Below are 56,186 nucleotides of genomic sequence, written 5' to 3' on the forward strand. Positions count from 1 at the left end.
CTGGGGTGGCGTCGACGGGGAGTACCTGCTGGCCTACCTCGGTTTCGGCCGGCCCCGGTTCCGCGACGTCGTGGCGCCGCCGGGACGCTGGACCGTCGACGTCATCGACACGTGGAACATGACCGTGGACCGGCTCGAGGGTGAGTTCGAGGGCAGGTTCCGCGTGCAGCTGCCGGCCCGGCAGTGGATGGCGCTGCGCCTCGTCCGGGTGCGCGAGAGTTCCTGAGAGTTTCCACGAAATCCGGTCAACCGGTTGACGCGGAAACCTGACAGCGGCAGAATCACCGGTGGGACGTCGTCCCGCCCCCTCTGATCACCGCCGGACCGACACGGCAGTCGGTTCCGGCGCCCGTTCCACTCCCACCCCTCGGTGACCGGGCGCGGCCCGGCCAGAACTCGGCAACCAGGAGCAGACATGCAACGGCGCACCTTCCTCGCAGCCAGCGGCGGCTCGGCGGCTGTCCTCGGACTCAGCGCCTGCGGCGGTGGCGGCGACTCCGGCGGCGACGGCGGCAGCTCGACGACGCTGACGCTGGCGACCATCGCCGCCCCGCAGCCGTGGGACCTCAAGGACGCGGGTTTCGGCAACAACACCATCTACTACCAGCCCGTCTACGACTCCCTCCTGCTGGCCAGCGCCGAGGCCGAGCTCGAACCGAACCTGGCCACCGAGTGGAGCTGGGACGCGAGCCAGACCGTCCTGACGCTCAAGCTGCGCACCGACGTCAAGTTCACCGACGGCACCGCGTTCGACGCCTCGGCGGTCAAGGCCAACCTGGAGAACACCAAGACCGGTTCGAACGAGGCCGCGACCCACCTCGCCGGGCTGAAGTCCGTCGACGTCGTCGACCCCTCGACGGTGACGGTGACCATCACCGCCCCCGATCCCTCGCTCCTGGCCAACCTCGCCAACGTCTCCGGGATGATGGCCAGCCCCAAGGCCATCGGCACACCCGGGCTGCAGACCCAGCCCGTGGGCTCGGGCCCCTACGTGCTGTCCGGCTCCGGCACGACGGCGGGTTCGCAGTACACGTTCACCCGCAACGCCGACTACTGGAACAAGGCCGCGTTCCCCTTCGACACGATCGTCTTCAAGTACCTGTCCGACGCCACCGCGCTGGTCAACGCGCTGCGGTCCGGTCAGATCGACGCCGGCCAGATCACCGACTACAAGCAGGCCGAACCGCTCAAGAGCGCCGGGCTCAACGTCGTCAAGTACTCCCCGGGGGACATCACGGGCCTGTACATCTGGGACCGCGGCGGGAAGATCCTGCCCGCGCTGAAGGACGTGCGCGTCCGGCAGGCCCTCAACCACGCGATGGACCGCGAGGCCATCGTCAAGGCCAACGGCGGGCTCGGGAAACCCACCGCCCAGGTCTTCAACCCGGACACCGGTGCCTACGACGAGACCCTGAACGACCTCTACCCCTACGACGTCGCCAAGGCCAAGTCGCTGCTGGCCGAAGCGGGGTACCCGAACGGGTTCGAGGTCGCCATGCCGGACTTCTCGGCCATCTTCCCCAGCGCCCAGGCCTCCATCACCGAGGCGTTGCAGGCCATCGGGGTGACGCCGAAGTACGAGACGGTGCCCAGCGACCAGCTCATCACCCAGCTGCTCAGCGGCAAGTGGGCGATGTGCTGGTTCATCCTGGCCTCGTTCCGCGCCTGGGACACCGTGAGCATCGAGATCGCCCCCGACTCCCTGTGGAACCTCACGAAGTACACCGACCCGCAGGCGCAGGCCCTCATCGACCAGGCGCAGCGGGCCACCGACGACACCACGCGCGACGGCATCCTGCGCCAGCTCAACGAGTACACCGTCCAGCAGGCCTGGAACGCGCCGTGGTCGACGTCCGAGGCCTACCACGCCTCCTCGAAGAAGGTCGCGGTCGTCCAGCGCAAGTTCGCCACGGCGCCCTGGATCTACGACTACAAGCCCGCGAACTGACGGAGGGTCGTCGTGCTCGGATTCCTGGTGCGGCGCCTGGTCGCCGCCCTGGTCCTCGTGCTGGTGCTGGCCAGCGTGACGTTCGTCCTGCTGCAGTTCACCGGCACGAACCCGGCCCGCGCCATCGTGGGGCAGTCGGCGACGGCGGCGCAGGAAGCGCAGAAGGCCGCCGAGCTCGGGCTCGACGAGCCCCTGCCCGTGCGGTACGCGAGCTTCCTCGGCCACCTCGTCCGCGGTGACCTCGGGACCTCGTGGTTCACGGGTCAGCCGGTCAGCTCCACCCTCGCCAACGCGCTGCCGGTGACCCTGTCGATCGTCGTCCTCGGCCTGGTGCTGTCCGCCGTGGTCTCCACCCTGATCGGGGTGGCGGCCGCGGTGCGCGGGGGCTGGCTGGACCGGGTCGTCCAGGTGCTGGCGGTCCTGGGCTTCGCGCTGCCGAGCTTCCTCGTCGCGCTGCTGCTGGCCCTGTTCGTCGCCGTGAAGTGGCACCTGCTGCCGGCGACGGGGTACGTGCGGTTCGCCGACGACCCGTCGGGGTGGTGGAAGTCCATCCTCCTGCCGGCGGTCTCCCTGGCCGTCGGCGCGATCGCCGCCACGGCCCAGCAGGTCCGCGGCTCCATGGTCGACGTCCTGCGCCGCGACTACGTGCGGACCCTGCGGGCCCGGGGGATCAGCACCCGCAGCCTGCTCTTCCGGCACGCGCTGCGCAACGCGGCGCCCCCCGCGCTGACCGTCCTGGCCCTGCAGTTCATCGGCCTCATCGGCGGGGCCGTCGTGGTCGAGAAGGTGTTCGGCCTGTCGGGCATCGGGACGGCGGCGTTGTCGACGGCCTCGCAGGGCGACCAGCCCGTCGTCCTCGGGATCGTCGTCGTCACGGTCGTCCTCATCGCCCTGGTGAACCTGCTGATGGACGTGGCGCACGGCTGGCTCAACCCGAAGGTGCGTGTCTGATGAGTTCCATCCCCACCCCCGCCGCGACCCCGGTCGTGGCCCCGGCCGCCCGGAAGGGACTGGCCCACCGCGTGGTCCGCAACCCGGTCGCGCTGGCCTGCCTCCTGGTCCTGGCCCTCATCGTCCTCGCCGCGGTGTTCGCCCCGCTGCTCACCTCCGCCGACCCGCGCAGGACGGCCGTCGCCGACGCCCTGGCCCCCGCGGGCGCCGGGCACCCCCTCGGGGCCGACGGCGTCGGCCGCGACGTGTGGGCCCGGTTGCTGTACGGGGCGCGCACGAGCCTGACGGGCACCCTCGTCGCGACCGGTGTGGCGTTGCTCATCGGGGTCCCCGCCGGTCTGGTCGCGGGCTACTTCCGCGGCTGGTTCGACGCCGTGACGTCGTGGCTGGCGAACCTGCTCATGGCGGTCCCCGCGATCATCCTGCTGCTCGTCGTGCTCTCGGTCGTCGGGCAGTCGACGTACCTCGCGATGGCCGTCTTCGGCGTCCTGCTCTCACCCGGGGTGTTCCGCCTGATCCGGGCCTCGGTGACCGCGGTGCGCGAGGAGCTCTACGTCGACGCCGCGCGGGTCTCGGGGTTGTCCGACGCGCGCATCGTCCGCCGGCACATCCTGCCCGTCGTCGCCGCGCCGTCGATCATCCAGGCCGCGCAGATGTTCGGCATCGGCGTCGTCATCCAGTCCGGCCTGGAGTTCCTCGGCCTCGGGTCGGCGGGCGACCCCAGCTGGGGTTCCATGCTGTCCGACGCCTTCCAGAACATCTACCTCAAGCCCGTGCTGCTGCTGTGGCCCGGGCTGACCCTGGGCCTCATGGTCGTCGCGTGCGCCCTGCTGGGCAACAGCGTCCGCGACGCCCTGGAGGGTGGCGCCTCCAGGGCCCGGCGTCGCCGGGTCGCCGGGGGCACGGCCGTCGTGGAGGCCGCGGGCCGGCCCCGCGCGCCGCACGACGAGGACGCGCTGCTCGTCGTCGACGACCTGCGCGTCTCCTACCCCCGGCCCGACGGTTCACTCAGCACCGTCGTCGACGGCGTCTCGCTGACGGTCCGCCGCGGTGAGGTCCTCGGGCTGGTGGGGGAGTCCGGGTCGGGCAAGTCGCAGACGGCGTTCTCGGTGCTCGGGCTGCTGCCGCCGGAGGCGGTGATCTCCGCCGGCTCCCTCACCTTCGCCGGCGAGGACCTGACCGGTCTGTCGGGCAAGACCCTCAACGACCTGCGCGGCGCGAAGATCGGCTACATCCCGCAGGAGCCCATGAGCAACCTCGACCCGTCGTTCACCATCGGGTGGCAGCTGGTGGAACCCCTGCGCCGGCACCTGGGGCTGTCCAGGGCCGCGGCGAAGGAGAAGGCCCTCGGGCTGCTGGCCCGCGTCGGCATCGCCGACCCCGCCCGCGTCTTCGCCTCCTACCCGCACGAGGTCTCCGGGGGGATGGCCCAGCGCGTCCTCATCGCCGGGGCGGTCTCCTGCGAACCGGACCTGCTCATCGCCGACGAACCCACCACCGCCCTGGACGTCACCGTCCAGGCCGAGGTCCTCGACCTCATCCGGTCGTTGCAGGCCGAGCGGAACATGGGGGTCCTGCTCGTCACCCACAACTTCGGGGTCGTGGCCGACCTGTGCGACAGCGTGGTCGTCATGCAGACGGGCAGGATCGTCGAGCACGCGTCGGCCGTCGCGGTGTTCGCGGACCCGCAGCACGAGTACACCCGGATGCTGCTGGACTCCACCCTGGAGGACACCGCCCCCCGTCCCGAGCTGAAGGTGATCTCGTGAGCGACGAGCGGCGCGACGGCGCCTGGACCGAGGCGGCACGCCGACGCAGTCGCTGCGTGGTGGCGGGGGAGGGCGGCGTCACGAGCGCCGCGACGGAGCGAACCGAGGTGGCAGCGTGAGCCTGCTGGAGATCGAGGACGTCATCGTCGAGTACCCCGCGAAGGGGTTCGGCAAGAAGCCGTTCCGGGCCCTGCACGGGGTCTCCCTGGACATCGCCGCCGGCGAGACCGTCGGGCTGGTGGGGGAGTCCGGCTCGGGCAAGACCACCCTCGGACGCGCCGTCCTGGGGCTGGCCCCCGTGACGGCTGGGGTGGTCCGGTTCGACGGCCGGGTGATCTCGAACATCGGCAAGGCCGAGCGGCGCAAGCTGTCCGACGACGTCCAGGTCGTGTTCCAGGACCCGTACACGTCGCTGAACCCGGCGCTGACCGTGGAGGACATCCTCACCGAGCCGCTGCTGGTGGCCGGGGTGTCCCGGGCGGCGGCGAGCAAGCGGGTGCGGGACCTGCTGGACGAGGTGCGGTTGCCCGCGGACGCGGGGGGCCGGTTGCCGCGGGAGTTCTCCGGCGGGCAGCGCCAGCGGGTGGCGATCGCGCGGGCGCTGTCGCGCGACCCGCGGTTGATCGTGTGCGACGAGCCGGTCAGCGCGCTGGACCTGTCGAACCAGGCGCGGGTGCTGGACCTGTTCATCGAGATCCAGGAGCGGACGGGGGTGGCGTACCTGTTCGTGACGCACGACCTGTCGGTGGTGCGGCACATCTCGCACCGGGTGGCGGTGATGACGTCGGGGCGGATCGTGGAGACCGGTCCCGCGGGGTTCGTCACGTCCACCCCCGAGCACCCGTACACCCAGCGGCTGCTGCTGGCGGCGCCGGTGCCCGACCCGGCGCGGCAGGCCCAGCGCCGCGCCGACCGGCACCGGCTGCTCGCCGCCCAGGCCGAGCAGGACGAACAGGGCGGCGGCAGCTTCGCCGCCTCGAGCGCGCAGGGCTGACGCGACGCGACCGTGGTCGTCAGCGGTCCGCGCACCGACCGAGCGGAACCACCGGTTCCGGGAAACGAGTGAGACGTGTTCGACGAGAGCCTGGCCCGCACCGTGCACGGTCCCGTCCGCGGACGGGTCCGCGAGGACGGCGTCCACGTGTTCAAGGGGATCCGCTACGGCGCGGACACCCGTGGGCACCGGTTCGAGCCGCCCCGTCCGCCCGCCGGCTGGACGGACGTGGCGAACGCCTGGGAGTTCGGCCCCACCTGCCCGCAGGACGATCCCGACGTCCGGTTCGACCGCGCGCAGTTCCCGTTCCTGCAGATGATCGGGCTCACGGACAACCTGCCCGAGAGCGAGGACTGCCTGTTCCTCAACGTCTGGACGCCCGCGACGCGCGACGGCGGCCAGCGCCCCGTGATGGTGTGGGTGCACAGCGGCGGGTACGCGACCAACTCCGGGTCGTCGCCGTCCATCGACGGGGCGAAGCTCGCGGCCGAGGGCGACGTCGTCGTCGTGACCTTCAACCACCGGCTCAACGTCTTCGGGTACCTGCACCTCGGCGACCACCTGGGTGACGACCCGGACCACCCGTGCGCCAGGTCGGGGAACGCCGGGATGCTCGACGTCGTCCAGGTGCTGCAGTGGGTGCGGGACAACGCCGCCGAGTTCGGCGGGGACCCGGGGAACGTCACGGTGTTCGGTCAGTCCGGCGGGGCGATGAAGATCTCGACGCTGCTGGGGATGCCGGCCGCCCGGGGGTTGTTCCACCGGGCGATCCTGTCCAGCGGGGCCACCCCGCGGGTGCAGACGACGGCCCAGGCCGCCGTCGCCGCGAAGGAGCTGTTCGCCGCGGCCGGGACCTCCGACGTCGAGGGGCTGCGGGAACTGTCGACGCAGGACCTGCTGCGGGCCGGCCGGTCCGTCAGCGCCCGCCGGGGCCTGACGGCGTTCGGGGCGGTCGCCGACGGCGTCGTGGTGCCCGACGACCCGTTCGAACCCCGGCCCAGCGCCGTGAGCTTCGACGTCCCCGTCCTGGTCGGTGACCTCGACACCGAGGTCGCGCTGTTCACGAGCGTCGGCTCCCCGGACCTGCCGTCCCTGACCGAGCAGGGCCTGGCGCAGCGGTTGGCCCCGCTGGGGGAGGCCGCGGCGGGGGTCGTCGACGCCGTGCGCGTCTCGCACCCGGGCGCCTCGCCGTACGAGGTGTTCCTGCGCATCGCCTCGGGACTGGTCTTCACCGCGAACGCCGAACGGCTCGCCGACCGGGCGGCCTCGCGCGCCGCCGACGGTGGGGCACCGGCCTGGCGGTACCGGATCACGTGGCGGACACCGGTGGGCGACTTCCTGTCGCCGCACGAGGTGGACGTCGCGCTGGTCTTCGGCAACGTCGACGCCGCCGCGGGGCTGAACGGCGGGGGAGCGGACGCCCACCGGCTCTCGGAACTGCTGCGTGCGACCTGGGTCGCGTTCGCGCGCACCGGGTCCCCGCAGAACCCGCTGCTGCCCGAGTGGCCGGCGTACGCGTCGGCGGAGCGCCCCGTGCTGGCGTTCGGCCCGGAACCGCGCGTCGTCCCCGACCTCGACGGCCCCGAGCTGCGAGCCTTGCGGCCGCTGGTCGACCACCCGCCGGTCGACTCCGACTGGCTCAACGTCCTGCTGTTCTCGAACCGCTGAAGGGAAACCGGATCGTGACCACCACCGAAGACCCCACCGAGACCCCCACCGAGACCCCGTCCGTCGTCGTCGCCGTCGTCGGGGCCGGCGGCAAGATGGGCATGCGCGTCTCGCGCAACCTGCAGAAGTCCGCCCACACCGTCCGCTACGCCGAGACCTCCCCCGCCGGCACCGAACGCATGGCCGCCGAGGGCCGCACCGCGGTGTCCACCGCCGAAGCCGTCGACGGCGCCGACGTCGTCGTCCTCGCCGTGCCCGACACCGTCCTGGGCGTCGTCTCGCAGTCCGTCGTACCGGCCATGAAACCCGGCTCGATCCTGCTCACCCTCGACCCCGCCGCCGCCTACGCCGGCCTGCTCGCCCAGCGCGCCGACGTCGCCCAGGCCGTCGCCCACCCCTGCCACCCCTCGGTGTTCCTCGAACGCACCCGCCCGGAGGAGTACGCCGACAACTTCGGCGGCGAGGCGGCCCGGCAGAACGTCGTCGCGGCGTTCGAGCACGACGACCAGCAGAAGCGGGCCGTGGCCGAGGACGTCATCCGGACCATGTACGGGCCCGTCGACACCGTCCACTGGGTCAGCGTCAAGCAGCTCGCCGTCCTCGAACCCACCCTGGTCGAGACCGTGGCCTGCATGATCGGCCAGCTCCTGAAGGACGCGCTGCACGAGACCGTCCACACCGTGGGGGTGCCGGAGGAGGCCGCGAAGGCGATGCTGTTCGGGCACGTGCAGATCGCGTTGACGAACACGCTGCGCGGGTCGAACCCGTTCTCCGAGGCGTGCCTGATCGCGATGGACTACGGCCGTGAGTCCATCGTCAAGGACGACTGGAAGAAGATCTTCCGCGACGACGAACTCGACTCCGTCATCACCAGGATGCTCAAGCTGGAGAAGATCGAACGATGAGCAGCGCCACCACGGACGGCACGACCACCGGACGCCTGCGGGGCAAGCACGCCCTGGTGACCGGAGCCGCCTCCGGCATCGGCCGCGCGGTGGCGACCCGCTTCGCCGCCGAGGGCGCGCACGTCGTCTTCGCCGACCGCGACCTGCCGGGCGCCGACCGCGCGGTCGCCGAACTCCCCGCGGGGCTCGCCGGTACCGCGACCGCGGTGCAGGTGGACGTCACCGACGAGGACAGCGTCGCCGCCGCGTACGCCCGGGTCCTCGCCGGGACCGGACCGCTGGACGTGGTGGTGGCCAACGCCGGGGTGCAGCTGTTCGGGCACGACGCGCCGGTCGCCGACCTGGACCTGGACGTGTGGCGGCGCACGATCGACGTGAACCTGACCGGCACGTTCCTGACCGTCAAGCACGCCGTGCGGGCGATGCGCGGACGCACCGACGGACGGCGCGGCGGGTCGATCATCTGCACCGGCAGCCCCACGGGCCTGAACGGCGAGGGACGCGACTTCACCGCCTACTCCTCCTCCAAGGCCGGCGTCCACGGCCTGGTGCGCACGGTCGCCGCCGCCTACGCCGCCGACGGCGTCCGGGTCAACACCGTCGTGCCCGGCTACACCGAGACCCCGCTGGTCACCGCCATCTCCGGCGACGCCGCCTCCCGGGCCGCCATCGTGAGCCGCACGCCCCTGGGCCGGGCGGGGACCCCGGCCGACGTGGAGGGGATCATGGTCTACCTGGGCGGCGACGAGGCCACCTTCGCCACCGGCGCGATCTTCCGCGTCGACGGGGGGATGACCTCCCTGTGAGCGTGTCGTCGCCCCAGCCCACCGGCGGCACGGACAGCACCGAGGACCTGGACGCGTGGCGGGACGACGAGCCGGCTCCGCAGCACCTCTCCACCGGTCCGTGGACGATGACGGTGCGGGGGGTTTCGGTCGACGACATCGGCTACGGCGGGGTGCCGGTCCTCAGCGCCCTGCGCGTCGTCGTGCGCGACCACGACTGGCGCACCGTGCCCGTCACCTCCTGCTCGGTGGACGTGCGGGAAGCCGGTGATCAGCGTCTGCACGTGGTGCTCAGCGCCACCCACGACGACCTGGGCGCCGGCGTGCAGTGGCGCTCCGAACTCACCGCCGAGGGCAACCGCCTACGCCTGGCCGTGGCCGGGGAGGTGACCCGCCCGTTCCGGCGCAACCGGATGGGGCTGGTGGTGCTGCACCCGGTCGACGTCGCCGGAACCGTTCTGCGGGTGCGCCACCCGGACGGTTCGGCCACCACCACGGCGTTCCCCCGCGACATCGCCCCCCACCAGCCGGCCGAGGACGTGGCCGGGCTCGACTGGACGTCGGAGACCACGGACGGCGTTCTCGACGTGTCGCTGGACCTGCACGGGGAGGTGTTCGAGATGGAGGACCAGCGCAACTGGACCGACGCCTCCTTCAAGACCTACAGCACCCCTCTGACCGAACCCTTCCCCGTCCCGGTCGTCGCCGGTGACGGTTTCGAGCACGTCGCCGAGGTCGTCGTCGCACCGGCCGGTCCGCCGCCGGCCGCCGCCGGTGAAACCACCGCGGGGGAGCCCCTCGCCGTCCTCCTCGACCCGCTGTCGACCGGCGCGCACCCCGCGCCGCGGCTGCAGCTGCAGGCGTCGACCGCGCCCGGAGGGGTTCCCCGGCTCGAGGCGCTGGAGTGGCGCGGGCCGCTGCTCGTGGAGCTCGACGCCACCGGCCGGGCCTGGCCGGGTGTGCTCGCGCGGGCGGGGCGGGAGGCCGACCTGCTGGGCGGGGCCGGTCTCGACGTGCGGATCACCGCACGCGACGGCGCCGACCTGGACCCGGTGCTGGTGGCCCTGCGGCGGTACCGGGTGGAGCGGGTGGCCGCCTACGACGGCGTCGGGCACGTCACCACCCCCGCGCTGTGGCGCCACCTGCGCGAGCGGGCCGTAGAGCTGTCGGTGGACCTGCCGCTGGCCGGGGGGACCCGGGCGCACTTCACCGAGCTGAACCGCCGCCGCCAGGACCTGCCCGCCGACCTGCCCGCGTGGACGTTCTCCAGCACCCCGCAGATGCACGACACGGGCCGGCGCCAGCTGCTGCAGGCCGTCGCCGTGCAGCGGCAGACCGCCGAGCAGGCCGTCCGCCTCGCCGGTGCCCGCCCGGTGCACGTCGGGCCGGTGACCCTGCGCGCCCGCTTCAACGCCGTCGCGACGTCCGGGCGCCACGACGAGGACGCCGACGTCGTGGCGGCCGGCACCGGCCCGCAGCACGTGTGGGCGGCCGACGACCCGCGCCAGGCCGGCCACGGGTTCGCGGCCTGGCTGATCGCCTCCTACCAGGCCTTCGCCGTCCCCGGCGTGGCCTCGGTGACCTTCGCCGAGACGTGGGGGCCCCGGGGCGTGGTCTCCGTCGCGGGGGAGCCCTTCCCCGCCGCGCAGTCGGTGGGCTGGCTGGCCGCGCTCGACGGCTGGGACCTGTTGCCCTGCCCCCTCGTCCCCGGGCTGGGCCTGGTCGCGGCCCGCCGCGCCGGCCGGCTCGTCGTGCTCGCCGCCGACCTGACGGGGCGGGGCCGGCGGGTCCGGGCCGGTGGTCTGGACCTGGTGGTCGGGCCGTGGGGCACCGCCCGCGGCGAGGGCAGCGCCTCGGGCGGTGCCCCCGTGGACCAGCCGGCGTCGACCCCGAGCGTGAGAGGCTGAGACCGTGCCCGCCTTCCGAGACGACGACCCCATCCGGGTGGAGCTGGAGCTCAAGGCGCTCCCGCGCGGGTCGGCCGTCGCCGACGTGGCCCGGCAGATGACCTCACTGATCGCTCAGGGCACCTTCCCCGCCGGTTCCCGGCTGCCTCCCGAGCGCCAGCTGGCCGAGTCCCTGGGCGTGGGGCGCTCGGCGGTGCGCGAAGCGCTGGCGGCGCTGGAGATCCTCGGGCTGGTCACCGTGCGCCCCGGTTCGGGGACCTACATCCGCGACAGCACCTCCGAGTTGCTGCCCACCACTCTCAGCTGGGGGCTGATGCTGTCGGGCGAGCACACCGCCCAGCTGTCGGAGGTCCGCAGCGCCCTGGAGGTGGGGTCGGCGGTCCTGGCCGCCCAGCGCATCGACGCCGACGGTGTGCAGGAGCTGCGCGCCCACCTGGAGGCCATGGAGTCGCACACCGGCGACCTGGGCGCCTTCATCGAGGCCGACGCGGCGTTCCACCTGCAGGTGGCTCGCGCCGCCGGCAACGGGGTGATGGGCGACCTGCTGCAGACGGTCCGCTCGCTGCTGCGGGTCTGGGTCGAGCGCGGCCTGCGCAGCCAGGACCAGGCCCTGACCGCCTGCCGGGAGCACCGGGCCGTCTACGAGGCCATCGCCGCCGGGGACGCCGCGGCGGCCGGGGCGGCGATGGACGCGCACATGCGCACCGCGGGCGACCGGGTCGAGCACGCCGAGACCCCGGCCGGAGCCGCCGTCGAGGCGGTCGCGGCCCCGGCGGCGCGGACCGTCTCGGCCCCGCGCAAGGGTGGGCGGGCGGCCAAGCTCGCGCGCTGACGCACCGGCGCGGGGAAGGTGACCGGCACCAGGTACCCTTGAACCGGTTGACCAGTGCGAGGCTCCGGGTCGTGGAGCCGGAGGAGGCGTCGTGGCCGTCGGAGTGTCCACCTACGCGTACCAGCACCGCTCGGCGGCGCAGGCGGTCCCGTTGCCGGGGATGCTGCACGAGATCGCCGACCTCGGCGGGCAGGTCTTCCAGATCTGCGACCACCCCGACCTGGAGACCCTCACCCCCCCGGGAGCGCAGGAGCTGCGGGCGGCCGCCGACGACCGCGGCCTGGTCCTGGAGACCGGCACCCGCGGCACCCGCCCGGACCACCTGCGCAAGCACCTGGCCCTGGCCCGGTCCCTGGGGGCGCGGACCGTGCGCTCCATGGCGTACGCGGTCGTCGACGGGGTCGACGACCGCCCCTCGCACGCCGAGATCGTCGAGCGCCTGCGCCTGGTGGTCCCCGAGTACGCCGCCGCGGGGGTGACGCTGGGCCTGGAGACGTACGAGCAGCTGACGACGACCGACCTGCTGGCGATCGTCGAGGCGGTGGACTCCCCGCACCTGGGGATCGTGCTGGACCCGGCCAACTGCGTGGCCAACCTCGAGCACCCGCGCGACGTCGTGCGCCGCCTGGCGCACCGCGTGGTCAACGTCCACGTCAAGGACTTCGTCTTCACTCGGCGCGAGGGCTGGGCCGGTTTCACCCTGGCGTCCTGCCCGCTGGGGGAGGGGCAGCTGGACTACCGCGACCTGCTGGCCGTCGTGCAGCCCGACCCCGAGCGCGTCCACCAGGTGCTCGAGCACTGGCTGGTGCCCCAGGAGGACCCGGCCTCCACCTGCGCCACCGAGGCCGACTGGACCGAGCGGTCGCTGCGCACCCTGATCGGCTACCAGTGACCCTCCGGTGAGCGCGGCGCCCGTCCGCCGGAGTGGTGCGTTCCGACCCGCTCGCGAGTCGCGGACGGGTCGGGACGCACCACTTCCGCGGTGCGGCACGTCACGGGCCGCGAGTCGACGACCTCGCGGACGACGTGGTGCCGCACCCGGTGCGCTCACCCGTCCAGGCCCCAGCCGACCGGGTCGGCCGTCCACGCCTCCAGGTCGGCCGCCGTGCGGAAGTGCCACCGCACCCAGCGCGCCTCCTCGTGAGCCCGCACCAGGACGTCGCCCGGCCGGAGCGCGGGCAGCGACTCCAGCGAGTCGTCGACCTCGAGCAGGTGCCCGAAGTGGCACACCAGCACGTCCTCCTCGCCTTCGTCGGTGCGGGGGTGGGCGAACAGGACCCCGTGGTCGTCGGACGGATCCGCCGGGTCCAGCGGGAACCGCCCGAGCACCGTGACGGGCTCGCCGGCGGCGGCCAGCGCGGTGGTCGTCACGGGTTCTGCCGGGTCGGGGACGAGACCCGGCTGTCGCTTCCACGGCCACTCCACCCGATCACGGTGGCAGGTCGAGGAACGGTGACGCAGCACCGGCTCGCGGTAGCGGCGCGCCGTCGTGGGCGGCCGACACCTGCTCGGCCCCACGACCGTCAGCGGTGTCCGGACGCACCGCACCCCCGGACGGGTGGTCCGCCGGGACGATCGAACGGGTGTTCGAATCCGTGGCATCCTCGGAGGGTGTCCGGTGGTCAGCTGCGCAGGGACGGGCAGCGCCCGCTGTACGAGATCGTCCGCGAGCAGCGGGCCCGCGCCGAGCGGCCCGCCGTCCGGCACTGCTGGGTCCGTCCCCCCGACGGCGGGGACCCGTGGCCGGGGATCGTCGTCGCCTGGGTCCGCGGGCCGCGCGGGTGGCGCGGGCGCGTCGTCTACGTGGTGCCGGGGTCGGTGCCGGGGGAGGACCCCGTCCTCGTGGAGACCTGGGTGGAGGCCGAGAACCTGCGGCCCGCGGGGGGTGCCGGGGGGTTCAGCGGCTGATGATCGCGTCGGCCTCGATCTCGACCAGCAGGCCGGGTTCGATGAGCCGGCTCACCTCGACCATCGTGCAGGCCGGGCGCACGTGCCCGAGGAACTCCCCGTGCACGCGCCCGACCTCCTCCCACCGGGAGATGTCGGTGACGAAGATCCGGGTGCGGACGACGTCCTCGAGGGTCGCGCCCGCCTCCAGCAGCGCGGCCCGGATCCGGACCAGGCAGGCGCGGGTCTGCGCGCCGACGTCGTCACCGCCCTCGGGTCCGTCGGCGGTCGCGGCCGTCGTCCCCGCCACGCTGACGTGGTCGCCCAGGCGGACGGCGCGCGAGTAGCCGACGACGGGTTCCCACGGGCCGCCGCTGGAGATCAGCTGTCGGTTGCTCACGGGGAGGACTCTGCCGCACCCCTGCCGCACCGAGGTAGCGTCCGGGACGTGACCCAGACGCCGTGGCTCGTCCTGATCGACCTGCAGCGCATCTTCGCCGATCCCGCCGGTCCGTGGGCCGCGCCCCGCTTCGAGGCCGCGGCCGCCGGGTGCGCCCGGCTCGTCGAGCGGTTCGCGCCGAACGTCGTCCTCACCCGGTTCGTCGCGCCCGCCGAACCGCGGGGGGCCTGGGTGCCGTACTACGAGCAGTTCCCCTTCGCGCTCGTGCCGGACGCCGACCCCCTGTACGACCTGGTCGACGGGTTCGCCGGGACGGACTTCCCCGTCGTGACCCGCCCGACGTTCGGCAAGTGGGGCCCCGAGCTCGCCGCGGTCACCGGCGACGCGCCCCTGGTCGTGGGCGGGGTCTCCACGGACTGCTGCGTCCTGTCCACGGTGCTGCCCGCCGCGGACGACGGGATCGCGGTCACGGTCGTCGCGGACGCGTGCGCGGGGGCCGGGGACGTCGAGCACGAGCGGGCGCTGGACGCCATGAGGCTCTACGCCCCGCTGGTCACGGTCGTCGCCTCACTCGGCTGACGTCCGCGTCACGATCTCGCGCATCACGTCCGCGGCCTGCACGGCGTCCCCGTCCGCCACGGCGCGGGCGAGGACCGCGTGCAGGTGCACGTCGTGGGCGACGGGTTCGACGCCGGCGCGTTCGGCCACGGCGAGCGCCACGACCGCGCCGAGGTTCACGAACATCGCGTTCCCACCGGCGCGCAGCAGCAGGTCGTGCAGTTCGGCGTCGGTGCGCAGGAACCGCGCGGGATCGCCGGAACCGTCGTCGAAACCCTCCGCGAGGGTCCGCAGGCGTTCCCGGGTCGCCGGGTCGGCGCGCGCCGCCGCCGCCTGCGCCGCAGCCGGTTCGAGCACCTGGCGCAGTTCCCGCAGTTCGGTCAGCTGGGTCTCGCGCTGCGGCCCGGCGAGCCGCCAGCGGACCACCTGCGGGTCGAGCAGGTTCCAGTCCGCGGCCGGCCGCACGACGAGCCCCACGCGCGGCGACGCCGACAGCAACCCCAGGGCGGCCAGGACCCGGGTCGCCTCGCGCACGATGCTGCGCGAGGCCAGCGTGCGCTCGACGAGCACCTCGACCGAGGTCCGCGAACCCGCGGGGAACTCCCCGTCGACGATCGCGGCGCCGATCTCGTCGAGGACGCGGGTGAACGCGGGGCTCCTCACCGCTGGGAGACCGGGGACACCACGAGTTCGTCGATGCGCACGTGCGCGGGGGAGTCCAGCACGAACTGCACGGTCCGGGCGATGTCCTCGGGGGTGAGCATGCGCGCGCGGGCCGCGGCGTCGGGGACGTTCGGGCGCTGGTCGAGGAAGTCGGTGGCGACGTCGCCCGGGCACAGGTGGGTGGCCCGGACGCCGTGCGCGGCCTCGCCGGAGTTCAGGGTCCGCACGACCGAGGACAGGGCGCTCTTGCTGGCGGAGTACGCGACCCCGGCACCGGGGTGGAACGCCCAGCCCGCGTAGGAGGAGACGACGACCGCGACCCCCGAACTCGCGCGCAGGTCGGGCAGGGCCGCGTCGATCACGGTGACGACGGCGTTCAGGTTCACGGCGACGACGTCGTGGAACGTCTCGACGTCCTGGTCGTCCCACTGCCGGCGCGGGGTGTTGCGGCCCGCGGCGAGCACGAGGGCGTCGAGGCGGCCGAACTCGTCGACGATCCGGGCCCGGGCGGCGCGGACCGCGTCACCGTCGCGCACGTCGAGCGGGATCTGCAGGATGGGCCCCTCGACGCCCGAAGCGCTGTCCCGCAACGCCTCCGCGCGGCGGCCGGACAGGACGACGGTCCAGCCGGCCGCGGCCGCCGAGCGGGCGACGGCCCGGCCCATGCCGGACCCGGCGCCGGTGATCCACAGGACTCGTTGCACGTCGGTCTCCTCGGTCGTAGGTTTGCCCGTGAATAGTATGTCTATTGAGGGGGAACCGTGCACCTGGACCTGACCGACCGCGTCGTCGTCGTCACCGGAGCCGGACGGGGGATCGGCCGCACGCTGGCCCGCCGGTTCGTCGACGAGGGCTGCCGGGTCGTCGGCTACGACCGCGCCTTCGAGACCCCCGGCGAACCCGGCGTCCTGGAGATCACCTGCGACGTCACCGACCCCAGGTCCGTCCAGGACGCCGTCGCCCGCACCGTCGCGGAGTACGGCGCGATCGACGTCCTCGTCAACAACGCCGGCATCAACGTCGACGGCCGCGTCGCCGACCTGGAGTGGGCCAGGTTCAGGCAGTGCCTCGACGTGAACGTCGGCGGCGTGTTCCTCGTCAGCCAGGCCGTCGCCGAGGTCATGAGACCCCGCCGCCGCGGCCGCATCCTCAACGCCGCCTCGTTCGCGGCGATCGTCCCCAGCGTCGGCAGCGCCGCCTACGCCGCGTCCAAGGCCGCCGTCGTCCAGTTCACCCGCGTCCTGGCCTCCGAGCTCGGCCCGTACGAGATCACCGTCAACGCCTACGCCCCCGGCATGGTCCCCACCGCCATGAACGGTTTCGCCGAGCTGCCCGCCGCCCAGGCCGACGAGCTGCTCGACACCCTCTCGCTGCGCCGCTGGGAGAGCGCCGACGACGTCGCGGACCTCCTGGTGTTCCTGGCCAGCGACGCGGCGGGCTACATCACCGGCACCCTCCTCGACGTCTCCGGCGGCAAGCTCGCCACCCAGATCCCCAGCCGCGCCCACCGCTGAGGGTGGAGACGTCTCCACCCCCGACCCACCCGTGATCGACCCGTCGGCCGAGGACCGCGGCCGGTGCCGGGGGCAGTCTTCGGGGGTCGCCAGGAAAACCCCTCCGGAAGGCCCCGAGATGTCCCTCACCACCTCGCTCCTCATCGCCGTCACGATGGTCCTGACCACCCTGCTCGCCGACCGCGGCGTCCGCGCCGTCGGCTGGGGCCGGCTCCTGCGCCCCCTGCTCATCGGCACCCCGATCGCGCTGTGGTTCGCCTCCCACGTCGTCACCCACGGCGTCGGGCTGGCCGTCGAGGTCGCCGGGGCGCTCGCCGGTCTGGTGCTGGGCCTGGGGGCGGTCGCCCTGGCCCGCGTCGGCCGCGACGAGCGGACCGGGCAGGTCGTCACCCGCGCCGGCGCCGGGTACTTCACCGTCTGGATCGGCGCCTGCGTCCTGCGCTTCGCCTTCTCCTACGGCGCCCAGCACTGGTTCGGTCAGGACCTGGGCACGTGGCTGTACCGGCACGGCGTCGCGCTGCCCGACATCGCCGCCGTCATCGGCAACGCCATCGTCTTCTCCGTCGTCGGGATGCTGCTGGCCCGCTCCGCCGGGATCGCGCTCAAGGCCCGCTCGGCCCGCGGGCAGGAGTTCGCCCTCGCCCGCTGATCCCACCCCCACTCCTGGGGAGTTCTCAACCCCTCCCGGGCCCGGGAGGGGTTGAGAACTCCCCAGGAGTCGTGTCTGGGATCGTTGCCGGGTGCCCGCCGACCCCGCCCCCCGCTTCCTCGGCTGGCGGTCCCTCGCCGCGGTCTACGCCCCCGCAGCCCTCTTCAGCACCAGCCAGGGCGCCGTCCTGCCCGTCCTGCCGCTCACGGCCCGCGACCTCGGCGCCTCCGTGGCGGCCTCCGCCTTCCTCGTCGCCCTCCTCGGGATCGGGCAGGTCGCCGGGGCCCTGCCCGCGGGCGCGATGGTGGCCCGCGTCGGCGAGCGCCGCGCGATGCTGTTCTCCGCGCTCGTCTCCGGGGCCGCCCTCACCGGGGCCGTCCTGGCCCCGGACGAGACCGTCCTGGCCGCCTGCGTCCTGGCCCTCGGCCTGGCCGCCGCGATCTGGAGCCTGGCGCGGCAGTCGTTCCTGACCGCCGCGGCCCCGCCCCACCTGCGTGCACGGGCGCTGTCGACCCTCGGCGGCGTCGGGCGGATCGGGACGTTCGTCGGGCCGTTCCTCGGCGCCGCCGGCAGCGCCGTCTGGGGCGTGCGCGGGTCCTACGTCGTCGCCGGCGTCGCCGTCGTGCTCGCGGCCGCCGTCGTCCTCACCCTGCCCGACCCCGAGGTCGCCGAGCACCACCCCGGACCCGCGCCCACCCTGCGCGAGGTGTTCCGCTCCCACGCCCACGTCCTCGCGACCCTCGGGGTCTCCGCGCTCGCCGTCCAGGCCGTGCGCCAGTCCCGGCAGACCGTGCTCCCGCTGTGGTGCGAGCACCTCGGGCTCGACGCCACCACCACCAGCCTCGTCGCCGGGGTCTCCGGCGCCGTCGACATGCTCCTGTTCTACCCGGCCGGTTCCGTCATGGACCGGGTCGGGCGCGCGGCCGTCGGCGTCCCCTCGATGCTCGTCCTGGCCGTCGGGCACGTGCTCCTGCCGTTCTCGCACACCGCCTGGACCGTCGCCCTCGTCGGGGTCGTCATGGGGTTCGGCAACGGCATGGGCGCCGGGCTCGTCATGACCCTCGGCGCCGACGTCGCCCCGCCGGGGGGCCGGGCCGTGTTCCTCGGCGCCTGGCGCCTGGTCACCGACACCGGGGCCGCGTCCGGGCCGCTGCTCGTGGGGGCGCTCGCGGGCGCGGGGAGCCTGGTCGTCGCCACCGGGGGCGTGGCGGTGCTGGCCGTCGCCGCGGCGGGCGGGCTGTTCCGCTTCGTCCCCCGGCGGGCCTGAGCCGTTCGGGGGAAGCGGTCCCGAAACCCTGCGGTGCGCCGCGGCGGGCGGCGACGGTGGAGGGCGTGCCGCCGCGCGACCAGCTCCCCGACGTCCCCCGCTCACCGACCGGCCGCGTCCCGCAGTGGGTCCTGGACGAGGCCACCGGCCGCCCCGTCGGCGACACCCGGTGGCGCGGGCAGCCCCTGTCCGTCCCCGCCCCCCGTCGTCGTGGTCATCGTCGCCGTCTCGTGGTGGGCGGTGCGCTGCTCGGGGCCGCCGTCCTGGTGGCCGTCGGCGCGGGCCTGCCCGGCGACCTGACCTCCACGGCGGGGGCCGGTCCCGGGACGGGCCGGGCGCTGCCCGTCGCACCCGACCAGGCCCCGGCCCCCCTCGGGACCCCCGAACCCGTCGCGGTGACCAGCGACCGGTGGGAACCCCTGGAGAGCGTCGGGGACCAGCCCGTGCGCTGGGACCCCTGCCGCCCGGTCCACTTCGTGGTCAACCCCGCCGGGATGCCCGCCGGGGGCCGGGCCGTGCTGGACGCCGCGATCGCCCGGGTCAGCCGGGCGAGCGGCCTGCGGTTCGTCGACGACGGGGAGACGGACGACACCGAGCGGACCTCCCCGGTCGAGGACGGCTGGTTCCGCTCCCGGTGGGCTCCCGTCCTCGTCCGCTGGGACCTGCCCGCCGAGCGCTCCGAGGAACCCGAGGGGGAGCGCCGGGTCCTCGGCGAGGCGGGCCCGCTGAGGATCAGCACCGGCGCAGGCCGCGTGGCCTACGTGTCCGGGCAGGTCGGGCTCACCGTCGACGCGGCGTCCCTGGACCCGGCCGACCCGCCCCAGGCCGCCCTGATGCGGGCCGTCTGGCTCCACGAGTTCGCCCACCTCGTGGGCCTCGGCCACGTCGAGGACCCCACCCAGCTCATGAACCCGAGCATCCAGGGGCTCACCGACTACGCCCCCGGCGACCTCACGGGCCTGGCCGCGCTCGGCACCGGTCCCTGCCTGCCGGACTGAACCGCGGACCGGACCACGGACCGCACCAGCGACGTCACCTCCGCGGGCGCCTGCTCGGCCACGAAGTGCCCCGCCGTCGTCAGCCGGTGGTCCAGGTCCGGCGCCCACGCCCGCCACCGCGCCGCCAGGTCCTGCCCCAGCCGCGCGCCCCAGTCCTGCTGCAGCACACCGACGGGCATCGACAGCGTCCGGCCCGCGTCGCGGTCGGCGACGTCGTGCGCGAGGTCCACCCCGGCCGAGGCGCGGAAGTCCGCCACGATCGACGGCACGCGCGCCGCCGACGCCTCCAGGTAGTGCTCGCGGACGTCGGCGAACACCGCCGGGTCCGTCGCCCACGCGTCGAGGAAGTGCCCGAAGAACTCCCGCGGCGCGGCGCCGATCAGCGCCTCCGGGAGGCCGGGCGGCTGGGCCATGAGGTACAGGTGGAACGCGACGGCCGCCGAGACCCCGTGCAGCACGGCCCAGCTGTCCACGGTCGGGACGACGTCCAGGCACACGAGGCCGGCGATCCGGTCGGGGTGGTCCAGCCCCGCCCGGAAGGCGACCAGCGCACCGCGGTCGTGGCCGACGAGCGTGAACCGCCCGAAGCCGAGGGCGTCCACCACGGCCACGACGTCGCGGGCCATCGACCGCGCCGAGTACGTGTCCTCGTCCAGGGCGGGCGGGGCGTCGCTGTCGCCGTAGCCGCGCAGGTCCGCGGCCACGACCGCGTGGTCGGCCGCGAGGTCGGCGACCACGTGCCGCCACATCCGCCGGGTCTGCGGGAAGCCGTGCAGCAGCACCACCGGCTCACCCGCCCCTGCGACGTCCACCGCGATCCGCACCCCGTCGGCCCCTGTGATCAGTTCGTCCACTCCTCGGTCCACGTCGGCGAGCCTGCCCGGCCCCGATGAGCGGTGGATGAGCGAGCGGTGAGCGGGAGGACGCGCGCGAGGATGACCCCGTGGACGTCCGCATCGGCCTGCTCGGTCCCGTCGTCGCCTGGCGCGACGGCGTCGAGGTCGACCTGCGCGGACCGCGCCACCGCGCCGTCCTGGCGCGGCTGGCCGTCGCCGCCGGCCGCACGGTCCCCGTGGACGTCCTCGTCGAGGACCTGTGGACCGCCCCGCCCGCCGGGGCGCTCGCGGCCGTGCGGACCTTCGTCGCCGCCCTGCGCCGCAGCCTCGAACCCGACCGGGCGCCGCGGACCCCGGCGCGCGTGCTCGTGACCTCCGGGACGGGGTACGCCCTGCGGGCGACGACCGACGCGCAGGAGTTCTCGGCGGCCGCGGACGAGGTGCCCGACCTCGAGCGCGCACTGCGGCTGTGGCGCGGCCGGGCTCTCGACGGTCTCGGCGACGAACCGTGGCTCACGGCCGAACGCACCCGGCTGGACGACGGGCGCCTGCGCGCCGTCGAGCGGCTCGCCGCCGCCCGGTTGCGCGCGGGCGAGCCCGACCGCGCCGTCACCGACCTGCTCGCCCACACCGCCCGGAACCCGTGGCGGGAGGAGGGCTGGCGGGTGCTGGGCCTGGCCCAGGCCGCCGCGGGACGACGGGCCGAGGCGCTGCAGACCCTGCGCCACGCCCGCCGGCTGCTCGGGGCCGAACTCGGCCTCGACCCCGGACCCGGGCTGCGGGCCGCCGAGCAGCGGGTCCTCGCCGGGCACCCCGACCCCGTCCGCTGGCCCGCCACCGTCGACGGCCTGCGGCACCTGGCCGTGACCGGACCCGACGGTCTGCGCGCCGCCGTCGCCGGCCGCGCCACGACCCTCGACGCCGCCGAGACCCTCGAACCCCGGCTGGCCGCCCGCGTCCTCGGCGGGTTCGACGTCCCGGCGCTGTGGTCCCGGGCCGACGACCCCGCGCAGGCCGCGCGGATCGTCACCGCCGCCGGGCGTCTGCTCGCCCGCGACCCCTCCGCCACCCACCGCGCCCGGCTGCTGGCGACCACCGCGATCGAACGCCGGGGCCTGGGGGGCGCGCGCGGGCCGGCGGCCGCGGCCGTCCGCGCGGCCCGGGAACTGGGGGACCCGGCCGTCCTGGTCCACGCGCTGAACGCGAGTTTCCTGGCGAGCTTCGAGGTCCCGGGGGCGAGGGCCGAACGGGCGGCGATCGGGGCCGAACTCGTCGAGGTCGCCGCGCGTCACGAGTTCTGGCCGCACGAGGTCCTGGGGCACCTGGTCCTGGTGCAGACGCACTGCGCGACGGGGGACGTCGACGCGGCCGGCCGGCACGTCGACCGGGCCCGGGAACTCGCCGACCTCGAGGGCGCCCCGCTCGTGGCGGTGTTCGAGGGCTGGTTCGAGGCGTTGCGCGGTGCCCTGGCGGGGGACCCGCACGCGAGGGTGCTGGCGAACTACCGCCGCCAGGTGGGGCTCACCGAGGGCATGCCGGGGGTCCGGGACGGGTTGCGGGAGGTCGCGGTCGCCGCCGCCCACGTCCAGCACGGCCGGCCCGTGCCGGCGGAGTGCGCGGCCGGACCGTGGCGGGCGTGGATCGAACCCCTCGCGCTCCTGGAGTCCGACCCGGACGCGGCCCGCCGCGCGGTGCGCGCGGCGGGTGAACCTCCGCCGGGTCACCTCCACGACCTGCTGCTGTGCTTCCTCGCCCGCGCCGCCGCCGACCTCGGCGAGCGCCCGCTCGCGCGCGGGCTCCTGCGCCGGCTCGAACCCGTCGAGGACGAGGTCGCCGGGGCGGGCAGCGGGCTCGTGACGGCGGGTCCCGTCGCGGGTTTCACCGCCGCCCTGCGCCGCCTGGGTTAGCGGATCCCCGCGGCGCGCAGGTCCCGGGCGAGCCGGCCGGCGTGCCGGGTGAGGACCTGCGCCACCCGTTCGACCTCCTCGTCGGTGGCGATGTCGGCGGGCAGGCTGCAGCTCAGCGCGTCCGTGGCCGGGATCCGGTACTCCACGCGGACCCCGACGCACACCGTGCCGGGCAGGTTCTGCCCGCGTTCGAGCGCCCACCCGCGGGTGCGCACCGCCTCGAGCTCGACCTCGAGCGCCGCGCGGTCGGCGACGGTGTCGGGGGTCAGCGCCGGGAAGGGGCCGGGCGGCAGCAGGGCGTCGAGCTCGGCGGCCGTGCGTTCGGCGAGCAGCGCCTTGCCCAGCGACGTGGCGTAGGCCGGCAGGAACCGGCCGACGCGCGAGTGGCTGCGGTGGGCCTCGGGCGCGTCGCGGGTGGCGAGGTACACGACGTTCGGACCGTCGAGCCGGGCGACGTGCGTCGTGCACCCGGTCTCGTCGCGCACGGCTTCGACGGTCGCCAGGGCCCGGGGGAGCGCGGCGTCGCGGTCGAGGTAGGCCGTGCCCGTCAGCAGCGCCCGCGACCCGATGCCGTACCCGCCGGCGCCGGGCCCGGAGGCGGCGGGCGGTTCGATCCACTGCAGGTCGACCAGCGTGCGCAGGAGGGCGTGCAGGCTGGAGCGCGGGTACCCCGTGCGCTCCTGCAGCTGCGCCACCGTCAGGACGTACGGCGGCTGGGCGAGGGCCTGGAGGATGTGGACCGTGCGCTCGGCGGACTTCACCGGCCCCCGGCCGGCATCGGTGTCCGACGTCTCCTCGGGGTTCGCCACCCGCGCAGTCTAGACGTGGGCCACAGGCGTGGACGGTGTCCGCGGGAACAGCCGGACGGTGGGGCCGGGTGCGCGTTCCGACGGTTCAGGTGTCACCCCGGGTCGCCGCCGTAGCGGTCTGCACCACTCCGCTCGCCCCTCCAGGCGCCCGGCCCCACCGCACCCAGGCAGTACCGCGGTGACGATCACGGTAAACCTCAGGCGGTGCGGAGCTTGCCCACCAGCTCGCCCAGGACCCTCTCGGCGTCCTCGTGCGGGACCTGGCACGTCCCGGCGGCCAGGTGCCCACCGCCGCCGTACTCCAGGCACACCGCACCCACGTCGACGGGGGAGGTGCGGTCCACGATCGACTTGCCGATCGCGAAGACCGTGTTCAGCTTCGCGCGACCCCACATGACGTGCATCGAGACGCGGGCCTGCGGGAAGAGCGCGTAGACGAAGAACCGGTTGCCGGCGTGGATCGTCTCCTCCTCGCGCAGGTCCAGCACCGCGACGTCGCCGTGCAGGGTCGTGACGCGCTCGAGCTGCGCCTTGAACAGGGCCGCCTGCGCGTGGAAGAGCTCGACGCGTTCGGCGACGTCGGGCAGCGCGAGGATCTCCTCGACGTCCTGGTAGTCGATGCAGGCGTCGATCAGCTGCATCATCAGCTGGTAGTTCGAGATGCGGAAGTCGCGGAAGCGCCCCAGGCCCGTGCGCGAGTCCATGAGGAAGTTCAGCAGCGTCCAGCCGGTCGGCTCGAGGATCTCGGCGACGTCGTACTGCGCGGCGTCGGCCTGGTCGACGGCGCGCATCAGCTCGTCGGAGATCTTCGGGAACCGCGCGGCACCCCCGAAGTGGTCGTAGACGACCCGGGCCGCCGAGGGCGCCTCGGCGTCGATGACGTGGTTGGTGGCGCCGGCGTTGCGCAGCGTCTCGGAGTGGTGGTGGTCGAAGACGAGGTGCGCGCGCGGGTCGTACGGCAGGTTCGTGAGGATGTCCCGGCCGGTGATCTCCACGGCCCCGTCCTGCACGTCCTTGGGGTGCACGAAGGTGATCTCGTCGACGAGGTCGAGCTGGCGCAGCAGCACGGCGCAGACCAGCCCGTCGAAGTCGCTGCGGGTCACGAGTCGGAAGGTGTCGCTCACACCCGGCTGATCGGCGGCCACGGGGCAGATCTTGATCGATCCGTGCGTCCCTGTCGCCCGGACGGGTGTCGCGGACCCCGCCCGCTCACCCGGACGCACCAGCGGGACGGGTGCTTGACGGGCCCAGCCCCTGGTCCCACACTCGGACCGCCGCTTTGAATCGTGTCACGGCGGTGGCGTCGACGAAGCGCCCGGGACCAGTGGGATGTTGCAGCCATGGCGACGGTCAAGGAGGTCGCCCAGCGGGCCGGAGTGTCGCTGGGGACGGTGAGCAACGTCCTGAACCGCCCCGAGGTGGTCTCCGAGGCGCTGCGCACCCGCGTGCAGGACGCCATCGCCGAGCTGGGGTTCGTGCGCAACGAGTCGGCGCGGCAGTTGCGGGCCGGGGTCAGCCGGACCATCGCCATGGTCGTGCTCGACGTCGCGAACCCCTTCTTCACCGACGTCATCGCCGGCGCCGAGGAACTGGCCGAACGGCACGACTCGCTCGTCGTGATGTGCAACAGCGCCAACTCCGCCGACCGCGAGGCCCGGCACCTGCGCCGCCTCGACCAGCAGCGGGTCCTGGGCGTGCTGCTCACCCCCGTCCACGACTCCCCGAGCGCGGCGCTCGCGGAGGTGCGCGAGCACGGCACGCCCGTCGTCCTCGTCGACCGCGGCGCCGGGGCCAGCGGGCACCCCTCGGTGGCCGTCGACGACGTCCTCGGCGGGCGGCTGGCGGGCGAGCACCTCGTCGGGGCCGGCCACCGCGACATCGCCTACGTCGGGGTCGCGGCGCCGCTGCGGCAGGTCCAGGAGCGACTGCGCGGGGTCCAGGAGGCCGTCGGGGGCTCGGGGACCGTGCAGGTGGTGAACACGACGGGGTTGTCGGTGCGGGCCGGGTCGCAGGCGGCCGCGCAGATCCTCGCCCTGCCGGAGGCCGAGCGCCCGACGGCGGTGTTCTGCGCCAACGACCTGCTGGCCCTCGGCGTCCTGAACGAGTGCGTGCGGCGGGGGGTGCGGGTCCCCGACGAGCTGGCCGTCGTCGGCTACGACGACATCGGGTTCGCCGCGACGGCGACGGTGCCGCTGACGAGCGTGCGTCAGCCGCGCGAGCTGCTGGGGCGCACGGCCGTCGAGCTGCTGCTCGCCCGGGTGCAGGGCCGCCCCGCCCAGCAGATCGTCTTCGAACCCGAACTGGTGGTCCGCCGGTCCACGGGCCGGCGCACCAGGTCCTGAGGTCGCCCGCCCGCCGGTACCGCGGCACCATGCCCCCGTGCCCGCCTCCGCGCTCGCCTCCCTGCTCGCCGACGTCGGCGTGCCCACCTTCACCGCCCGCGACTTCCGTCCCGGCCTCGTCCGGCACGTCGTCCTCTTCCGCTACCGCGAGGAGGTGGGGGCGCAGCAGAAGGAGGAGGTGCTGCGCCGGTTCCGGGCCCTGGCCGGCTCCCCGCGCGACGGGGCGCCCTACGTCGTCTCGATCGAGGCGGGGGAGCAGACCAGCGGGGAGGACGCCGGCGGCGGCTTCGAGCACGGCGTCGTCGTGACGTTCGCCTCCGAGGGCGACCGCAACTTCTACGTCGGGACCCCCGTCGTCGACGACCCGGCGTTCTTCGACGCCGAGCACGCCCGGTTCAAGGACTTCGTCGGGCCGCTGCTGGCCGACGTGCTGGTGTTCGACGTCGTCGTCCCCGGCTGAGCGGGCTCCGGAGCGCGCCGGACCACGCCGAACCGCCCCGGCCCCTGGTCCCGGCCTGCGGCCGGGACCCCGACATGTGGGGTCGGGATGACCTCGCGACCCCCAGGTGTTGTGGACAGGTGTGTGGACGAGGTGGGGACCGAGGGGTCCTGGCCTGTGGAGGACACGCCGGGGCGATCCGACACGCCGAACACGCTCAGTTAACGATTACTGACGCCGAGTGTCACCCGAGAGGGTGCTCCGGCAGTGTCGCCGCAGGTCAGGGGCTTGCGACCGACTCCCGGGGCCGCCGGCGGACGTGCCCCCGAATCACAACCGTGTTACACACCATGTTGTGCCGGTTTTCCACACGGCCCCCTAGGGGTAGTGTTCAGAGCACCCCAGCAGGACGGGACTCTGAGCCGAGGTCTCCACGTGGAGCCGAGGCGGCGCTGAACCTGCTCGACAGCACCGAGGGAAGAAGGAACACCCGATGAGCATCACCGTCTACAGCACGCCGTCGTGCGTGCAGTGCAAGGCGACCTACCGTGCGCTGGACCGCAAGGGCCTGGCCTACGAGGTCGTCGACGTGACGGTCGACGAGGCCGCGAACGCGCTCGTCCGCTCCCTCGGGTACGTCCAGGCCCCCGTCGTCGTCGCCGGCGAGGACCACTGGTCGGGCTTCCGCCCCGACCGCATCGACGCGCTGGCCAAGGCCGCCGTCTCCGTCTGATCCACCTCCGGGGGAGGGGTCCCGTGGCACCCGGCGTCGTCTACTTCTCCAGCGTCTCCGGCAACACGCACCGCTTCGTCGACAAGCTCCAGCTGGAGCGGCCGGCCCTGCGGATCCCGCTGCACGCCCGGGACGAACCCCTGCACGTGACCGAGCCGTTCGTCCTCGTCGTGCCCACGTACGGCGGGGGCAACGGCCAGGGCGCCGTGCCCAAGCAGGTCATCCGCTTCCTCAACGACCCGGTCAACCGCTCCCACCTGCGGGGTGTCATCGGCGCCGGCAACACGAACTTCGGGGAGCACTACGCCGCGGCCGGCGACGTCATCGCCGCCAAGTGCCAGGTGCCCCACCTCTACCGCTTCGAACTCTTCGGGACCCCCGACGACGTGCGCCGCGTGCGCGATGGATTGGACTCTCTGTGACCCTCACCTCCGACGCTCCCGAGCTGCAGACCGTCCCGGCCCAGGGGTCGCCCAGCTACCACACGCTGAACGCGATGCTGAACCTCTGGGACGAGGAGGGGAAGATCCAGTTCGGCGCCGACGTCGAGGCCGCGCGGCAGTACTTCCTGCAGCACGTCGTCCCGCGCACCCGCACGTTCGACACCTTCGAGGCCCGGCTGGACCACATGGTCGAGGAGGGCTACTACGAGAAGCACGTCCTCGACCAGTACCCGCTGGACTTCGTCCGCGCGCTGACCGACCGCGCGCACGCCGCGAAGTTCCGCTTCGCCACGTTCCTGGGCGCCTTCAAGTTCTACACGAGCTACGCGCTCAAGAGCTTCGACGGCAAGCAGTACCTCGAGAACTTCGAGGACCGCGCCGTCATGACGGCCCTCACCCTGGCGGTGGGCGACCAGCGGCTCGCCACGGCCATCGTCGACGAGGTCGTCGCCGGCCGCTTCCAGCCCGCGACCCCGACGTTCCTCAACGCCGGAAAGGGCTCGCGCGGAGAGCTCGTCTCCTGCTTCCTGCTGCGCATCGAGGACGACATGGAGTCCATCGGCCGCAGCATCAACTCCGCCCTGCAGCTGTCCAAGCGCGGTGGCGGTGTCGCCCTGCTGCTGAGCAACATCCGCGAGTACGGCGCGCCGATCAAGAAGATCCAGAACCAGTCCTCGGGCGTCATCCCCGTGATGAAGCTCCTGGAGGACTCCTTCTCCTACGCCAACCAGCTCGGCGCGCGCCAGGGCGCCGGCGCGGTGTACCTGTCGGCGCACCACCCCGACATCATGCGGTTCCTGGACACCAAGCGCGAGAACGCGGACGAGAAGATCCGCATCAAGACGCTGTCCCTCGGGGTCGTCGTCCCGGACATCACCTTCGAGCTCGCGAAGAACAACGAGCCGATGCACCTGTTCTCCCCGTACGACGTGGAACGCGTGTACGGCAAGCCCTTCGGCGACGTCCCCGTCTCCGAGCACTACCGCGAGATGGTGGCCGACGACCGGATCCGCAAGACGCAGATCTCGGCGCGCGACTTCTTCCAGACCCTCGCCGAGCTGCAGTTCGAGTCCGGCTACCCCTACATCGTGTTCGAGGACACGGTGAACCGGGCGAACCCGATCGCCGGCCGCATCAACATGTCGAACCTGTGCTCGGAGATCCTGCAGGTCAACACGCCCAGCACGCTGGCCGAGGACCTGACGTACTCCGAGATCGGCAAGGACATCTCCTGCAACCTCGGCTCGCTCAACATCGCCCTGGCGATGGACGGCGGGAACCTCGGGCAGACCGTCGAGACCGCGATCCGCGCGCTCACCGCCGTGTCCGTCGCCAGCGACATCCAGTCCGTGCCTTCCATCGCCCACGGGAACGCCAAGTCCCACGCGATCGGCCTCGGGCAGATGAACCTGCACGGCTACCTGGCCCGCGAGCGCGTGCACTACGGCAGCCCCGAGAGCATCGACTTCACCAACGTGTACTTCGCCGCGGTGCTGTTCCACGCCCTGCGCGCCAGCAACGCCATCGCGATCGAGCAGGGGGCGACGTTCGAGGGGTTCGAGAACTCGAAGTACGCCGACGGCTCGTTCTTCGACCGCTACGTCGAGAACGACTTCCTGCCGACGACGGAGCGCGTCGAGCAGCTGTTCGCCCAAGCCGGCATCGCGTTGCCGACGCGCGCCGAGTGGGCCGACCTGAAGGCGAAGGTCGTCGAGCACGGCATCTTCAACCAGAACCTGCAGGCGGTCCCGCCGACGGGCTCGATCAGCTACATCAACAACTCGACCTCCTCGATCCACCCGATCGCCTCCAAGATCGAGATCCGCAAGGAGGGCAAGCTCGGCCGCGTCTACTACCCGGCGCCGTTCATGACGAACGACAACCTGGAGTACTACGAGGACGCGTACGAGATCGGCCCCGAGAAGATCATCGACGTCTACGCCGCGGCCACGCAGCACGTCGACCAGGGCATGTCGCTGACGCTGTTCTTCAAGGACACCGCCACCACCCGCGACATCAACCGCGCGCAGATCTACGCGTGGCGCAAGGGCATCAAGACGATCTACTACATCCGGATCCGGCAGATGGCCCTGGAGGGCACCGAGGTCGAGGGCTGCGTCAGCTGCATGCTCTGAGCGTGCCGGCTGAACCGTTCGGGGAGAAGGAACCATGGAGAAGTTGAAGCTCATCGACCGCGTCAACGCGATCAACTGGAACCGGCTGCAGGACGACAAGGACCTGGAGATCTGGAACCGGCTTACCAGCAACTTCTGGTTGCCGGAGAAGGTGCCGCTGTCCAACGACGTGCAGTCGTGGCAGAACCTCAGCCCGGAGGAGCGCACGCTGACGATGCGCGTGTTCACGGGGCTCACGCTGCTGGACACCATCCAGGGCACCGTCGGGGCCGTCTCGCTCATCCCCGACGCGCTGACCCCGCACGAGGAAGCCGTCTACACGAACATCGCGTTCATGGAGTCGGTCCACGCGCGCAGCTACTCCTCGATCTTCTCCACCCTGGCCACGACCCGCGAGATCGACGAGGCGTTCGGCTGGTCGGAGGACAACGAGGCGCTGCAGCGCAAGGCGTCCATCGTGCTGGAGTACTACCACGGTGACGACCCGCTGAAGCGCAAGGTCGCCTCCACGCTGCTGGAGTCGTTCCTCTTCTACTCCGGGTTCTTCCTGCCCATGCACTTCTCCTCGCGGGCGCAGCTGACGAACACCGCCGACCTCATCCGCCTGATCATCCGCGACGAGGCCGTGCACGGGTACTACATCGGCTACAAGTTCCAGCGCGGGCTGGACCTGGTGGACCAGGCCAAGCGGGACGAGATCAAGGACTACGCGTTCGAGCTGCTCTACGAGCTGTACGACAACGAGTGCAAGTACACCGCCGACCTGTACGACGGCGTGGGGCTCACCGAGGACGTCAAGACGTTCCTGCACTACAACGCCAACAAGGCGCTCATGAACCTCGGCTACGAGGGCATGTTCCCCTCGGACATGACCAAGGTGGACCCCTCGATCCTGTCGGCGTTGTCGCCGAACGCCGACGAGAACCACGACTTCTTCTCCGGTTCCGGTTCCAGCTACGTCATCGGCAAGGCCGTCGCCACCGAGGACGAGGACTGGGACTTCTGACCCCCTGACCCCCGCCTCTCAGGGGCGGGGGTCAGGTGACCTCTCCCGCGGCCTGCTCACGCCAGTTCGCGGGGTACGACGACGACGTCGACGAGCGCCCCGTTGCGCCACACCGTGATCTCCACCGGGTGGTCGATCGCGCCCTCCACCATGCGCCGCTGGATCTGCGTCGTCGACGTCACCAAGTCCCCGGCCAGTGAGATCACGAGGTCGCCGCGGCGCAGCCCCGCGACCGCGGCCGGTGAGCCCTCGACCACGCCGGCGACCTGCATGCCCGTCGGGGTCCCGACCTTGGCCGCCACCACCGGTGGCAGCGTGACCTGCGCGCCGGCGACGCCCAGCCAGGCGCGCCGGAACCGTCCGGTGCTCATGAGCGCGCCGACGATCTCACGGGTCGTGGAGTTGACCGGGACCGCCAGCCCTAGGCCCACCCCGGCGACGGCGGTGTTCACTCCGACCATCCGCCCGTGCGCGTCCGCGAGCACCCCGCCGGAGTTCCCCGGGTTCAGGGCCGCGTCGGTCTGCACGACCTCGTCGACGACGCGGCCGGCGCGGGTCGGCAGCGAGCGCCCCAGCGCCGAGACGATCCCGGCCGTGACGCTGCCGGCCAGTCCCAGCGGGTTGCCCAGGGCGACGACGAGCTGACCGACCTGCAGGTGCGAGGCGTCCCCGAGCTCGACGGGGGAGGGGACGTCGCCGCGGGCGCGCAGGACGGCCAGGTCGGACAGCGGGTCGCGGCCCACGACGTCGGCGCGGACCGAGGTCCCGTCGCCGAAGGCGGTGTCCACGACGTCGGCGCCCTCGACGACGTGGGCGCTGGTGAGCAGGAAGCCGTCGGAGGTGATCACCGACGCGCTGCCGCCACCGGTCCCGCGGGCGTTGCGCACGGCCACGCTCGCGACGCTCGGCAGCACCGTGCGGGCGACGCGGGTGACCACCTCGGAGTAGGCGTCCAGCGCCTGCGCGTCGGGGGACTGCGCACCCGGGGCCCGGGGATCGTCGGTCGTCATGGAGGGCTCAGCGTCGGCCGGCCGGCCGGCGTTCCCCCGTTCACCCTGGGCGGAGCGGTTCTCGCGGGTGGTGCGGGTCACGCGGTCGCGTCCCCACGAGCCACCGGAGGGTGTCCTTGGTTAGGTTAGGCTGCGCTCGTGCATCGCCGATCCTTCCTCGCCGCCCTGGCCGCCTCGGGCGCTCTGACCACCCTCGCCGCCTGCGGCGCGGACGACACGACGACGGAGGGATCGGCCGCGGCCACCTCGTCGGCCGCGCCGACGGGTGGGGGCACGTTCCCCGTCACCGTCGAGCACAAGCTGGGGTCCACGACCGTCGAGCAGGCCCCCACCCGGATCGTCACCGTCGGGTACAACGAGGAGGACTTCGTCCTGGCCCTCGGCCTCACCCCCGTCGGGACGCGCACGCCGCTGGGCAGCTACGACGCCGCGAAGCGGCCGTGGGCGGCGGGCAAGGTCCCCGCGGGCGGGTTCCCCTCCGTCGGGCAGTCCGAGCTCGACTTCGAGGCCATCGCCGCGCTCCAGCCGGACCTCATCATCGGCACGTACGCCTACCTGACGGAGGCGGACTACAAGACCCTCACCGCCATCGCCCCGACCATCGGCGACGCCATCCCCGAGGGGCAGGGGGCCGACTCGAAGGCCGCGGCGAGCTGGCAGACCGAGCTGACCGTCATCGCCCGCGCGCTGGGCAAGGAGACCGAGGCCGCGTCCCTCGTCGACGAGGTCGACGCCGACTTCGCCGACGCCGTCGCGGCCCACCCCGGGTTCAAGGGCAAGACCGTCAGCGTCGTCCTGTTCAACGAGTCGTACTACCCGCTGGACTCCACCGACCCGCGCGGGAACTTCTTCCTGCAGTTCGGGTTCGAGGAGAACACGGCCGTCGACCCGGCGGGCCTGAGCGAGGAGCAGGTCCCGCTGCTGGACACCGACGTCCTCGTCGTCCTCGGCCGCAGCGCCGCGGAGTTCGCCGCGAACCCCGTCGCCGCGGCGCTGAAGGTCGTCACCGAGGGCCGCACCGTCTACGTCCCGACGTTCGACACCGACTTCGCCGGCGCCCTGGGCAACTCCAGCCCGATCTCTCTGCCGTTCGCCGTCGAGAAGGCCACCCCGGTCCTGGCCGCGGCCACCGACGGCGACCCGGCCACGGTGCCCGCGACCCTCTGAGCCTCCCGCGCAGCGCACCCGTCGGCGGGTGCGGTGCCGTGGGGCGCGCGGATCGTCCACAATGGTCCCCGCACGTGCAGCCCGGGGCGTGCCGACGGGATCCGAGGGGACGATCAGCCGACCGCCGGTCGGCTCCGTGGGAGGGCTTGCGTGGACGTGCGCGCCGACGCGGTCGCTGCTGCCGTGAACGACATCGCACAGGTGCTCGCCGAGCACGGCGACCCGCTCGACCTGGCCCACCGCCTCGTGCGGCACTGCGCCGACCTGCTGTCCGCCTCGGCCGTAGGGCTGCTCGTCGAGGACAGCGACAAGGACCTGCAGCTGCTGGCCTGCACCTCCAGCGAGGTCAGCGTCATCGAACTGTTCCAGGTCCGGACCCAGCAGGGCCCGTGCATCGAGGCCTACCGGACGGGGTCCGTCGTCTCGGTCGCCACCGCCGCCGAGCTCGCGGCCACCTGGCCCGAGTTCGCCCGCCAGGCCGCCGGGGTGGGCGTCGTGGCGGTGCACACCGTCCCCGTGCACAGCGACGGGCGGACCATCGGGGCCCTGAACCTGTTCCGCGACCACGAGGGTGCCTACTCGGCCGTCGAGTCCGACGTCGCCCACGCCATGGCCTCCTTCGGCGCCGTCGGCATCACCCAGCTCGAGCACGTCGCCGAGGGCGCGCGGGTGCAGGCGCAGCTGCAGGAGGCCCTCGACAGCCGGATCGTCCTGGAGCAGGCCAAGGGCGCCCTCGCCCAGCGCTACCGCGTCCACCCCGACGACGCGTTCCGGCGGTTGCGGGCGCAGGCCCGCGCCGAGCGGCGGCGGTTGCGCGACGTCGCCCAGGAGATCGTCGACGAGCTCGACCGGCCCGCCTGAGCCCTCAGTCGAGTTCCTCGGGCGACTGCAGGGTCGCCCGCGGCGCCCGCCAGCCCCGCAGCAGGCCGCCGGTGCGAAGTCCCGCGCACACGACGCCGCCGGCGAAGGCCGCCACGCCCGCGGAGATCCCCAGCAGCGGGCCGACGACGGCGACGACCGCGCCCAGCAGCGCGGGCACGGCGTACAGCCCGCCGGTCAGGATGCTGGGGACCTTGCGCACCAGGACGTCGCGCATCGTCCCGCCGCCGACGCCGGTCAGCCCGCCGAGCAGGATCGCCTGCCCCGGGTCGATCCCCGCGTCGACGGCCAGCTGCGCGCCGGTCACGGCGAACAGCGACAACCCGATCGTGTCGAAGACGACGATGGGCCGCGCCATCCGCGCCAGCAGCCGGTGCCCCCAGAACGCCACGAGCGCGCCCCCCGTGGCGGTCGCCAGGTAGTACCAGGTCCGGAACGTCGCCGGGGGCAGCTCGCCGAGCAGGACGTCGCGCAGGATCCCGCCGCCGACCGCCGTCACGATCCCGAGCGCCACCACGCCGAACAGGTCCAGGTGCGTCGAGCGCATCGCGACCAGCGCGCCGTCGAGGGCGAAGGCGAAGACCCCGACGAGTTCGAGCAGGAGGAGGAAGCCCTGAGCAGTCACTCCGGCGATTCTGCCGCCTCCCGCACGGCTGCACGGTCGGTGCCGGGCGGGTGGCTCACCCGTCGCTGCGTCCTGGCCGCTGAGGTGAGCAGCCGAGGAGAGGAGTGCGGGATGCCGTTCTCGTTCCGCTGGTCGAAGAGCCCCGGCCCGGGGGTCAGCGTCGACGTCGGCCGGACTCGTCCCGCGCGCAGCGGTTCGTGGGGACCGGTCCCCGAGGTGGGTGGAGACGCCTGGGTGGACGGAACCCCGGCACCGTGAGGAGCCGGGGTTCCGCGGCCTGCAGGAGCGAGTAGCTCAGAAGGTGAGGTCGGTGTTCACGGGACCGGTGTACGTGCCGAGGAGGACGCCGGTGGACCAGCCCTCGGGGGTGAGTTGCCAGCGGTTGACGGTGACCTTCGTGGCGTGCAGGCGGGTGAAGGTGGCGGACTCGCCGTCCCGGCACGTCAGGTACGCGGACGGGGTGCCGTAGTTGTACTTGCGGATCGAGTTGGGGTCGATCGTCCCGGCGCCTGCGGAGGTGACGCCGGCGGGCGCTTCAGCGACACCGGACCAGCTGAAGGGCGAGCTCTCGCCGTAGCGGAAGCTGCCGGCGCCGTACTCACCGATGTACGTCTCGGTCCCCGGGCGGGACACCTCCTTGCCCTGGGCGTCGTAGCTGACGCAGGAGGCGTAGGCGGAGCCGGAGACGGAACTCGCGAGCCCCGTCTTCTGGGCGAGTTTGGAGAGCGTGGCGCTCACGGCGCGTCCGGTGGCGCTAGCGCCGGTGACGACGGTGGGTCTGGCGGTGACGGTGAACGTCGTCTTGGTGCGGTTGTTGCCCTCGTCGGACTCGGCGATGCGGGCGGCGTCGTCGACGAACGCCAGGATCTCGTGGGACCCGGCGGTCGCGGTCCAGGTGCTGGAACCGGTGGGCCCGCCGACCGCGTAGACGGTGGTCGACTCCCCGGGAGCCAGCGATGAGGTGTCGTTGTCGGACCAGGTGCGCAGCTTCCCGTCGACCTGGAAACCGACGCCGTGGACGACCCCGGCCGGAGTGGGTGCGGTGCCCCGGTTCTTGATGACGGCTCGGAACGTGAGCTGCTGGCCGGCGGCGACGGCCTGCGGTGCCCAGGCCACCGAGGTGACGACGAGGTCAGGTTTCGCGGGTGCGGCCTGGGCGGTGCCTGCCCCCAGCAGGCCGGCGCCGAGGGCCGCTGCGGCGGCCAGCGTGACGGTTCGAGTGATGCGCATGGTTCCCCCCATGAGTGCTGGGCCACGACTGTGTGCCCGGTGCGCACTGTAGGGGTAGGTGGCTCAGCCGGGCGTGACCCCACAACGGGGGACAGGCGGGCGGGTCGGGAGGGTGGGCCCCCAGGGGATCGAACCCTGAACCCGCGGATTAAAAGTACCGGGCCAGAGATACCGGATGGTGTCGCGGAATGACGTTGGATACCTAAACCCGCAGGTCAGAGGCCCTATCGGTGTCGCGGCGTGTCGCCCGATACCGGGCGATGACGGAGCCTCTGCTACCAGTCGCGCTACCAGTCTGCTACCAGCGCCTCGGCGACACGCGACGCCTCCCGCGCCTTCGCCGTTCACCACGCGAAGCTGTCCGGGTGACGCAACGTGACGCCGTGCGTGGGCGGGCCGACCTACGTCTTCTCGACCTCCACGCCGAGGTAGGGAGGACTGGGTGACCGAGCTGAGCGCAGCGCAGACGATCGCTCCGTGGATCGCGGCGAGCGGGACAGTCCTTGCGACGAGCCTCGCCGTCGTCACCGTGTCGGTACAACAGTGGGACCGCCGTCGGGCCCGAGGTGTAGCCGTGTCGGCGTGGGAGAGCGTGGGCCCGGAAGGGATCACGTTGGTCTGTCTCCGCAACTCGGGACAGGACCCGGCGTTCGAGGTTGTGGCCCGCCTTCGTATCGCGGGGCAGACCCTTGCGCTTGCCATGAGTCACGCTCTACCTCCTGACAGCACAGCCGAGGTGTCGGTCAACCCCACGCAGCCGTGGCGCCTCCGGGAACACTGGGACTACATCCAGCGCGTGAAGGAACCCGACGGTCCCGATCCGCGCGCCGTCGTCACGCTGACCTTCCGCGACGCCGCCGGGCGGGCGTGGCAACGCGATGACCACGGTCGCGTCCGACGCCTTCGCGGACGAAGAGCGCGTCGGTACTCGATGCTCGGCGCATACCGGGACGCCATTCGCGAGCTTCTCGTCTCACCCTCGGCGAAGCCTCCGTCCGACGTTGACTTCGCCTAGACACTCCACTTTCCCGTGGTGGTGACGTCCCGCGGGGAGAGAAGGCCGACCCTCCCGAGCAGTGTCGGCGGGCCTCGGCGCGGAGGGGGCCCCCCCACCCCCTCGGGGGCCTCACCAGTCGCGGGACGGCCCGACGTCCTTCGCCGTCGACGACCTCGTCGGACTTGTCGACCTCGACGACCTCGACGACCTCGGCGCGGGGACGTAGAGCTTCGCGCCCTTGCGTCGGTTGCACGACCTGTGGGCCGGGCGGCAGTTCGCCTCATCGAGGAGGGCGCCGCCGCGGGCGATCGGGATGACGTGGTCGACCTCGTCTGCTCCCGGACGCCCGCACAGGTGGCAGACGTCGGACTTCGCGAGGACGCGGGCGCGGAGCTTGCGCCACGCCCACGTGCTGCCGTTCCTCGGTGTCGGCGAGGTCGTCATCGTCGCCTCCCTCGCGTCGGCGCGGGCGCCCTTGTGGTGGTCGCCGGGGTCCGGACCCTGGCCTCGACGTCGCGGTCCTGGCGTTCGCGGCGGGCCTCGTCGTCGAGGCGTCGGGCCTGTCCGCGGAGTTGCTCGAGGTCGACGGCGGCGCGTCGGTGTCGTCGTGGCATCCGTTCCTCCTCGTGGTGGGCCCGGCCTCGAGGCCTGCGTCTCGAGGCCGGGCGGGGGCCGGGTGACCCGACGCCGGGGCCCGGTCGACCACCCCGGGGGATCACGGCGCCCGGGGGGGTCCCTCGTCACCCCGGAGGTATCGGTCGGGGTGGAGGGGGGTGTCTCGACCCGCCCGGCGAACGGAAGGAACCCGGGCGGGTCGAGACGTCAGGGGGTCGGGTAGGCGATCCGGGCGATCCGGCCCGGGTCGGCGAACCCGAAGGACGCGCGCATCACGGCGCGGACGGCGACCTCATCGGAGGTGAAGAACCGGGACCCGTCGACCTCGACGCGGGTGTCCTCGCGCATCACGAGGTAGGTGACGGCCTTGTCGATCCCGTACACGGTGCCGGGGGTGATCGCGGGCGAGACGAGGAGGGGGACGCCCTCGATGGTGCGCGACGCCGCCCGGGTCGGGTCGGGCGCCAGGAGGGGCGTGACGCCGTCCGTGGTGGCCTTGAGGGTCGCCAGGGCGAGGGCGTCGGTGGGCGAGGCCAGCCACGCCGTGACGGACCCTCCGGCCTCCTCGATGAGGGACGCGGCGCGGGCGAAGTCGTCGAGGCTGTCGCCGTTCTCGAACGCGCCGTCCCGCTCCACGAGGGCGAGGTCGCCGTCCGGGATCGAGTCCAGGCCCTTCGGCGCGGGGGCCGGGAGGTTGCCGGCGAAGGCGTAGTCGAGACGCCGGGCGATGTCACGGGCGAGGCCGTCGCCGATCGCGGTCGTCGCCGCGGGCGAGGTGTCGTCGGCAGCTTCACGGGACACCTTCACGAGGCCCGCGACCTTCGAGGGCGTGACGAGGAGTTCGCGCATCGGCATGTCGGAGAGAGGAATCTCCGCGGCCTCCTCGATCCACCCGGCGGTCGGGTCGGAGTCGACGATCGGGATACGGAGGTTGTGGGTGCCGATGGTGATGAGGGTCGTCGCGCGGGCGGCGATCGACTGTGCCAGGGCGGGCCGGACGACGAGGTCGGCGACCTCAGACGGCTTGAGGATCGCGGCGGCGGTGGTGGTGTTCACGGGCACGGGAGGCTCCTGAGACGAGTTCGGGTTCTGTCACGCGTCCCGCGGTGCCCATCCCGGGCCGACCACGGCGCCCGTCCCGGGCACGCCTCGACGACCGCGGCGCCTCCCGGGCGTGGTCGCGGTCGTCAAGACGAGGCTACTCGGAGTTCTCGCCCTCGTCGTCGGTGAAGACGGGACACTCGGCGGCGTGCCACTCCCGGATGAGGACCTCGCCGTCCTCGACGACGACCTCGAGGTGCCACGGGAGGCACTCGGTACAGGGCCACACGGGGTCGCCGTCCGCCGGGTAATCGAAGGCCAGGACGGGCGCGTCGTAGGTCAGGCGGGGGCGGCGAGGTCGGGGGTCGGTCACCCGCCGATCATGGCTCAACGTCGCCCGACGGCGTGTCCGAGAGCCTGCCGGAGGCCGACCACGCCGGTCCCGACCTCCTCGGGCGCCGACCCCCTCCCAGTCGCGCCCATCCGGCGGGCGTCGGCGGCGGCAGGCGCCCAGTGAGGGTGTGCCTCGAGGACGGTCCCGAGGACCTCGTCGACCTTCGAGGCGTCGACGAGTCCGTCGTCGTCGAGGAGGGCGGCGAGGTCGGCCCCGTCACGCCAGACGTCGGCGGCATCGACGAGACGGTCCCCGACGAGGCGTTCGACCTCGGACCGGCGCATCCGGTCGAGGACGCCCGTGAGCCGGTCGACCTCGGCGCGGGCCTCCCGGAGTTCGCGGCGGCGGCGGGCGGCTTCCCGGTTCCCGCCCCGGTCCTCGTCACGGTCTTCGGGTGCCTCGTGGTCCTGGTCTGCCGTGTCGTCCGTCGTCGCGGTGTCGACCTCCTCGGCGGGCGGGGCGGGGGTGTCGGCGGGGGTGGGGTCGGTGGTCGTGTCGGTCATCGGTCGGCCTCCTTTGCGGCCTCGAGGTTCTGCAACGTGGTGGTGAGGTTCTCGGCGGCGGCGACGAGTTGGACCCGGGCGAGGTCGAGGTATTCCCGGGCCCGGCCCGCGACCTCCGGGTCGTCGGAGGCGAACGCTGAGACGCACCGGTCGAGTTGGTTCCGGTAGCGGACCCCGGCCTCGGCGAGGTCCCGTAGCGCAACGTGTTCGGCAACGCCAAGGCCGAAGCTCTCCGCCTCGGCGGTGGCGAACATCGTCAAGGTGCGGACGACGGCTTCGACGCTGTCCGGGGTGACGGCGACCTCCGTCGACGGGAGGCGGGCGTCGGGATGCTCCTCAGCGTGCTCGAGGAGGTAGGCGATCGCGGCGCGACGGTCACGAGGCGCCTCGTGGTCGTCGCCGCCGGTCGTGGTCGTGGTCACGTCGTGCAACTCCTTGATCTGTCGGTACGGGTCATCGGGTGGGCGTTGCTCGTGAGCCGGAGGCGGGTCGGTGGGGTGCTCCGGGATGACGACCCGCCGGAACCCCGGGCGCAGGTCGAGGACCCACGGTCGCCGCCGTCCACGGGCGTCGATTGCCCATCCGACGGCGAGGTCGTCGTCGAGGCGTTCGACGTCGTGGATCAACGCGACGTAGAGGGCCCCGTCGTGCGCGTCCGGATCGAAGTTCACGCCGCCCCCCTGTCCGCGGAATCCGCGGTATCCGCGGAAGTCGTCCGGGGTGGTCGCGCGGCCCCCCACTCGACAAGGTCCGCGGAATCCGCGGTATCCGCGAAAGTCGCCGGGTGGACGATGTACGTCGGCGACGGCGGACGGCCTCGTCCCGTCCGCGGCGGCGCCGGAAGCCGGGTGATCCACCCGAGGTCGTCGAGAGTCGTCAACGCCTCGGTGAGCTTCTCCACGGTGGGGAAACGCCCGCGCCCGAGGTCGGTGAGCAGGGCCCGGACCGTGAACGCCTCCACGCTGCGGCGCCGGAGGTGCTGGAGGACGTGCCGAGCGTCGTCGAGACTCGCGTCGGCGCCCATCGCCTCGAACGTCGCCAGGGCGTGCGCGGTGAAGTACCTGCCGATCGCGACGGCGTCCTTCATCGTCTCGGCGTTGATGACGCCGTCGGCGACCGGGCCCGGCCCGGCGAGGTGGAGGAGTGCAGCGATCCGGGCGATCGCGCCCATGAGCTTCGACCCCCACTCGGCGATGCCGCCGAGCCGCCCAGCAGGCCCAAGCAACGGCTCGAGGCGTTCCTCCTCGGCACGGAAGATGGCCTCGGCGGCGTCGCCCAGGCGGAGGACGACGACTTCGCCACGGTGGGCCAGAAGACGGGCGGTCGCTCCGAGGTTCTCGGCGTACTGACGCCGGACGTCGTCGGGGACGGGGTCGGGGGCGACCCGGCGGAAGCCGACCCGGTTCGGCGGGAGGGCGTACAGGAACCGGGCCAGCAACCCGCGCCCGGCGAAGGTCCCGTTCCCGCCAATCCCCCGCAGCACAGACGGTTGGACGGCGAGAACCATCGTCAACGCCGGGTGCTCGACGTACTCCGGCGGGCGACCTCGACGGTCTACGCGGAGGGTGTCGCCCGCGTGACCCTTGAGGGCGACGTCGAGGTTCGGGACGGTGGAGTAGCGCCCGGCGAGGGTGTCGAAGATGCCAGCCTCCGCGGACACGATCGCTAGGCGCCCCCCGCACTCGGCCAGTAGGGACGCCGCCGCCTCCGGGGTGACGTCGTCGGCCAGCAGTCGCGGCAACGGCGGGACGGAGACGGAGGCGGCGTGGTCGGCGGCGGCGATCGCCTCGGCGAGGAGTTCCTCGCGCCGGGTCCGGTCCAGTTCGGCCCCGGCCTTCTTCCGGGCCAGTTCGGCGGCGCGGTCGGCGACGTCGCGTTCGGTCTGTCGCTCGAGCATCGCCGGGCGGGCCTCGGCGAGGAGGTCGGCCTCGGCGCGTTGGATCGGGGCGAACAACTCCCGGAAGACGGCGGACTTGCGCGTCCCGGGTGCGGAGGCGACGGCGACGAAGAGGTTCGTCGGCTCGACCCATCCGGGCCGGACCTCGACCTCGACGCGCCCACCCGCGGCGGCGCCGAGTGCGCCGAGGGCCAGGGGGCCGGACATGCCGGGGTCGGTCTGTGTCGCCTCGGCGAGGGTGGTGACCATGTCCGCGACCCACGCCGGGAGGGCGTTGGTCGGGAAGTCCGGGAGGGTCGGGGCCTTCGTCAGGGGGGTAGGGGCGGCGATGACGTAGTCGACGACGAGGGCCTCGAGGTCGTGGACGCTGTGGTCGGCGGCGAGGTAGTCGTCGACGCCGACCTTCGGGTCGTCCACCTCCGACTTCTGCGGATTACGCGGACTCTGCGGTGACCTCGGCCAGTTGATGCGACGGACCCGGGCCCCCTTCCCGGCGAGGTAGTGGGCGAGGGCGTCGAGGGCCTCCCGGACGCTGACCTTCGTCATCACGTCGGAGTCGAAGGCGATCACGACCTCCCGCCCCCGGAGCAGGACGTCGCGCCAGTCGGCCAGGGCGACCCCTTGAGAGGTCCACGAGGAGACGCCGAGGAGGCCGATCGCGGCCAGCCCGACGGAGGCCAGGGCGTCGACCTTCCGGGAGCCTTCCGTGACCCACAGGGGCCGGGAGCCGCGGAGCCACGGGCGCGCGGTCGGCGAGACGTCGAGGACCGGGGTCGACCCCGGGAGGGACTCGTACTTCACGACCCGTCCCTCAACCTCGCGCGGGTCGTCGGGGCGGTACTGGTACCCGGCGACCTCGCCGGTCGTGGAGTGCAACGGGATGAGGAGGCCGGGGGTCCGACGCTGTCCCTCGGCGAAGCCGAGGTCGGCGAGGCGGACCTTCGTGTCTACCGACACGTACCCGCGGGCGCGGGCGACGTCCGGCTTGATCGCTGAGGAGGCCAGCAAGTCGGCGTGTGGGGGGAAGATCGAGAGGCCGTAGGGCGAGGAGGTGACCATCACGTCCCCACGGCGCCGAGGTCGGCGACGGCGATCGGCTCGAGGGCCTCGGCCTCCGCGGCGGTGAGGGCGTCCGGACGGCGCCGACGGCGGCGCGGCTGGACTGCCTCGTCGGGTTCGGGCAGGGCCCGCGGGTCGAGGGACTGGCCCGGGTCGATGGGGACGAGGTGGACCGGGACGACCTGGACCGACCACCCGCGGCGGCGGGCCTTGCGTTCGCGCGACTCCGCCGACTGTCCGGAGAGCAGGACGTGGACGAAGGTGCTCAACGGCGTCCGGTAGACGACGGCGTAGGCGAGGCGTCGCACGCTGTGGTCGTGGCAGGTGTCGGTGGTGTCTGCGATCCTGTCGGCGACGGTGGCGGGAACCTCGTCGCAAGCGGTCCGGCCCTTCGGGGTGGGGCCACTTCGTCGTTCTGGACTCACGCGACGTCCTCCCGGATCGTCGACACCCCGAGGAACCGGCGGAGTTCGGCGGTCGGGACCCGGTAGCGAGACCCGATGCGCTCGACACGGACCGGGAACTCTCCGGACCGTGCGAGTTCGTAGGACTTCGTCCGCCCGAGTCCGAGGGCCTGGCCCGCGACGATGAGGTCGCAGGACGGCCCCAGGGCGTCGAGGTCGAGGGGACGGTGGTCCGTTGCGGCGCTCATGCCACTCCTCAGGGATGGAAAGTCGTGCAAGACGGATGGGGCACGGCGAGTTAACACGCGGCATGGGGTATCACGCAACCCCACAGGCCGGTACTGTCCATCCCGTGCGCATGACGAGAGCTGACGCCGAGGTCCCCGCGGACGTATGGGAAGAACTCCACGACCTCGCGAGCGAACCGGGAGGCGAACGGAACATCGCCCGCCACCTCCGGGACGAGCTGTCCCGTCGAGGATGGTCACAAGAAGCCTTCGCGGCGAAGGTCCGCGACGAAGGACTTCCCTACTTCCGACAGAGCGCAATCTCACGAATCCTCAAGCCACAGGGGGAACCTCGTGCGATCACGGTCGAGGAGGCGTGCGCGTTCGCCCGCGTCCTCGACCTTCCCGTCGCGCTCCTCTTCGCCCCCGAAGGGGTCGTGCAGAACATGAAGGTCGCGCGCTACCTGCGCGACTTGCCGACCCTGTGGAGCGAACGCGTCGAGGCCGAAATCCGTCACGAGGAAGCCGAGGGTGCGATCCTGCGGTTCCTCGAATCCGAGGACGACGGCGTCCCCGGTCTGCGCGAGGCGATCACGGAGCGACTCGATAAGGCGCGGCGGGCCCGCGCCCAGGCCGAGGAGGAGGTCGACGGCGAGTTCTTCGGCACCGTCACCAGCGCAGACGATCACCTCCTCGACGAGTGGGAGAAGCGATCGAAGTGAGAGGGTTCGTCTACCACCGTTGCGGGTGCGATCCGGTCCTCGACAAGGCAGGGAATCGCCGAACGTGCCCAAAGGCGTCGGGTCGGGCCCGACACGGGTCCTGGTACTACCAACTCTCCGGCGTGATCGGTGGCGAGCGGGTTCAGTCGAAGCGGGGCGGGTTCGCGACGAAGCGTGACGCCGAGGCACAACTCGCCGAGGTTCTCGACGCCCAGCGGCGCGGCGTGAAACCCTCCGCCGGGGCCGTCCTCGTCGGCGACTACCTACGAGACTGGCTCGAGGCGAAGGTCGCCGCCGGACTCCGCCCGACGACCGCCCGGTCCTACCGGAGTCACATCGAGAACTACCTCGTCCCCCACCTCGGCACGATCCGGCTCCGCGAACTCACCGCACTCGACGTCGAGAAGGGCCTCCGGGAGGCGGCGACGAGTCCGATCCGCGGAGCGGGCCCGGCGACGATCGGACGCGTCCGCGCGACCCTGCGCAGCGCCCTCGGGTCGGCGGTCCGGAAGCGCCTCGTCCCCTTCAACGCCGCCGGGAACCTCGACCTCCCACGGGCGCCCCGTCCGAAGGTGCGCCCGTGGGAGCCGGAGGAGGTCGGGGCTTTCCTCGACCACGCCGCGACCGACCCCCTCGGCGTCCTCTACGAGGTGATCGTGATGAGCGGACTCCGGCGCGGGGAGGCCCTCGGCCTACGGTGGGCGGATGTCGACGTCGACCGGGGGGTCCTGACCATCCGTCAGGCCCTCGTGACGGCGAGGAACGACGAGGCAGACCCGTGCGTGGTGTGCGGGGGCCACGAGTCGACGACCTTCGGCCCGCCGAAGACGGCCAGCGGAGAGGCACGGATCGTCGACCTCGACGAACGGACGACCGGGGCCCTCCTGGCGCAGCGCATCGCCCAGGACGCCGACCGGGAGGCGTGGGGGACGCGGTACGTCGATCACGACCTCGTCTTCGCCCAGCCGGACGGGATGCCGCTCCAACCGGACCGCGTGACGAAGCACTTCGTCGCCCTGGCCCGGGAGGCGGGCCTCCGACCGATCCGTCTTCACGACCTCCGCCACGGTCAGGCGTCGCTCCTCCTCGCCGCCGGGGTCGACCTCGCCGTGGTGTCGAAGCGCCTCGGACACTCGTCCTTCGCCCTCACGGTCGACACCTACTCCCACCTCCTCGGCGGGGTCGGTCGGGCGGCGGCGGACGCGGCGGCGGGACTGGTCCCTCGCAGCACGCGCTACCAGTCTGCTACCAGTGAGGCCCCCGAGGGGGGTACTCCCGCACCGGAAACTGTTGCGAGAGTAAGTGGGCCCCCAGGGGATCGAACCCTGAACCCGCGGATTAAAAGTCCGCTGCTCTGCCGATTGAGCTAGAGGCCCCGGACCCGGAGGCCCGGCGTCATCATCGCAGACGCCCCGTACCCCCTCCACCACGCCCGGCCACCCCCACCCTGAGACACATCCGTCCCGGGTGACACAGAGGTGTCGCGTCCAGGTCCAGTAACCTGGAGCCGTGCAGGGGGTGCGGTCGTCCACGGAGTCGACGACGGAGAGCTCGGCCCGCACCCGCACCCGGTCCGCGGTGCTGCTGGGCGCCATGGCGACCCTGCGCGAACGGCCCGCCGCCTCCCTCGGTGAGATCGCGGCCGGCGGGGGCATCTCCCGCAGCACCCTGCACCGCTACTACCCCGACCGCCGTCAGCTCCTGGCGGCCATCGAGGAACTCGTCGAAGCCGAGTACGAGGCCGCGGTCGAGGCCGCCCACGTCGACGACGGCACCGGCCTGGAGGCCTTCGCCCGGCTCGTCGACGAGCTCTTCCGCCGGCTCGACGTGCTCGCGTGGTGGTTGCGGCAGGACGCCGAGGACGACGAGGAGCTCGACTCCCGCATCGGCGCGCTCATCGCCCGCGGCCAGGCCGACGGCTCGATCGCCGCAGGGCTGAGCGGTGCGTGGGTCGAGGGCCTGGTCTGGGCCGGGTTGTGGGCCGCCAACGACCTCGTCGTCGCCGGCGTGCACAGCCTGCGTGACGTCCGGTCGATGTGCCGGCAGTCCCTGGTCCGCGCCCTCACCGCCTGAACCCTCCGCGCAGGCTGCCCGCGCGGTTAACCTGGCGGGACACGACGTCGACCCCCGGGAGAACAGCGCCAGTGGACGAGCAGGGACCCGCCGCACCGCTGGAGTTCACCGGCGTCGTGGAACGGGGCGACGAGCGCGGCCGGACCCTCGGGTTCCCGACCGCGAACCTGCCGTTGCCGCCGGGGCTCGACCCCGAGGACGGCGTGTGGGCCGGCATCGCCCAGGTCCACGGCTCCGGGGACGTCCACGTCGCCGCCGTCTCCGTCGGCACCCGCCCCACCTACTACCGGCGCGACGGGGTCCGCCTCCTCGAGGCGCACCTGCTGGACTTCTCCGGAGACCTGCTCGGTGCCCGCCTCACCGTCCACCTCTACCGCCGGCTGCGCAACCAGCGGCGCTTCGACGGCCCCGCCGAGCTCGTCACCCAGCTCGAGGTCGACGTGCGCGCGGTGCGGGCCTGGGCCCGCGAGCAGCAGGTGCGCGGCCGGCGCAAGGTCGCGCGCGGCACCCGGACGCTGCGGCGGCAGGAACTCGCCCAGCGCCTCGTGGACCGCTCCGAGCGGCGGACCAGCGCCGTCGCCGCCCGGGTCGCGGCGGTCGCGGCGGCCGGGGGCACACCCACGCACGAGGACGTCGCGCAGGCCACCGGCGTGCCCGTCGACTACCTGCGGTGGCGCTACCCCGACCTGAACGTGCTCGGCGCCGCCCCCGAGGGCGAGCGCGCCGGCTGACCGTCCTAGCCTCACGGGCATGGATCTCGGGTTCGAAGGACGCGTCGTCGTGGTCGCCGGCGGCCGGGGCTACATCGGCCGTGCCGTGGTGGACAGGTTGCGGGCCGAGGGGGCGGTCGTCGTCGTCGCCTCGCGCGAACCCGGTGAGGGCGGGGTGGCCCTCGACCTCGTGGACCCGGCCTCCGTGGACGCCGCCGTCCGGCGGGTCCTCGACGAGCACGGCCGCATCGACGGCCTCGTCGTGACCGCGGCCCCATCGGCCCGGACCCTGGACCCGGCGAAGAACTCCGACCCCGAGCAGATCCTCACCGCGCTCGACGCCAAGGCCCTGGGGTTCCTGCGCCTGGCCGCAGCGGTGACGCCGGCCATGCGCGAGGCCGGGTACGGCCGGATCGTCGGCGTCAGCGGCCAGAACGCCTACCTGACGGGCAACACGACGGGCGCGGTGCGCAACGCAGCCCTCGTCATCGTCGCGAAGAACCTCGCCGACGAACTCGCGGGCACCGGGGTCGCGGTGAACACCGTCAACCCCGGCCCGGTCGTCGACGACCCGTCGGCCCGGGTCCCCGAGCACGGCCCCGGGGAGTCCTCCCCGCAGCAGATCGCCGACCTCGTCGCCTTCCTGGTCTCCCCGCTGTCCGCCGTCAGCGGCGAGGCCGTCGCGATCGGGCACCGCGTGCGCGGCGTCACGGCGTTCTGAACCGCCCCGGCAGGGGGACGATCCGCACGGCAGCCTGACGAGAGGATGACGGTGTCCGACTTCAACCAGCAGATCATCGAGGAGTTCCGCGCCAACGGCGGGACGGTGACCACCTACGGCTTCGGCCGCAACCTCGTCCTCGTGCACCACGAGGGCGCCCGGACCGGCACCCGGCGCATCGCGCCGCTGTTCGCGCTGCCGACCCCGGACGGCGGGTGGTGGATCGCGGCCTCCAAGGCGGGCGCCGACGACGACCCGGCCTGGTTCCACAACCTGCAGGCCCACCCCGACACCGTGATCGAGCACCCCGACCACGGCGAGGTCGCCGTCCACGCCGTCGTCCTCGAAGGCGCCGACCGCGACGAGGTGTGGGCGAAGTTCAAGGAGGCCAGCCCCGGGTTCGCCGGCTACGAGCAGAAGACCTCCCGCGTCATCCCCGTCGTGGAGCTGCGCCGCCGCTGAGGCGGGGCCCCGACCCCGTCCGCGAGGGGTGCACCGTCAGAGCCTCCCTCGCGGACGGCGCGCGCCGTAGCGTGGGCCTCGCGGCACGGCGCCGCGCGCGACGTTCGGAGGTACGGGTGGAGACCAGGACCCTCGGCCGAGGACTCGCCGTCTCGGCGATCGGGCTGGGCTGCATGGGGATGAGCCAGAGCTACGGCCCCAACCCCGGCGACCGCGACGCCATGGTCACCGTCCTGCGGGACGCGGTCGACCAGGGCGTCACCTTCTTCGACACCGCCGAGGTGTACGGCCCGTACGTCAACGAGGAACTCGTCGGCGAGGCGCTCGAACCCGTGCGCGACGACGTCGTGATCGCCACGAAGTTCGGCTGGCGCATCGAGGACGGGCGCTCGGTCGGGCTGGACAGCCGCCCCGAGCAGATCCGCCGGGTCGTGGAGGACTCGCTGCGCCGGTTGCGGACCGACCGCATCGACCTGCTGTACCAGCACCGCGTCGACCTCGAGGTGCCCGTGGAGGACGTCGCCGGCACCGTCGCCGACCTCGTGGCCCAGGGCAAGGTGGCGCACTTCGGGTTGTCGGAGGCGGGCGCGGCCACGATCCGCCGCGCGCACGCCGTCTTCCCCGTCACCGCGCTGCAGAGCGAGTACTCGCTGTGGTCCCGTGAGCTCGACGCCGAGGTCCTGCCCACCCTCGACGAGCTCGGCGTCGCCCTGGTGCCGTTCAGCCCCCTGGGCAAGGGGTTCCTCACGGGGACCGTCGACGCGGCCACCGACTTCACCGAGAACGACATCCGGACCACGATCCCGCGCTTCTCGCAGGAGAACCGGGCCGCCAACCAGGCCCTCGTCGACCTCGTGCGCTCGGTGGCCGACCAGGCCGGCGCGACGCCCGCCCAGGTCGCCCTGGCCTGGTTGCTGGGACGGCGCCCCACGCTCGTGCCGATCCCCGGCACCCGCCGGTCCGCGCGGATCGCCGAGAACGTCGCCGCGGCCGACCTGCGGCTGAGCGCGGAGCAGACCACCGCCCTCGACGGCGCGGCCGAGCGGTTCGGCGTGGCCGGGGCCCGCTACGACGAGGCGATGCAGGCGCTGACGGAGCGCTGACGGGACGCTGGGCGGTGCCGGGAATGCGACCGCGACGGCGCCGGGTTGTCGCCTGACGTGAGCCTCGCCGAGACCCGCGCCGAGACGTTCGCCGGACCGTCCTGCCGGGGCCTGCCGTCCGCGACGGACGTCCTGAGCGCGGCCCTGGCCTGCGTGCGCTGGAACGTGGAGGAGTACCGCACGTTCAGCGCCGGGCCCGGCGCCCGCACCCACCACGCCGGGGACGGCGGGAGGTTCCTGCTCGTCGAGACCGGCCGGGTCCGCGTCACCTCCGCGGCGCTCGACGCGCCGCAGGAGCTGCGCGCCGGGCACTACCTCCTGCTGCCCCGGGGCGGCGAGCACCACCTCGTGGTCCTCGAGGACGCCGTCGTGCACAGCGCCGACCTGTCCGCCGACAGCCCCGACGCCGTCCGGCTGCTGCGGGCCATGCCCGCCGCGGTCCTCGCGTGCTGCCTGCTCGCGCGCGACCCCTTCGTCGCCGACGTCCTGCAGCAGATCTCCCGCGAGGTCTCCGCGCAGCGGCCCGGGTCGGCCCCCGTCGTCGCGGCGCTCGCCAACGTCGTCACCACCGCGGCCCTGCGGTCGTGGGCCGAGAGCGGCTGCGGCAGCGCGGAGGTGCTGCGCGGGATGCTGCGCGACGACGACGTGGCCCGGGCCCTGAGCGCCATCCACGCCGACCCGGGCGCCGCGTGGACGGTGGACCGCCTCGCCCGGCTGGCGCTGTCCTCGCGCACCGTCTTCGCCGAGCGCTTCCGGCGGGCCGTGGGCCAGACCCCGGTGGCGTACCTGGCCCGGTTCCGGATGGAGGAGGCCAAACGCCTCCTGCAGGTCCAGCGGCACGACGCGTCGGTGACCGACATCGCCACCAGCCTCGGCTACGCCTCGGACGCGGCCTTCATCCGTGCCTTCCGCAGGCACACGGGGACCGCGCCCGGGCGCTGGCGTCAGCTGTCCGAGGACGATCGCGAGGACGGCCGCGCGGCGAACCGCGGCGAGCTCGACGCCCGCAGCACCGTCCCGCCCAGGATCGCGGCGACCGCGCCGACGGCGTAGGCCGTCGTCACCCCGGCCCCGTCCACCAGCAGCCCGCCGACCCCGGCGGCCACGGCGATCGCCACCTGGAACATCGACGTCGTCAGCCCGGCGCCCTGCTCGACCCGGTCGGGGACGGTGCGGGCCAGCCAGCTGATGACGATCGTGGGGATGCCGCCGAACGCGAAGCCCCACAGCGCGGCCGCGACCACGACGACGGCGAACGGACCCACGCCGGCGACGACCCCGACGACGCCCACCGCGAGCAGGGCCGGCCACAGCACGAGGGCCAGCGGGAGCCGGCGGTCCGCGGTCGGGCCGGCCGCCAGGTTGCCCAGCACCGACGCGACGCCCAGGACCGTCAGGACCGTGGCGATCTGCCCGGTGCTCACCTCGGGCAGCCGTTGCAGCGCGGGGCGGACGTAGGTGAAGGCGGTGAAGTGCCCGCCGGCGAGGAACCCGACGCCGACCAGCCCGGCGACCAGCACCTTCGAGCGCAGGGCGCCCACCAGCGAGGACAGGCCCGGCGCCGCGGCGCCCTCGGCGGGCGCGACGCGCGGCACGGCGAACCACACGACCACCAGGGCCACGACCGTGATCGCCGTCGCGAGCCAGAACACCGGCCGCCACCCCCACGCCTCGCCGAGGAAGGTCCCGACGGGCACCGCGGTCACGGTGGCCAGCGGCATGCCGGCGTTGGAGACCATGACGGCCCGGCCGACCTTGTCCGGCGGGGCCAGCCGTGCGGTGACGGCCGGCGCCAGCCCCCAGAACCCGGCCAGGGCGACGCCCAGCAGCAGCCGGGCCAGCAGGATCGTCCAGAAGGCGCCGGAGAGGGCCACGAGGGCGTTGGACACGACCGCGGCCGCGAGCAGCGCCGCGAGCAGGCGGCGCCGGTCGGCGCGCGGGAACAGCGCGCCGACGGTCGGGGCGGCGACGATCCCGGCCAGTGCGGTCGCGGTGACGGCCTGGCCGGCGAGACCTTCGGAGATGCCGAGGTCGGCGGCGATGCGGGGCAGCAGGCTCGCGGGCAGGAACTCGGCGGTCACGAGGGCGAAGACGCCCACGCCGAGCGCCACCACGGCGGGCCAGGGGGAGCGCGGGGCGGTGCGGCCGGAGCTGCGGGGCCGGGGGATCCGGCCCGCGCCGCGGCGGGTCGTCACGGGGGTGTCGCTGTTCACGTCGCCCAGCCTGCCGCCCCGTCGGCGCGCGCACCTGACCGTGGCGCCGCCGGGGTGTGCCGATCGTCCGCCGCGCCCGTCACCCGGCCGTGTCCGTCACCCGGCGGCGGCCGTCCGGCGGCGCAGCGCGGCGAGCCCGCGCTCGGCCGCGGCGCGGACCTGCTCGACGGAGGTGTCCAGGACGTCGGCGATGCGTTCGTCGGACTGGTCGTCGACGTACCGCAACGCCAGGACGGCGCGCTGCCGGACCGGCAGCACGCCCAGCGGCCCGGGGGTCCCGGCCCGGGTGGACCTCGACCCCCGCCGGTGCCGCGTGGTCGCCAGGACCAGCCTGCGGTCCACCTCCGCGGCGGGGTCGGGCGAGCGCGAGATCCGCGGCCACGCCAGCAGGACCCGGGCGAGCACGTCCTGCACGACGTCGTCGGCTTCGGCCGGGTCGCGCAGCAGGGCGCGGGCCAGCCGCTGCAGCGCAGCCCCGCGCACCGCGACGAACTCCTCGAAGGTGGGCCGCCGGGAGGTCAGGGCAGCACCTGCCGGATCCCCACGAGGTTGCCGAACGGGTCCAGCAGCTGGCACAGCCGCTGCCCGCCGAACACCGTCTTCGGCCCCCGGTGGGCCAGCGCGCCGTGCGCGACCCACGCGGCGGTGACCGCGTCGACGTCCGCCACGTCCCAGTACGCGACGGGACCGGAGACCCCGGCGCCGGTGTTGAACTCGTCCTCGACGTGCAGCACGAGCCGGCCCGCGCCGGTGTCGAAGACCGCCAGCTGGGGGATCTCCTCGACCGGCGGGTCGCCGAGCCGGTCGGTGTACCACCGGACGGCGCCGGGCAGGTCGGCGACGAACAGGAACACGGTGCTCACGTGCGACAGGGCCTCCACCCGCCCGACGGTAGGAGGCGCCCGTGGCGACGTCGTGTCCCTGCCAGGGCCAGGGTGCTGCGCCGCCGGCGGTTCAGGCCCGGGCGGCCACCGGTGCCGGGGCGGTGGTCCCGACGGGGAAGACGTGGACGCCGGCCGGGGCCACCGAGAACCACACCCGGTCCCCGGCGCCGAGGTCGTCGGCGTCCTGCGACAGCATCGTGACGGGCACCCGCACCCCGTTCGCGTCGATCTCCGCGCGGGCGATGGGGCCGAAGAAGTCGACGCGGTCCAGCCGGCCGGTGGACGTGCCCGCCTGCGCGGCCGGGAAGACCCGCACCTTCTCGCTCATGACGAGGACCTCGACCTCGGTGCCCGCCGGGAGCTCGTGGCGGGGGTTGGGCAGGTCCAGGTCGCCGAGCACGATCCGGCTGTGGGGGCCCGCCACCTGGACGGTGCCGCGGCCGAGGGGGTGGGCACCGAGGAACTGCGCCACGAACGGGTTCTGCGGGGACCGGTAGACGGCCTCCGGGGTCGCGTTCTGCTGCACCCGTCCCTGGTCGAGCAGCAGGACCTCGTCCCCGAGGTCGATGGCCTCCTCCTGGTCGTGGGTCACCATGATCGTCGTGAGGCCCGTCTCGGCGTGGATGCGTTTGATCTCACGCTGCATGTCGCCGCGGATCTTGCGGTCCAGGGCGGACAGGGGTTCGTCCAGCAGCAGCAGGTCGGGTTCGGTGACCAGGGCGCGCGCGAGGGCGACGCGCTGCTGCTGGCCCCCGGACAACTGCTTGGGAGAGCGGTCGCCGTACCCCTTCAGCCCGACGAGGGCCAGCATCTCCTCGGCCCGCCGGTTCGCCTCCGCGCCGCGGACCCGCTTGGCCCTCAGGCCGTACGTGACGTTCGACCGCACGGACAGGTGGGGGAACAACGCGTAGTTCTGGAACACGAAGCCGATGTTGCGGCGCTCGACGGGGGTGCGGGTGACGTCGCGGCCGCCGATCCTGACCGACCCGCCGTCGGGGATCTCCAGCCCGGCGACGATGCGCAGCAGGGTCGACTTCCCGGACCCCGACGAACCCAGCATGGCGCAGAAGCGGCCGTCGGGGACCTCGAGGTCGATCGGGTGCAGGGCGGTGTTGCCGTGGTACGTCTTTGAGACGCCCGAGACGCTCAACTCAGCCATCGTGGTCCTCGCTGTTCTGGGTCGAGGTGGACAGGAACCGGGCTGCGTTGCCCGACAACCAGGTGACGACCACGACGAGGGCGACGGTGGCCAGGATGACGAAGGTCGCGAGCGCGTTCACGTCGGGTTTCACGCCGAGCCGCACCATCGAGTAGATCTGCACCGGCAGGGTCGAGATCCCGATGGGCGACAGGAACAGCTGGATCGCGAAGTTGTTGAACGTCGTCAGGAACGCCAGCACGGCGCCGGCCACGATCGCGGGGCCGACGAGCGGCACCGTGACGGTGGCGAACACCCGCAGCGGCCCGGCCCCGAGGGAGCGGGCGGCCTGGGCGAGGTTCGGGTCGAGGGTGCGCAGCCGGCCGCTGACGATGAGCACGACGAAGGGCAGCGACGTCACGACCGAGGCCAGCACCAGGGAGGTCGAGCTCGACCCCAGGCCGATGCGGTCGAAGACGATGACGAAACCCGCGGCGAGCACGAGCGAGGGGACCGTCATGAGCGTCAGCAGCAGGGCGTTCACGGGGACGTTGACGAACCGGCCGCTGCGGACCAGGGCCAGGCTCAGCAGGGTTCCGACGATCGTCGCGAACAGCATCGCCTGTCCGGCCAGGTTCAGGCTCGTGACCAGGGCCTGCACCAGGCTCGTGTTCGCGGCCAGGGCCTCGTACCAGCGCAGGCTGAACGAGAAGGGCAGCGTGCCGTAGGAGGACCGGTTCAGCGACAGGGCCATGACGCTCACCAGCGGCAGCGCCATGACGACCAGCACGAGGGCCAGGTAGGCCTTGAGGAGGCGGGGGACGGTCTGCTTCACGGTCGGGCTCCCTTCAGCTGCCCGGACAGGTGAGTGCGCTGCCAGGCCAGGGCCGCGGTGACGACCCCGACGACGACGAGGCCGGCGAGCAGCATGACGAGGGAGAGGGCGACGGCGAACTGCTGGTTGACGCCCTGCTGCAGCTGCGCCGCGATCGTGCTGCCGTACATCTGCCCGCTGGGGCCGCCGACGATGTTCGGCTCGGCGAACGCGCCCACCGTCTGGACGAAGGTCAGCGCGAAGTTCACCCCGACCATCGAGGAGCACACCGGCCACACGACGCGGACGAACGTGCCGAACCGGCCCGAGCCAAGGGTCCGTGACGCCTCCAGGAGGTTGCCGTCGACCTGCTCGGAGGCCGAGTGCAGGACGAGCATCGCGGTGGGCAGGCTCTCCACGACCAGCACGACGAACGTCGCCGTGGGCGTGTACATCAGCGACGCCTGGGCGGAGGTGAGCCCGAGGCGGGAGACGAGCCACATGACCGGGCCACCGGCCTGCAGCAGCACCACGAAGCCGTAGATCGTCAGCAGCTGGGAGGTGATGAAGGGGATGACCACCAGCCCCAGCACCGTCGACCGGCGCCGCGGGGAGACGTACCGGGCCAGCGCCCACGCCGCGGGCCAGGCGATCGCGATGCTCAGCACGGTGACCGCGAAGGCCACCAGGAGGGTCTTGAGCAGCAGCGGGACGTAGGTCGAGGACCCGAGGACCTGCGTGAAGTTCGCGACCCCGACCGATCCGTCGGGCCGGGTGAACCCGATGACGAGCAGGGCCAGGACGGGCAGGGCGGCGAACAGGACCAGCAGCACGCCACCGGGGGCGAGCAGCACGGCCGTGCCGCCGACGCGCCGCACGGCGGGGGAGATCCCGCCCGCGGCGGGCCGCTCGAGGGTCGGCGCGCTCATCAGGAGCCGGCCTTCACCTGGGTCCAGGCGTCGGTCCACGACTGCAGGACGGCGTCGGGCTGCGGGAGCTGCAGGGCCAGTTCGGAGATCTTGTCGGGCTGGGCCTGCAGCCGCTTGAGGGTGTCGGCGTCCAGGGAACCGGCGACGGCCTCGTTGGCCGGGGCGGGTGAGGCGTCCTCGGGGGTCTCGGCCCACTTCTCCAGGAAGTCGGAGCCGGTCATGTAGTTCAGCCACTCGTAGGCCAGGTCGAGGTTCTTCGTCTTCGCCGCGACGGCCCAGTTGTCGATCCAGCCGACGGCGCCCTCCTTCGCCACGACGTAGACCAGGTCCGCCGCGCCGGGTTCACCGGAGGCGATGAGGCCACCGATGCCGTCGGAGTTCCCGATGCCGACGACGGCCGAACCGCTGGAGACGGCCTTGGCGAGGTCGTCGGTCGAGGAGTACGTGAGCTTGGCGTTGTCCTTGAGGGCCTTCAGCGCCGGCGTCACGGTGGCCATGTCCGGCTTCTGCGGGTCCTGCCCCAGGTGCATCGCGGTGATCGGCACGAGGACGTTGGCGTCGTCGATGAGGGCGGTGCGGCCCTTGTAGGCGGGGTCCCACAGCACGGCCAGCGAGTCGGCCGCGGGGACGACCTCCTTGCTGTTGTAGAACAGGCCGGTGCTGCCCCAGGTCCACGGGATCGCGTAGAGGGCGTCGCCCTGGCGGATCTCGGCGCGCTGGGCGAACTCGGGGTAGATGTCGGAGTAGTTCGTCAGCCTGCTCGTGTCCAGCTCGTGGAAGATGCCCTGCTCGATGCCGGCCCCCACGTACTGGATGTTCGGCAGCGCGACGTCGATCGCGCCGTCCGCCTTGGCGACCAGCTGGAGCTGGTTGGCGCTGGAGTCGATGTACTGGAACTTCAGCGTCGCCCCGGTCTTGGCCTTGAAGTCCTCGGCGACCCAGGGCAGGTCCGCGCCGTACCCCTTCCAGATGGCCACGGTGAGGGTCTTGGTCTGTGCGCTCGTGCCGCTGCTGGAGTCCAGCGAGCACGACGAGAGCGCGCCGGCTCCGGCGAGGGTCGCAGCGGAACCGGCCATCAGGCGCAGCATCGAGGCCCGGGACATCGTCGTCTGGGTCAGGGGGTTGGTCACGGCCTTCTCCTTCATCGGGGGAGCGGTCAGAGGGTGGTGCGGGTGGCGTTCTGCAGGAACTCGCGGGCGCCGGTCAGCTGCCCGACGGGGTCGGCGGCGACGTCGAGCTCGAGGAGGATCCCGCCGGTGTAGTCGATGTCGCGCAGCAGGCGCGCCCAGGCGAACCAGTCCATGACGCCGTGACCGGCGGCCCGGAAGTACGGTCCGTGCTCGGCCCAGATCCCGTCGTCGATCCGCAGGTCGCCCCGCTGCGGGAAGGGGCCGCTGGCGTCCTTCCAGTGGGCGATGACGATGCGGTCGCGGTGCCGGGAGGCGACCTCGACGGGGTCGGCCCCGGACAGGAGCAGGTGCCCGGTGTCGGGGCAGAACGCGACGAGCAGCGGGTCGGTGAGGGTGAGGAACAGGTCGACGTCGCGGGCGTTCCAGAACACCGAGTGGCTCTCGGTGTGCAGGGCCGGGGTGACCCCGTGCCGCGCCGTGACGGCGCCGACCTCGTGCAGCAGGTCGACGATCGGCACCGCGGTGGCCAGGTCGACCGGGGCCAGGCCGTGCCCGCTGGGGTGGTTGCGGCGCATGGGCAGGCCCGTGACGAGGTGCTTCGCGCCCAGGGCGGCGAGGAACTCGGCCTCGGCGTCGGCCGACTCCAGGATCGCGGCCCGGACGGCCGGGTCGGTCACGTCGGTGGCGTGCTCGACGTCGCCGAAGTAGCTGCTGACGACGCGCAGGCCGCGGCGGTCGAGCTCGGCCTTGAACGCCGGCGCCGAGCCGAAGGCGGCGAGCGCGCTCCGGCGGTCGGCGGGGGCGAACGTCATCTCGATCTCGCTGACGCCCGCGGCCTCCAGACCGTCGAAGACGCCGGTCCAGAACTTCGCGGGGTCGAGCGCGGCGGGGTCG

The 56,186-nt window shown here is 73.3% G+C and carries 61 protein-coding genes, 1 tRNA gene and 1 pseudogene (2 of these 63 running past the window's edge); 36 read left to right on the top strand and 27 right to left on the bottom strand.

Annotation, left to right across the window (positions count from 1 at the left end; translation table 11 throughout):
- The 12 genes from CLV37_RS16740 to CLV37_RS16790 form a co-directional block, all read left to right on the top strand.
- On the top strand, positions 1-226 hold the 3' portion of the coding sequence (locus CLV37_RS16740; RefSeq protein WP_106212430.1) for a DUF5605 domain-containing protein. It extends 1,535 nt beyond the left edge of the window; the window shows 226 of its 1,761 coding nt (coding positions 1,536-1,761); its start codon lies beyond the left edge, outside the window; it ends in the stop codon at positions 224-226.
- Positions 227-415: 189 nt separating this feature from the next.
- The gene (locus tag CLV37_RS16745) at positions 416-1,948 is read left to right on the top strand and encodes an ABC transporter substrate-binding protein (protein WP_106212432.1); all 1,533 of its coding nucleotides are present in this window, start codon (positions 416-418) and stop codon (positions 1,946-1,948) included.
- A gap of 12 nt (positions 1,949-1,960) precedes the next feature.
- Positions 1,961-2,899, top strand: a complete 939-nt coding sequence (locus tag CLV37_RS16750; protein WP_106212434.1) for an ABC transporter permease — start codon at positions 1,961-1,963, stop codon at positions 2,897-2,899.
- On the top strand, positions 2,899-4,668 hold the full coding sequence (locus tag CLV37_RS16755; protein ID WP_106212436.1) for a dipeptide/oligopeptide/nickel ABC transporter permease/ATP-binding protein: 1,770 nt from the start codon (positions 2,899-2,901) through the stop codon (positions 4,666-4,668). The genes CLV37_RS16750 and CLV37_RS16755 overlap by 1 nt, the downstream gene beginning before the upstream one ends.
- Positions 4,665-4,787 carry a hypothetical protein gene (locus CLV37_RS28885; RefSeq protein WP_281260547.1) on the top strand — a complete coding sequence of 41 codons (123 nt, stop codon included), beginning with the start codon at positions 4,665-4,667 and terminating at the stop codon, positions 4,785-4,787. Before CLV37_RS16755 ends, CLV37_RS28885 begins: the two co-directional genes overlap by 4 nt.
- The gene (locus tag CLV37_RS16760) at positions 4,784-5,662 is read left to right on the top strand and encodes an ATP-binding cassette domain-containing protein (RefSeq protein WP_106212438.1); all 879 of its coding nucleotides are present in this window, start codon (positions 4,784-4,786) and stop codon (positions 5,660-5,662) included. Before CLV37_RS28885 ends, CLV37_RS16760 begins: the two co-directional genes overlap by 4 nt.
- A gap of 75 nt (positions 5,663-5,737) precedes the next feature.
- Complete coding sequence (locus CLV37_RS16765; protein WP_106212440.1) at positions 5,738-7,330, top strand: carboxylesterase/lipase family protein; 1,593 nt, start codon at positions 5,738-5,740, stop codon at positions 7,328-7,330.
- A 14-nt stretch (positions 7,331-7,344) separates the two neighbouring features.
- Positions 7,345-8,235, top strand: coding sequence for a phosphogluconate dehydrogenase C-terminal domain-containing protein (locus CLV37_RS16770; RefSeq protein WP_211298719.1), 891 nt, complete (start codon positions 7,345-7,347; stop codon positions 8,233-8,235).
- Complete coding sequence (locus tag CLV37_RS16775; RefSeq protein ID WP_106212442.1) at positions 8,232-9,041, top strand: SDR family NAD(P)-dependent oxidoreductase; 810 nt, start codon at positions 8,232-8,234, stop codon at positions 9,039-9,041. The genes CLV37_RS16770 and CLV37_RS16775 overlap by 4 nt, the downstream gene beginning before the upstream one ends.
- Before the next feature lie 2 nt (positions 9,042-9,043).
- Positions 9,044-10,927, top strand: a complete 1,884-nt coding sequence (locus tag CLV37_RS16780) for a D-apionate lactonase family protein (RefSeq protein ID WP_146149450.1) — start codon at positions 9,044-9,046, stop codon at positions 10,925-10,927.
- 4 nt (positions 10,928-10,931) lie between these two features.
- Complete coding sequence (locus CLV37_RS16785) at positions 10,932-11,759, top strand: FadR/GntR family transcriptional regulator (RefSeq protein ID WP_211298720.1); 828 nt, start codon at positions 10,932-10,934, stop codon at positions 11,757-11,759.
- Between the two features lie 91 nt (positions 11,760-11,850).
- Positions 11,851-12,651 carry a sugar phosphate isomerase/epimerase family protein gene (locus CLV37_RS16790; protein ID WP_106212446.1) on the top strand — a complete coding sequence of 267 codons (801 nt, stop codon included), beginning with the start codon at positions 11,851-11,853 and terminating at the stop codon, positions 12,649-12,651.
- Between the two features lie 155 nt (positions 12,652-12,806).
- Here CLV37_RS16790 and CLV37_RS16795 read toward each other — a convergent pair whose 3' ends face one another.
- Entirely contained in the window at positions 12,807-13,130 is a 324-nt protein-coding gene (locus tag CLV37_RS16795; RefSeq protein ID WP_106212448.1) for a hypothetical protein, read from the bottom strand.
- 240 nt (positions 13,131-13,370) lie between these two features.
- Here CLV37_RS16795 and CLV37_RS16800 point away from each other — a divergent pair, with 240 nt between their 5' ends.
- Positions 13,371-13,667, top strand: coding sequence for a hypothetical protein (locus tag CLV37_RS16800; RefSeq protein WP_106212450.1), 297 nt, complete (start codon positions 13,371-13,373; stop codon positions 13,665-13,667).
- Here the strand turns inward: CLV37_RS16800 and CLV37_RS16805 are convergent.
- Positions 13,657-14,046, bottom strand: coding sequence for a RidA family protein (locus CLV37_RS16805; RefSeq protein ID WP_106212452.1), 390 nt, complete (start codon positions 14,044-14,046; stop codon positions 13,657-13,659). The genes CLV37_RS16800 and CLV37_RS16805 overlap by 11 nt on opposite strands.
- A 48-nt stretch (positions 14,047-14,094) precedes the next feature.
- Here CLV37_RS16805 and CLV37_RS16810 point away from each other — a divergent pair, with 48 nt between their 5' ends.
- Entirely contained in the window at positions 14,095-14,625 is a 531-nt protein-coding gene (locus CLV37_RS16810) for a cysteine hydrolase family protein (protein ID WP_106212454.1), read from the top strand.
- Here CLV37_RS16810 and CLV37_RS16815 read toward each other — a convergent pair.
- Positions 14,614-15,267, bottom strand: a complete 654-nt coding sequence (locus CLV37_RS16815) for a FadR/GntR family transcriptional regulator (RefSeq protein ID WP_106212456.1) — start codon at positions 15,265-15,267, stop codon at positions 14,614-14,616. The genes CLV37_RS16810 and CLV37_RS16815 overlap by 12 nt on opposite strands.
- Positions 15,264-15,971, bottom strand: a complete 708-nt coding sequence (locus CLV37_RS16820; protein ID WP_106212458.1) for an SDR family oxidoreductase — start codon at positions 15,969-15,971, stop codon at positions 15,264-15,266. The genes CLV37_RS16815 and CLV37_RS16820 overlap by 4 nt, the downstream gene beginning before the upstream one ends.
- 57 nt (positions 15,972-16,028) lie before the next feature.
- On the opposite strand from CLV37_RS16820, the gene CLV37_RS16825 reads away from it, so the two are divergent.
- The 4 genes from CLV37_RS16825 to CLV37_RS27700 all read left to right on the top strand — a co-directional run bounded on the left by CLV37_RS16825 (position 16,029) and on the right by CLV37_RS27700 (position 19,695).
- Entirely contained in the window at positions 16,029-16,781 is a 753-nt protein-coding gene (locus CLV37_RS16825) for an SDR family NAD(P)-dependent oxidoreductase (RefSeq protein WP_106212460.1), read from the top strand.
- A gap of 118 nt (positions 16,782-16,899) precedes the next feature.
- A complete protein-coding gene (locus tag CLV37_RS16830) occupies positions 16,900-17,430 on the top strand; it encodes a hypothetical protein (protein WP_106212462.1) in 531 nt (176 codons plus the stop codon).
- Positions 17,431-17,521: 91 nt separating this feature from the next.
- On the top strand, positions 17,522-18,697 hold the full coding sequence (locus tag CLV37_RS16835; RefSeq protein WP_106212464.1) for an MFS transporter: 1,176 nt from the start codon (positions 17,522-17,524) through the stop codon (positions 18,695-18,697).
- A gap of 65 nt (positions 18,698-18,762) precedes the next feature.
- Positions 18,763-19,695 (top strand): matrixin family metalloprotease, encoded by a 933-nt coding sequence (locus CLV37_RS27700; protein WP_106212466.1) that lies wholly within the window; start codon positions 18,763-18,765, stop codon positions 19,693-19,695.
- Here the strand turns inward: CLV37_RS27700 and CLV37_RS16845 are convergent.
- Positions 19,632-20,549 (bottom strand): alpha/beta fold hydrolase, encoded by a 918-nt coding sequence (locus tag CLV37_RS16845; protein WP_211298721.1) that lies wholly within the window; start codon positions 20,547-20,549, stop codon positions 19,632-19,634. The genes CLV37_RS27700 and CLV37_RS16845 overlap by 64 nt on opposite strands.
- An 89-nt stretch (positions 20,550-20,638) precedes the next feature.
- Here CLV37_RS16845 and CLV37_RS28890 point away from each other — a divergent pair, with 89 nt between their 5' ends.
- Positions 20,639-22,438, top strand: a complete 1,800-nt coding sequence (locus tag CLV37_RS28890) for an AfsR/SARP family transcriptional regulator (protein ID WP_106212470.1) — start codon at positions 20,639-20,641, stop codon at positions 22,436-22,438.
- Here CLV37_RS28890 and CLV37_RS16855 read toward each other — a convergent pair.
- Both CLV37_RS16855 and CLV37_RS16860 read right to left on the bottom strand, forming a co-directional pair.
- Positions 22,435-23,247 carry an IclR family transcriptional regulator gene (locus CLV37_RS16855; protein WP_106212472.1) on the bottom strand — a complete coding sequence of 271 codons (813 nt, stop codon included), beginning with the start codon at positions 23,245-23,247 and terminating at the stop codon, positions 22,435-22,437. The two genes, CLV37_RS28890 and CLV37_RS16855, sit on opposite strands and share 4 nt — an antisense overlap.
- Positions 23,248-23,444: 197 nt before the next feature.
- Entirely contained in the window at positions 23,445-24,350 is a 906-nt protein-coding gene (locus tag CLV37_RS16860) for a DHH family phosphoesterase (RefSeq protein WP_106212618.1), read from the bottom strand.
- A 237-nt stretch (positions 24,351-24,587) separates the two neighbouring features.
- Here CLV37_RS16860 and CLV37_RS16865 point away from each other — a divergent pair, with 237 nt between their 5' ends.
- The 6 genes from CLV37_RS16865 (at position 24,588) to nrdF (ending at position 30,345) form a co-directional block, all read left to right on the top strand.
- Positions 24,588-25,589, top strand: coding sequence for a LacI family DNA-binding transcriptional regulator (locus CLV37_RS16865; RefSeq protein WP_106212474.1), 1,002 nt, complete (start codon positions 24,588-24,590; stop codon positions 25,587-25,589).
- A 37-nt stretch (positions 25,590-25,626) separates the two neighbouring features.
- Positions 25,627-26,049, top strand: coding sequence for a Dabb family protein (locus CLV37_RS16870; RefSeq protein WP_106212476.1), 423 nt, complete (start codon positions 25,627-25,629; stop codon positions 26,047-26,049).
- A 472-nt stretch (positions 26,050-26,521) separates the two neighbouring features.
- Positions 26,522-26,761, top strand: coding sequence for a glutaredoxin-like protein NrdH (gene nrdH / locus CLV37_RS16875; protein WP_106212478.1), 240 nt, complete (start codon positions 26,522-26,524; stop codon positions 26,759-26,761).
- A gap of 23 nt (positions 26,762-26,784) precedes the next feature.
- A complete protein-coding gene (gene nrdI / locus CLV37_RS16880) occupies positions 26,785-27,183 on the top strand; it encodes a class Ib ribonucleoside-diphosphate reductase assembly flavoprotein NrdI (protein ID WP_106212480.1) in 399 nt (132 codons plus the stop codon).
- Positions 27,180-29,339, top strand: coding sequence for a class 1b ribonucleoside-diphosphate reductase subunit alpha (nrdE, locus tag CLV37_RS16885; protein ID WP_245885452.1), 2,160 nt, complete (start codon positions 27,180-27,182; stop codon positions 29,337-29,339). The genes nrdI and nrdE overlap by 4 nt, the downstream gene beginning before the upstream one ends.
- A 34-nt stretch (positions 29,340-29,373) precedes the next feature.
- Positions 29,374-30,345: a class 1b ribonucleoside-diphosphate reductase subunit beta gene (nrdF, locus tag CLV37_RS16890; protein WP_106212482.1), complete on the top strand. Its 972-nt coding sequence runs from the start codon at positions 29,374-29,376 to the stop codon at positions 30,343-30,345.
- A 56-nt stretch (positions 30,346-30,401) separates the two neighbouring features.
- On the opposite strand, the gene CLV37_RS16895 is transcribed toward nrdF, so the two are convergent.
- Positions 30,402-31,355, bottom strand: a complete 954-nt coding sequence (locus tag CLV37_RS16895) for a trypsin-like peptidase domain-containing protein (RefSeq protein ID WP_106212622.1) — start codon at positions 31,353-31,355, stop codon at positions 30,402-30,404.
- A gap of 138 nt (positions 31,356-31,493) precedes the next feature.
- Between CLV37_RS16895 and CLV37_RS16900 the strand changes: the two genes are divergently transcribed.
- Together CLV37_RS16900 and CLV37_RS16905 are read left to right on the top strand one after the other, a co-directional pair.
- Positions 31,494-32,522: an ABC transporter substrate-binding protein gene (locus tag CLV37_RS16900; protein WP_106212484.1), complete on the top strand. Its 1,029-nt coding sequence runs from the start codon at positions 31,494-31,496 to the stop codon at positions 32,520-32,522.
- A gap of 183 nt (positions 32,523-32,705) precedes the next feature.
- Positions 32,706-33,383: a GAF and ANTAR domain-containing protein gene (locus CLV37_RS16905; RefSeq protein ID WP_170127316.1), complete on the top strand. Its 678-nt coding sequence runs from the start codon at positions 32,706-32,708 to the stop codon at positions 33,381-33,383.
- Positions 33,384-33,387: 4 nt separating this feature from the next.
- Here the strand turns inward: CLV37_RS16905 and CLV37_RS16910 are convergent, their stop codons facing one another.
- Both CLV37_RS16910 and CLV37_RS16915 read right to left on the bottom strand, forming a co-directional pair.
- Entirely contained in the window at positions 33,388-34,026 is a 639-nt protein-coding gene (locus CLV37_RS16910) for a trimeric intracellular cation channel family protein (protein ID WP_106212489.1), read from the bottom strand.
- Positions 34,027-34,320: 294 nt separating this feature from the next.
- Positions 34,321-35,256, bottom strand: a complete 936-nt coding sequence (locus CLV37_RS16915; RefSeq protein WP_170127317.1) for a CARDB domain-containing protein — start codon at positions 35,254-35,256, stop codon at positions 34,321-34,323.
- 442 nt (positions 35,257-35,698) lie between these two features.
- On the opposite strand from CLV37_RS16915, the gene CLV37_RS16920 reads away from it, so the two are divergent.
- Positions 35,699-36,271: a hypothetical protein gene (locus CLV37_RS16920; protein WP_106212493.1), complete on the top strand. Its 573-nt coding sequence runs from the start codon at positions 35,699-35,701 to the stop codon at positions 36,269-36,271.
- A 111-nt stretch (positions 36,272-36,382) separates the two neighbouring features.
- On the opposite strand, the gene CLV37_RS29040 is transcribed toward CLV37_RS16920, so the two are convergent.
- The 8 genes from CLV37_RS29040 to CLV37_RS16960 form a co-directional block, all read right to left on the bottom strand.
- Positions 36,383-36,697, bottom strand: a complete 315-nt coding sequence (locus tag CLV37_RS29040) for an HNH endonuclease (RefSeq protein WP_106212495.1) — start codon at positions 36,695-36,697, stop codon at positions 36,383-36,385.
- A gap of 378 nt (positions 36,698-37,075) precedes the next feature.
- On the bottom strand, positions 37,076-37,924 hold the full coding sequence (locus CLV37_RS16930; RefSeq protein WP_170127318.1) for a phage major capsid protein: 849 nt from the start codon (positions 37,922-37,924) through the stop codon (positions 37,076-37,078).
- Between the two features lie 142 nt (positions 37,925-38,066).
- Positions 38,067-38,282 carry a hypothetical protein gene (locus CLV37_RS16935; protein ID WP_211298723.1) on the bottom strand — a complete coding sequence of 72 codons (216 nt, stop codon included), beginning with the start codon at positions 38,280-38,282 and terminating at the stop codon, positions 38,067-38,069.
- 14 nt (positions 38,283-38,296) lie between these two features.
- On the bottom strand, positions 38,297-38,806 hold the full coding sequence (locus CLV37_RS16940) for a hypothetical protein (RefSeq protein WP_106212499.1): 510 nt from the start codon (positions 38,804-38,806) through the stop codon (positions 38,297-38,299).
- Positions 38,803-39,477, bottom strand: coding sequence for a hypothetical protein (locus tag CLV37_RS16945; protein ID WP_146149452.1), 675 nt, complete (start codon positions 39,475-39,477; stop codon positions 38,803-38,805). Before CLV37_RS16945 ends, CLV37_RS16940 begins: the two co-directional genes overlap by 4 nt.
- Positions 39,474-41,762, bottom strand: a complete 2,289-nt coding sequence (locus tag CLV37_RS16950; protein ID WP_106212503.1) for a DUF3987 domain-containing protein — start codon at positions 41,760-41,762, stop codon at positions 39,474-39,476. Before CLV37_RS16950 ends, CLV37_RS16945 begins: the two co-directional genes overlap by 4 nt.
- Complete coding sequence (locus CLV37_RS16955; RefSeq protein WP_106212505.1) at positions 41,762-42,070, bottom strand: hypothetical protein; 309 nt, start codon at positions 42,068-42,070, stop codon at positions 41,762-41,764. The genes CLV37_RS16950 and CLV37_RS16955 overlap by 1 nt, the downstream gene beginning before the upstream one ends.
- Before the next feature lie 113 nt (positions 42,071-42,183).
- Positions 42,184-42,414 (bottom strand): helix-turn-helix domain-containing protein, encoded by a 231-nt coding sequence (locus tag CLV37_RS16960; RefSeq protein ID WP_106212507.1) that lies wholly within the window; start codon positions 42,412-42,414, stop codon positions 42,184-42,186.
- A gap of 110 nt (positions 42,415-42,524) precedes the next feature.
- Here CLV37_RS16960 and CLV37_RS16965 point away from each other — a divergent pair, with 110 nt between their 5' ends.
- Both CLV37_RS16965 and CLV37_RS29220 read left to right on the top strand, forming a co-directional pair.
- A complete protein-coding gene (locus CLV37_RS16965; protein ID WP_170127320.1) occupies positions 42,525-43,115 on the top strand; it encodes a helix-turn-helix domain-containing protein in 591 nt (196 codons plus the stop codon).
- Positions 43,112-44,227 (top strand): annotated as a pseudogene (locus tag CLV37_RS29220) (site-specific integrase); the annotation flags it as partial. The gene CLV37_RS16965 and the pseudogene CLV37_RS29220, both read left to right, overlap by 4 nt.
- Positions 44,228-44,418: 191 nt before the next feature.
- Here the strand turns inward: CLV37_RS29220 and CLV37_RS16980 are convergent.
- Positions 44,419-44,491: transfer RNA gene (locus CLV37_RS16980), tRNA-Lys, on the bottom strand.
- A gap of 133 nt (positions 44,492-44,624) precedes the next feature.
- Between CLV37_RS16980 and CLV37_RS16985 the strand changes: the two genes are divergently transcribed.
- The 6 genes from CLV37_RS16985 (at position 44,625) to CLV37_RS17010 (ending at position 49,237) form a co-directional block, all read left to right on the top strand.
- Positions 44,625-45,188: a TetR/AcrR family transcriptional regulator gene (locus CLV37_RS16985; protein WP_106212511.1), complete on the top strand. Its 564-nt coding sequence runs from the start codon at positions 44,625-44,627 to the stop codon at positions 45,186-45,188.
- Positions 45,189-45,259: 71 nt separating this feature from the next.
- Positions 45,260-45,919, top strand: coding sequence for a riboflavin kinase (locus tag CLV37_RS16990; RefSeq protein WP_211298724.1), 660 nt, complete (start codon positions 45,260-45,262; stop codon positions 45,917-45,919).
- Positions 45,920-45,938: 19 nt separating this feature from the next.
- Complete coding sequence (locus tag CLV37_RS16995; protein WP_106212513.1) at positions 45,939-46,619, top strand: SDR family NAD(P)-dependent oxidoreductase; 681 nt, start codon at positions 45,939-45,941, stop codon at positions 46,617-46,619.
- Between the two features lie 45 nt (positions 46,620-46,664).
- Positions 46,665-47,081, top strand: coding sequence for a nitroreductase family deazaflavin-dependent oxidoreductase (locus CLV37_RS17000; protein ID WP_106212515.1), 417 nt, complete (start codon positions 46,665-46,667; stop codon positions 47,079-47,081).
- Positions 47,082-47,197: 116 nt separating this feature from the next.
- The gene (locus CLV37_RS17005) at positions 47,198-48,184 is read left to right on the top strand and encodes an aldo/keto reductase (protein ID WP_106212517.1); all 987 of its coding nucleotides are present in this window, start codon (positions 47,198-47,200) and stop codon (positions 48,182-48,184) included.
- A gap of 57 nt (positions 48,185-48,241) precedes the next feature.
- Positions 48,242-49,237 carry an AraC family transcriptional regulator gene (locus CLV37_RS17010; RefSeq protein ID WP_170127321.1) on the top strand — a complete coding sequence of 332 codons (996 nt, stop codon included), beginning with the start codon at positions 48,242-48,244 and terminating at the stop codon, positions 49,235-49,237.
- On the opposite strand, the gene CLV37_RS17015 is transcribed toward CLV37_RS17010, so the two are convergent.
- The 8 genes from CLV37_RS17015 to CLV37_RS17050 form a co-directional block, all read right to left on the bottom strand.
- A complete protein-coding gene (locus CLV37_RS17015; protein WP_170127322.1) occupies positions 49,129-50,397 on the bottom strand; it encodes an MFS transporter in 1,269 nt (422 codons plus the stop codon). The two genes, CLV37_RS17010 and CLV37_RS17015, sit on opposite strands and share 109 nt — an antisense overlap.
- A 96-nt stretch (positions 50,398-50,493) precedes the next feature.
- Positions 50,494-50,880 (bottom strand): sigma factor-like helix-turn-helix DNA-binding protein, encoded by a 387-nt coding sequence (locus CLV37_RS17020; RefSeq protein ID WP_245885455.1) that lies wholly within the window; start codon positions 50,878-50,880, stop codon positions 50,494-50,496.
- A gap of 35 nt (positions 50,881-50,915) precedes the next feature.
- Positions 50,916-51,278, bottom strand: a complete 363-nt coding sequence (locus CLV37_RS17025; protein ID WP_106212523.1) for a VOC family protein — start codon at positions 51,276-51,278, stop codon at positions 50,916-50,918.
- A 73-nt stretch (positions 51,279-51,351) separates the two neighbouring features.
- A complete protein-coding gene (locus CLV37_RS17030) occupies positions 51,352-52,440 on the bottom strand; it encodes an ABC transporter ATP-binding protein (protein ID WP_106212525.1) in 1,089 nt (362 codons plus the stop codon).
- Positions 52,433-53,254 (bottom strand): ABC transporter permease, encoded by an 822-nt coding sequence (locus tag CLV37_RS17035; protein WP_106212527.1) that lies wholly within the window; start codon positions 53,252-53,254, stop codon positions 52,433-52,435. The genes CLV37_RS17030 and CLV37_RS17035 overlap by 8 nt, the downstream gene beginning before the upstream one ends.
- A complete protein-coding gene (locus CLV37_RS17040) occupies positions 53,251-54,162 on the bottom strand; it encodes an ABC transporter permease (RefSeq protein ID WP_106212529.1) in 912 nt (303 codons plus the stop codon). The genes CLV37_RS17035 and CLV37_RS17040 overlap by 4 nt, the downstream gene beginning before the upstream one ends.
- On the bottom strand, positions 54,162-55,292 hold the full coding sequence (locus tag CLV37_RS17045) for an ABC transporter substrate-binding protein (RefSeq protein ID WP_170127323.1): 1,131 nt from the start codon (positions 55,290-55,292) through the stop codon (positions 54,162-54,164). The genes CLV37_RS17040 and CLV37_RS17045 overlap by 1 nt, the downstream gene beginning before the upstream one ends.
- Before the next feature lie 26 nt (positions 55,293-55,318).
- Positions 55,319-56,186, bottom strand: the 3' portion of a protein-coding gene (locus CLV37_RS17050; RefSeq protein ID WP_106212533.1) for a sugar phosphate isomerase/epimerase family protein. 83 nt of this gene lie beyond the right edge of the window; 868 of the gene's 951 nt are visible here — the last part of the coding sequence; the start codon falls outside the window, past its right edge — the gene reads right to left on this strand; its stop codon occupies positions 55,319-55,321.

It is taken from the genome of Kineococcus rhizosphaerae (assembly GCF_003002055.1).
In the GTDB taxonomy this organism is placed as follows: domain Bacteria; phylum Actinomycetota; class Actinomycetes; order Actinomycetales; family Kineococcaceae; genus Kineococcus; species Kineococcus rhizosphaerae.

Excerpts from the sequence above, each read along its gene's own strand:
- CLV37_RS16745 (WP_106212432.1), top strand. The coding sequence starts at position 416 with ATGCAACGGCGCACCTTCCTCGCAGCCAGCGGCGGCTCGGCGGCTGTC.
- CLV37_RS16755 (WP_106212436.1), top strand. The coding sequence starts at position 2,899 with ATGAGTTCCATCCCCACCCCCGCCGCGACCCCGGTCGTGGCCCCGGCC.
- CLV37_RS16775 (WP_106212442.1), top strand. The coding sequence starts at position 8,232 with ATGAGCAGCGCCACCACGGACGGCACGACCACCGGACGCCTGCGGGGC.
- CLV37_RS16830 (WP_106212462.1), top strand. The coding sequence starts at position 16,900 with ATGTCCCTCACCACCTCGCTCCTCATCGCCGTCACGATGGTCCTGACC.
- CLV37_RS16865 (WP_106212474.1), top strand. The coding sequence starts at position 24,588 with ATGGCGACGGTCAAGGAGGTCGCCCAGCGGGCCGGAGTGTCGCTGGGG.
- nrdH (WP_106212478.1), top strand. The coding sequence starts at position 26,522 with ATGAGCATCACCGTCTACAGCACGCCGTCGTGCGTGCAGTGCAAGGCG.
- nrdF (WP_106212482.1), top strand. The coding sequence starts at position 29,374 with ATGGAGAAGTTGAAGCTCATCGACCGCGTCAACGCGATCAACTGGAAC.
- CLV37_RS16895 (WP_106212622.1), bottom strand. The coding sequence starts at position 31,355 with ATGACGACCGACGATCCCCGGGCCCCGGGTGCGCAGTCCCCCGACGCG.
- CLV37_RS16915 (WP_170127317.1), bottom strand. The coding sequence starts at position 35,256 with ATGCGCATCACTCGAACCGTCACGCTGGCCGCCGCAGCGGCCCTCGGC.
- CLV37_RS29040 (WP_106212495.1), bottom strand. The coding sequence starts at position 36,697 with ATGACGACCTCGCCGACACCGAGGAACGGCAGCACGTGGGCGTGGCGC.
- CLV37_RS16940 (WP_106212499.1), bottom strand. The coding sequence starts at position 38,806 with ATGACCGACACGACCACCGACCCCACCCCCGCCGACACCCCCGCCCCG.
- CLV37_RS16950 (WP_106212503.1), bottom strand. The coding sequence starts at position 41,762 with ATGGTCACCTCCTCGCCCTACGGCCTCTCGATCTTCCCCCCACACGCC.
- CLV37_RS16960 (WP_106212507.1), bottom strand. The coding sequence starts at position 42,414 with ATGAGCGCCGCAACGGACCACCGTCCCCTCGACCTCGACGCCCTGGGG.
- CLV37_RS16965 (WP_170127320.1), top strand. The coding sequence starts at position 42,525 with ATGACGAGAGCTGACGCCGAGGTCCCCGCGGACGTATGGGAAGAACTC.
- CLV37_RS16995 (WP_106212513.1), top strand. The coding sequence starts at position 45,939 with ATGGATCTCGGGTTCGAAGGACGCGTCGTCGTGGTCGCCGGCGGCCGG.
- CLV37_RS17000 (WP_106212515.1), top strand. The coding sequence starts at position 46,665 with ATGACGGTGTCCGACTTCAACCAGCAGATCATCGAGGAGTTCCGCGCC.
- CLV37_RS17030 (WP_106212525.1), bottom strand. The coding sequence starts at position 52,440 with ATGGCTGAGTTGAGCGTCTCGGGCGTCTCAAAGACGTACCACGGCAAC.
- CLV37_RS17040 (WP_106212529.1), bottom strand. The coding sequence starts at position 54,162 with ATGAGCGCGCCGACCCTCGAGCGGCCCGCCGCGGGCGGGATCTCCCCC.